Genomic DNA, 57,671 nt, shown 5'->3' with positions numbered 1-57,671 from the left:
AGCGACTTGAAGAACGCCAGCCGATTGTCGTCGAGGCGCGAGGTCGTCGCGACCACGGTGGCCCCGCCGGCGAGCAGTTGCTCAACCACTGCGGCAGCGATCGACCCCTTGCTGGCTCCGGCCACCACGGCGATGTCATCGGCGTAGGTCTCGGGCTGCGGATCTTCGGCCGCGTGGGCGATCTGCGCGTAGACCCGGGCGTGCACCTGGTGTCCGTTCGCGAGCGCCTTGCCCTGCCACCAGGTGGCCTGATGGCAGACGGTCTCGCCCGCGCCGACAAACTTCGCGCTGATGTCGTAGAACTCGTTGTCGATGACGTGCTCGTCCTCGAGCCACAGCCGTGCCAGGTCCTCGCGAGCACTGGCCCATCGGTCGTCGATGAGCACCGCGCGGCGCTCGTCGAATGCCGGGGCCACCACACGCAGCCAATCCGAACCCAGTTCGGCGCTGACACGTTCGAGCACCGCGGTGTTGTCCTCGGCAGGTGCAGCGAGCTCGGGCTCGTCCGCCAGGCCGAGCTTCTGCAGGATGGTCTGCGCGGCCGAGGCCAGAGCGCCGGTGCGCCCGGTGAACTGCTCGGTGAGCTCCCCGAGAGCTGCAGCGTCGACCATTCCGCCTCCGCCGCCCCCGCCGACGGCGGGCTTGCTCACCGAGATGCCCTTGTTGGAGCCGACTTTCGCGACCGCAGCATCGATCAGGGCGTCGATACCGTCGGCGTTCGAAGGCGCCTCCGAGACCAGGTCGCCCAAGTCGCCACCGCGGACGCTGACGCCGTCGCGGCTACCGAGAGCGACCGCAACGCTGGTGTGCAGCGCCCAGCCGGGGCCGAGTTGCCACACCGAGGTGACGCGGTCCTCGATGTACGACGCGCGCTTGCCAACCGGCCCGAACACCTTGCGGATCTGGTCGCCGACGGCGTCGGTGAGCACCGAACCGAGCGGCTTGTAGCCGCGGGCCAGCGCGTTCACCGTCGAAGCGAGCGCGGGCATCTCGGCCTCTGCGGCGCCGTCGATGGCACCGAGGCCCAGTTCGCCGCCGATGTCGAGAAGCAACTGGTTGCGCCGGGATGACACACCGTCACACAGTGCCTCGATGGTGTCCGCAGCACCGATCTGATCGATGCGGATCTTCGTCCACAGCGCGATGACAGCGTCGACCGCGTCGGACGGGCCGAACGAGATGTCCTCGGGACGGGGACCCGAATCCGCGGGGGCCGCGACGGGAGCCGGTGCCGCGACCGCTGTTTCGGCGGCAGGCGCCGCTGCGGCAGCTGATGCCTCGACGGCAGGTGCTTCGTCTTCCTCCACATCCGGTGCGCTGTCTTTCGCCAGGATGACGTCGGAGTCACGCTCGATGTTGAGCACCTGAACGGCGGACTGAAGGTAGTCGTCCAGCTTGAGGGTGTTGCCGGCGAGGCCACTGAGTGTCGGAGCCGACTTCACGCCGACCTCGACGAACCGCTCCACTCCGGCTCCGCCACGCTCGACCGGGGTGAACAGCAGATCCTGTGTCTCGATCCAGCGCACCGGGCTGGCGAACTGCCACGCGAGCAGCTCGATCAGCAGCACGCGAGTCAGCTCACCGGGCTTGGCACTCCAGGTGTCCCAGTCGGCCAGCACATCGTCGAGTGGCTCGGACGGCACCAGGTCGGCGATCTCCTGGACGAAGTCGCGGCCCAGGTTGAACATGCGTGGGACCAGGTTCGGTACGTAGCGGCCCACGAGGATGTCGGGGTCGATGTGCTCGGGAAGCAGGTCCTGCAGACGATGCCGGAAGTCGGGCACACCCGCACGCAACACGGTGGAGTGGAACGGGACGTCGATCCCAGGAACCAGAATGAACGAGCGCTTGCCGCCCGCCTTGGCACGGAGTTCTTCGATCTCCTCCTCGAGCACCTCGAGTCCTCGGACCGTGCCTGCGATCGCGTATTGCGAGCCGAGCAGGTTGAGGTTCACGACCTCCAAGAACTCACCGGCGCGTTCGCCGACCTGCGAGACCCAGTCCATGACATCGGCGTCGGCCAGTCCGAACTGACTCGGCCGGATCGCGGCCATGCGGTAATCGCTGCGGCCCTTCGCATCTCGTGGGACCAAATGGTGCATGGCCTCGCCGCGCTGGAACACGACCTCGAGGACAGCCTCCAGCGGCAGCACCCCGGCGCACGCGGCGAGCGCGTTGTACTCGCCCACCGAGTGACCACAGGTGATGGCGTTCTCGACGAAACCGCCCGACTCCTTGAGTTCGGCGATCTGCGCGACGCCCAGAGTGGCCATGGCCACCTGTGTGAACTGCGTCAGGAACAGCACCCCGTCAGGGTGGTGGTAGGTGGTGCCGCCTGCCGAGAGTGTGGTCGGGTTGTCGCGGACCACGGCCAGGATCGAAAAGCCGAGAGCATCCCTGGTGTGCTTGTCCGCCCGGTCCCAGACCTTGCGGGCAGCCTTGGACCGCGACCGTGCGTCGAGTCCCATGCCCTTGCTCTGGATGCCCTGCCCGGGGAACGCGTAGACGGTCTTGGCAGGCGCGAGAAGGCCGGTGGCGTTCATCACGAGCAGGTCGCCGACTTTCGCGCTGACCTCGATGACGTCGCGGCCGGCGTCCATACCGACGCGGTCGACGCGGATGGTGACCTCGTCACCGGGGCGAACCATACCCAGGAAACGCGCGGTCCAGCCGAGCAGTGCGCGAGGCACCGGGATGGGGTTCTTGGCGTCGGTGGCGGTCACGACGTGCTGTGCAGCCGCGGACAGCCACATGCCGTGAGCGATAGGGCTGCCGAGACCGGCCATCTTCGCTGCCGACATGTCGGTGTGAATGGGGTTGTGATCACCTGAGACGAGGGCGAATCCGTGCATCCGCGACGGGGTTGCGATGGTGACTTCGCGGATCTTCTTCCGGGTCGCCTCACCTGACTTGGCGCTCAGTGCACCACCGGCCCGGCTCGGATCGGTCAACTCGCCGTCGCCGGTGCGTCCGCGTACGGCGAACCGTTCGGTCATCTCGGCAACCTGGCGGTCGGCGTCGGAGATGGTGACCACCACGGTGACCACACGGCCCAGGTCGGTGTCGACAACACCCGACAGTGCTGCGGTGACCGTCAAATCTGTTGCCACGCGCGGCAGTTCGCCGACGGTGGACGCAACATGATCGAGGTGGACCAGATCGAGGAGGCCTTCGACCACAGGCTCGCCGGCCTGGGTCGTCGCTGATCCGATGACACTGAAGACGGCGGGCCAGCACAATCCGACCAGCGTGTCGGGATTGGCGAAGCCGGTGACGCCTTGCGGGACCGAAGCACTCAGATGCTCGGGAAGGGTGTACGCGGTGACCGCGGCATGGTCGGCGACCAGGTCCGGGTCCCACGTGACGGTGCGTGTGGCGGCGCCATCGGTCACCGACGCCAGGGATCCACCGGCTGCAACCGCCAGGATCTGGCGCATCGCGCCTGCGGCGCCTTCGATGGTGACCTTGGGTGACCCACCGTCGAGGATCGACTCGTCGACGGTCATCGGGATGGCAACGGTGGCCTTGCCGATCGGCACGGTCAGGACGACTCCGTCGGAGGTGCGCTCGAGGACGGCCCCGGTCGGTTCGTGTTCACCACGCTCGGTGGAGGGGAACTGCCACGCATCCCGGTCACCCAGCAAAGCAACAGGATTCGCGACGAGGCGCCCGGACCACTGCACGCTCAGCGACTCGACGACGGTGCCGAGCACGCCTTCCACGTCGACCAGGCCCGCACGAAGACGCGCGCTGACCGGGAAGGGCTCTACGCCGATGCCGTGGAGATCGGTGACCACCTGGGCTTCGAAGCGGTCGAGCAACTCGCCGACCGGTTCGTCGACGCGGGTGATGCCTGCGACGGCGACAGGTCCCGGGATGATGCACACCTCGTCTGCGCCGTAGCGCGGATCGTGGGCCTGCCACAGGGAGTCGCTGCGCCACCAGCGACGCACGTCTTTGTCGATGACCGGGACGAAATTGACCGGCTTGCCGGGCGTCCGGCACAGGTCGAGGAAGAAGATCAGGTCGGCCGGGTGCAGAACGTCGGTGTCGGCAGCCGGGTACACCGCGACCAGCGCATCGATGGCTGCACCGGCATTGTCGGTGGCCGACGTATGACCGAAGAGCGTCGGGATCTGACCGCGGTCGGCATCGTTGAGACGGGCTTCGGCGCGCTGCAGCATCTCGATGAAACGCTGGCGCCACGTGACGTCGACCCATGTCGCCGCCCCGGTTGCCTCACCCACGGCGAGCTCGACATAACGCTCGAGCCACTGGCGATAGGTCATCTGCGCCACATCGCCGAAGTACGGCTTCGCGGTTCCGGTGAGCGCCTCGATGATCTCGTCGCGACGAGCCTGCACGGCCTCTTCGTCACCGGCCACCTCGTCGAGCAGTCGGCCACATCGCGACGCCGCGTTGTCGACCTCGTGGATGTCGGCGCCGAGCTGGCTTCGGCCCGAGGCCATTCCGGCAGTCGCGTAGCCTGCGCCGATCCACTCGTCGCAGCCCGGGGTGTTGACCAGGAGCTCTTTGACCGCCGGCGACGTGGTCGCCTCCTTGGTGGCCATGGCGGCGGTGCCGATCAGGATGCCGTCGAGCGGCATGAGCGGGTAGTCGTGGGCAGCTGACCAGACGCCGGTGAGGTATTCGCTGGCCCGCTCGGCTGTCCCGATTCCGCCGCCGACGCAGATGACCACGTTGGGGCGGGCGCGCAGCTCGGCGTAGGTGGCCAGGAGGAGGTCGTCGAGATCCTCCCAGGAGTGATGGCCTCCTGCGCGGCCCCCCTCGATCTGGACGATCACCGGGTAGTGCGGTACCTCGGCAGCAATGCGGATCACCGAACGGATCTGTCCGATGGTGCCGGGCTTGAACGAGATGTACGGGATCTGAGCGTCGGCGAGTTCGGACACCAGCGCCACGGCCTCGTCGAGCTCCGGGATACCAGCCGAGACGATGACGCCGTCGATGGGCGCGCCGTTCGCACGTGCCTTCTGCACGAGGCGCTTGCCGCCGATCTGCAGCTTCCACAGGTAGGGGTCGAGGAAGAGGGTGTTGAACTGCGCCTGACGGCCCGGCTCGAGAAGTTCGGTCAGCTTGGCGACGTTGTCGGCGAAGATGCCCTCAGTCACCTGTCCGCCACCTGCCAGTTCGGCCCAGTGCCCGGCATTGGCGGCCGCGGCCACGATCGCTGGGTCGACCGTTGTCGGCGTCATTCCGGCGAGGAGCATCGGCGATCGCCCGGTGAGACGGGTGAACGCGGTCTCCACCACGTGGCGACCGTTGGGAAGCTGAACGATCTTGGGACTGTAGGTACTCCACGGGCGCTGGACATCGGGGATGCCTCCGGGCGCGAACAGGTTGCGCTGCCCACCGCGTTGGCTCACCGAGATCAGGCCGACGCCCTGCCCGCGGACCACGGGAACACTCAGCCGGGTGGCGACGTCGCCGGGGCCCAGGTCGAGGATCCACTTGGCGCCGGCACTGACGACGTCGTCGAGAGCGTCGACCCAGTCGACCTTGTCGACCAGCACTGCCGCGGCGAGTCGTCGTGCGGCCACGGGGTCGATGCCGCACACGACAGCCCAGTCGGCGACGAGATCGCAGGCGGCCTCGAGCGCCGGATGGTGGAAGGCGATCGACACCGACAGCGGATCGAAGACCGGCGCGAAGGCGGTGCCGCCGGTCGTCTTCTTCTTGCGTTCGGCGGCTTCTGCGGCGGCGAGCGTCTCGCACTGGCCGACAAACGCCGACAAGTGGCGCGGAGCTCCTGAGAGGACCACAGAGCGTCGTCCGTTGACGATCGAGAGCACAGGCGCCGATTCACGGTCCGATTCGCGCAGCGTCAACGCGTAGTCGTCGACGAGTGTCTGGATGCGAGCCGGATCGACCTGCGCGACCGACAGCATCGGGCTCCCGGCGGCGTCGGAGGTGAGTCCTCGTCGACGGGCGATGAAAGCACCCGCCGCGCCGATGAGATGCGCTACGGCCAGTAGTGCGCCGTCGCCCAGACCGCCGTCCTCGGCTGCGGCCTTGATGGCCTCGGTGCCCAGCACGCCCTGCGAGTGTCCGATCGCCGCAACAGGGGTCAGCTCGCCGAGATCGAGTCCCTGCTTGCGAGTGGCGCTGATGGCCGCCAACTGAGCAAGCAGAATGCCCGGCACCGACACGGGCGCCGCGGCGAGAGCATTGTCGGCAGGTACCGATTCTTCGGCGTTGTGTGCGTGCACCCAGCTGAGTGGATGGAAGCCGTCGGGCCGGACCGCAGCGAGGCGGTCGGCAACCGGCTCGATGAGCCGCTCGGCCGCATCGACGATGTTGGCGATGCTGCGGTCGAGGTCTGCGTCGATGACCAATTCGGCAAGAATCGGCAGCCAGGGTCCACCTTGTCCCCCGAAGCTGACCGCGTACGGTTCACCTTCTCGCAATCGGTCGATCAGGATTCCGTCGGGGCGTGCGGCCCACGCTGAGTTTTCTTCGGATCCGGTGCGGAACTGGTGAATCGTCACGAGGCTCCCTCATGTAGCTGTGGTGTTCGTCGGTCGGCGGGCGTGACACCGCGGTAGGTCTTCGTCGGCCACTCGATGTCTGTGGCGGCGCGTGGACGTCTGGAGTCCACCCGTTGGCGGTCGCGCTGATCCGATTCTCGAATCACGCTGCGACGCACTCCTTTTCATCCCCGGACGCACGGCGTCGATGCCGCGGTCTCCTGATGCGCACGATGACCATGTTTGCACACGAAAATGAGGTTTTCCTCATGTTTCGATGTGACCCGTGGGTATACCGGCGAGTAACCCCCGGGGCCGTCTCTTCGCCGCTTCCGCTCGTCGTGGCGTCCTGCTGTCAAACACCTGCTCAGACGCCCCGAACGAGCGCTCACCCGGGCTCTGAGCAGCCAATTCAATTCGTTATCGAATTGTTACAATCAAATTGCCGACTCTTGCGCGCCCACTAGGCTTGGCGCATGAACGAGTGCATCTTCTGCGCCATCGTCGCAAGGACGTCCCCCGCCCACGTCGTCTACGAGGACGCCGACATCCTGGGGTTCCTCGACATCCGCCCGGTCCGGCCCGGCCACACTCTGCTGGTGCCCAAGCGCCACGCAGCCGACCTCTCGGAACTCGAACCTGAGCAGGGCGCCAAACTGTTCCGGGCCGGCCAACTCGTGGCAGCCGCACAGCGCGCATCCGCGATTGCCGCCGACGGGGTGAACTTACTGGTCAACGATGGTCGCGCCGCATTCCAGACCGTGTTCCACTCACATCTGCATGTCGTCCCGAGGCACTACGGCGACAAGCTGACCTTGGCAAAAGGCCTCCTGACCAGGCGGGACAATGATCTGCCCGGGACTGCGGCCATCTTGCGCGCACAGCTGAAAGACCACGCCGCCGATGAGTGACCTCCACCTCGACAGTGATCTGGTGGCGTTGGTGCGAGGCGCCGAATGGGTGACCGTGTGCTCCGGCGCGGGGATGTCCGCAGAGAGTGATGTACCGACGTTCCGCGACGCCGAAACGGGCCTGTGGGAGCGTTTCGACCCGACGACGCTCGCTACCCCGGAAGCGTGGTCGGACGACCCAGCTCTCGTGTGGGCGTGGTACCAATGGCGCGCTCATCTCGTGCGGCGTGCGTTTCCCAACCCCGGGCATCATGCGGTGGCCGAGTGGGCGCGGCGCAGAACGGTGATGGTGGTCACCCAGAACGTCGACGATCTACACGAACGGGCGGGCAGCGAAGTGACCGCCCATCTGCATGGCAGCCTCTTCGAACCCCGGTGCTCGCATTGTGGACTGCCCTACGCCGGTACCGACGCCGATCCTGACAGCGCCACCGAGTCCCTTCGGGTGGAACCGCCCATCTGCCCCAATTGCCTCTCCCCTGTTCGACCCGGAGTGGTCTGGTTCGGCGAGTCGCTGCCCCAGGACGCGTGGGAGCGTGCCGCAGACGCGAGCGCCGGTTGCGATCTCCTCATCGTGGTGGGCACGTCGAACATGGTGTATCCGGCAGCATCACTCCCGGAGCGCGCACTGGCCGCGGGAATACCGGTGATCGAGATCAACCCTGAGCCAACGCCGTTGAGCCGCAACGTCACCCATTTCCTTCAGACCACCGCGGCGGTCGGGCTGCCCGCGCTACTGAGCGTGATCGCAGACGACGCCTAGTCCGCGCCGGACAAGGTCACCGGCGTCCAGGGCTCAGCAGACTCTCGGCCCGCCAGGTCCGGACCGACCGAGTTCGGCTGCACCCCTCGCCGTTCGAGTTCTTCCCACAGACCGTCGAGGGCATGGATCGGGTCGAGCAGGTACTCCGACTCGCGAACCCTCCAGAAACGCCATCCGCACCGGCGGAGCTCGCGTTCACGTTCCATATCTGCACGGGCCTGCTCCGGGGTGCTGGTGAACTCGTCGCCGTCGCACTCGACGGCCAGCCGCGCGTCGCTACCGGTGACCACCAGATCGATCGTCCGGTTGTTCACCACCACCTTGGGGTTCACGTAGTACCCGCGAGTCACCAGTTCGACAAAGATCTGCTGCTCGAACAGCGAATCGAACGGTTCGGTACGAGAGGTGGTGCTGACGTTGGCCGGGACCGGATCCACCAGCGCGCCTTCGGTTTTCTGCATGTAGGTCAGCAACGAGTACCGGAGATCGTTGGTCTTGAGGTCATCGGGTTGCACAGAATGCACAAGCCAGAGTTGCTCCATGGCCCGAGACGCCGCGACGTTGATGCGTCGCTGGGATTCGCTGCGCGTCAACGCGTTCACGTTGGTGTCGGGACAGACCACCATCGACAAGAAGATGACGTGCCGTTCGTCGCCCTGGAAGTCCGGGGGTGTTCCGACGCGCAGATTGCGGTCACGCCAGACCTGGGGGTCCAGCGCCTCGCGAAGGGCCTGCGAGATCAGCTCTACCTGACGTTGGCCCTGCAGCACCACCACCCCGAATGACATCCCGTCGTACCGCGGGTCCTCGATGCATCCGGCCAACAGTCCCACCAATGCACCGGCCTCGTCGGCATTGACCAGCGACGAGTTCGATCCTGAACTGCGTGCGCCTTCGACGAAGTGGGTGCGCAACGGCGCTAGACGGTCCGCACCGAATTGACGTACCGGGATCAGTGGCGAATCGGGGTAAAACTGCCGGCTGGAGAACTCGATGATCTCCGGCATCGACCGGAAGTGTTCGCGAAGCCGGACCACATGTCCGAATCGCGTCCGGAGCATCGAGAACAGACTCGACCGCGGCGTGAGACTGTCCCGCATGTATTGCGGGATGTCCGGTAGGTAGGTGTCGAGTTTGGTGAACACCTCGTCCATCCCGGAACCGCCGAAACCTCCGGGCGCACATTGGCGGTCGTCGCCCACCACGATCACCCGCGGCGCCAGCCACAGCAGGAACAGACTCGATATGTCCGCCTGGCTCGCTTCGTCCACGATGACCACATCGAACGAATTCTGCGCCGGCGCAACGGAACTGAGGACCTGGGAAATCGGCATGATCCACGCCGGGACTGCGGTCTGTGCTTGCGCCATGGCGGATCGGGCCGCGAGCCTAAACCGCTCGGCGTGCTTGCCCGAACCCTTGCCGATGTTGGTGATGTGGTCGCGGTAGGACTGCAGTGCCTGCACCTGACTCACCGTCATGTGCTCGAGACATTCGCGCCAGGCGCAGGCGGCGGCGAGCCGCGCCGTGAAGTGGGTGATGTCGGCCTCGACCTCGTCGAGGTCGGCTTCGAGCCGCGTCTCCCGTTGGGGGTCGCTGCGGTCCTGCGCCCACTGATACGCCCGACGCCACGACCACGCGGCGTCCAGCTCGGCCAGCCGCTCGTCCCAGACCGGGTCTTCTGCTGTTTCCTCGAGGAGCTTGACCAGGGCGGGCGCCTTCTGCTTGAGCCGAAGCTCCAGCAGGTCCAGCGCGCCCTGACTTTCCCGCTCGGCACTCGCGGTGTGCCAGGCGCGACGGGTTTCCAGGATGGCGTCGGGGTCGGCGGCACGCACCGCAGCCAGAAGCGCATCGCCTTCAGGCGAGGGGCCCTTCTCGATCTCGGTGGAGAGCGCGCGGGCGATGTCGTCGAGTTCGCGACGGGCCAATGTGCCGTCGTTGGCGGCGGCGATGGCACCGGCCTGCCGGGCCACCTCTTCGACTTCGTCAATGCTCTTCGGTCGCGGACCCCCGGGACTGATCGCGTTGAGTTCCCGGACCAATTGGTCGCGGCCGGTGAGCAATTCGGACACCCAGGCGAGCTGACCGTCGAGCTGTACAAGTCGGCCGAGCTGCACCGACCGGGTACCGGTGGTGTCCATCGGTACGTTCACCTCGGCCAGGATCGCCTGCACGCGTGCGACGGCGTCCAGTACACCGAGGTGGTCGGCGACCAGGCGCATCGACGCGGCGTCGGTCGGAGGCCGGCCGTCCACCAGATACTGTCCCGGCAGCTCTTCGACCGCCTTCTGCTCGGGCGCCTTCCGGAAGCGACCGCGCCACTGACCACCCGCATCGAGGTAGTCGGCAGCTTTCTCGAACACCAACGAGTCACCGGTGTTCGCGCCGGTCGCCTCGACCGTGTGGGTGCCGATCCTCTTGTCGCGTTCGGTCGCGTCGTCGATCACCTCGGACAGCGCCGTCACCCTGTTCCACAGGTACGACGCCTCGCCAGAGAGCAGCCGTTGCGCCATCTGCTGTAGATGCGGCGGGAAGGTGCGCACCTCACGGACGGCGGCACCGAGCCGGTCGCACCGAGTCTTCACCCGGAGCAGGCGGGCGCTGTCGACGTCGGCGAGAATTGCCAGAAGCGAACCGCTGCCGACCATTTCCTCCGACGGACGGTCACGGACGCGCGTGCAGATTTGTTCGAGCTCGACGGTGTCGGGCAGCACGTCGTCGAGGTCGGGCAGATGCTGAGCCAGTCGGTCAGACCAGTTCTTGCCACGTTTGCGGATTAAGTCCAGGAGCCGTTCGAACTCGCTCGGTTCCAGCGGCGAGATGGCGCTGTGCAATGGTCCGGGGAGCCAATCATATTCCGCGGCAACGTCATTGCACTGACGGACGATTTCGGCCGCCGTCCCGCTGTACCCAGCGGCAACCCACTCGTGCTTCTCTGTCTCCGACTCGCGCAGTTGCCAGATCTCGCGAAGGATCTGCTCCCGCTTGGCCCGCGCCTGATCCCGTTTGGACCGCACGTTCTTGATCTCGCTCGTGGCGACCCGGGACTGGAAACTGCCCTTGCGGTTCGCAATCGCTTCCACGCTGTCGATGAGCGACTGCGAACCGTCCTTGGTCACGTCGGTGATCGATACCGCGAGTTCCTGCAATTCGGCGGGCAGTTTGTCCCGTAGGACGTGCAGCGCCTGAGCCTTCTCCGAGACCACCAACACGCGCTGCCCTTTGGCCAGCAGCGCAGACATCAGGTTGGCGATCGTGTGCGTCTTGCCGGTGCCGGGTGGGCCCTCGACCACAACACCACTGTCGAGTCCCAGCTGAGCCAGGATGTCTCGTTGCTCGACGTTCGACGGCAACGGGTACAGAGCGTCCTCGACCAGTTCCTCCGCCGACATCGCGCCGCTCTCGTGCAATCGCAGCACACGCTCGGAGGCTTCGACAGGCTCGACCAGTTGCGCCAGGCCGATCGGGATGTCGTTCTTTTCGTCGCGAACGGCGGCCATCATGGCCTCGTAGTAGTCGAGCAGCGGTGCTGAGCCACGGCGGCGCAGCACCAGGGCGGGCGCGAGGTCGACCGAGACCGACGCCGGGTCGTCGACCACCGCGCGACGCCACTTGGTGAAGAACTTTTCGATGGAATCGGCGACCGGAGACCGCGTGGTTGCGAGTTGCTCGGCCAGGTCGGCCGAACCAGCCAGGTTGAATCCGTCGACACCGGTGAGAAGATGTCCTGCGTGCAACTCGGGTTGCGATTCGCCCGCGAGTGTCACCCGGATGATGCCCGCCGCGTGATCGTGTTCGGCGACGACCGCCTGGGTGACAAGGTGCTCCCGGATCGATACCGGCGACTGCACGGTGAGCAGTCCGGACGCGACGACCAGTTCGAGCGACTCGGGGCGTTCAGCGAGTTCGTCGATGGCCTGGGCCAGGGCGTCGTATCCGCTGCTCTGCAGGGTGTTGTCGCGAGCGACTTCCACGATCACCTGGCCTACTGCGGCGTCACGGACGATCGGGATGTTGTGGTCGTCGCCGAGCCAGACCGTGGCAGCATGGTCCGACACATCACGGATGACCGTGGATTTGGCGCGAATCAGCTCGTGCAGGAACTGCAGCAGGCGCAGCACTCGCGCACGCCGGTCGTCGCCGGGCACCGATTCGGTCATCACGTCCTCGAGTTCAGCCTCAGGTTGACACTCTTGTTCACGTGAACGCTACCCGTTGCGGCCACGAGCTTCACAATTTGAGCGTCGTTTGCCCCGGACAGATCTCGGTGGCATGTAAAGCGAACGGTCAGCGCGGGAGGGTTGACTGCAGCGCCCTGAATCCACCGTCGACATAGTGGACGTTGGTGTACCCCATGGCGGCGATCTGCTGGGCGATGCGGGCAGCTTGGGAATTGACCGAGACCACATCGATTTCGGTGTCCAGCCCTCGGATGGCAGGTATTCGCTTGTCGGAGTCGGGACTGAATGCGGTGGTGAGCTCGCTCGGCTCGACCACCACAGCTCCGGGCAGACTGCCCTGGTGCCGGACCACCTGAGGCCGCATGTCGACTACAACTGCTTCGCCGCGATCACGATGCTCGGCCGCTTCTTGTGCCGAGATCGGATCAGCCATCGCTACTGGACTCATCACCGTTTCCTAATGCTTTCTGCTTCTCGTCCCTCTGGTACGTCGCCGCCCGCAACGCAGGCGTTACGAGAGGGTGGCCGGGAATTGAACACGATTCCCGTAGAGGTCATGCCGATGCCGGATATTACTGGCCGTCGACGTGATGTTCCAGTCGAGATTTGCGCAGCTCACAGGTCATGGTGTAGGCCCGTGAGACAAGCAGGTCAGGCGCGTGATCAGCGAGTATCAGGGCCGAGCGCGGCCGGCGACCTTCTGCGATCCGCGACGGTCACGGCTGAACGACTTCCCACTGCCGCCACGCGAGGAGGACGAGGAAGAACGTTGCTGACGTGGTGCGCCGTCGTCTTTTTGATGCCGATGGGCACCCCGCTGATCCGCGTGCCGCGAAGCCGTGTCAGCGTCTCGCGATCCAGGTTGCGGGGCAGTTCGACGAGCGAGTGGTCGTTGCGGATGCTGATGTGACCGAAGTCGCCGCGGGACAAGCCGCCCTCGTTGGCGATGGCGCCCACGATCGCTCCCGGGGTCACATTGTTCTGGCGGCCGACTGCGAGCCGATACGTCGCGAATTCCACGTCACCGCCGCGACCGGAGCGCTCTGAACGTTCCTTGCGGTCACGTTCCTTGCGCTCGCCGGCGGGGGGATCCGGCGACATCAGGAACCCGCCGTCCCGCGTCTCGAGAGCCAGCGCCGCAGCGATGTCGGCCATCGTCACGTCGTTCTCGCGGGCGTAGTCCTCGATCAGCTTGCGGAAGAGGTCGAGGTTGTCCGAACTCAGATTCTGGGTGATCGATTCGGCGAACTTGGTGACCCGCTGTGCGTTGACATCGTCGACGCTGGGCAACCCGATCTCGTCGAGTGGCTGACGGGTGGCCTTCTCGATGGCCCGGAGCAGATGCCGCTCACGGGGTGAGACGAACAACAGTGCAGTGCCCGATCGACCCGCCCGGCCGGTGCGCCCGATCCGGTGCACGTACGCCTCGGTGTCGTGCGGGATGTCGTAGTTCAGGACGTGCGAGATCCGGTCGACGTCGAGACCGCGCGCAGCCACGTCGGTGGCCACGAGGATGTCGACCTGCCCGTTCTTCAGCTGCGCGATGGTGCGCTCACGCTGCGCCTGGGCGATGTCGCCGTTGATGGCAGCTGCCGAGAACCCACGCGACCGCAGCCGCTCGGCCAGGTCCTCGGTGGCTTGCTTGGTGCGTACGAACACGATCATCGCGTCGAACTGCTCGACTTCGAGGACACGGGTCAGCGCGTCCAATTTGCGCTGGTGAGAGACCTGGAGATACCGCTGCGTGATGTTCGACGCGGTCCCGGTCTTGGCCTTCATCGTGACCTCGACCGGGTTCTTGAGGTACTTCTGCGACAGCCGGCCGATCGTCTTGGGCATGGTGGCCGAGAACAACGCCACTTGCTTGGACTCCGGCGTATCGCGCAGGATGCGCTCGACGTCTTCGGCGAAACCCATGTTCAGCATCTCATCGGCCTCATCGAGGACGAGGTAGTCCAACTCGGAGATGTCGAGGGTGCCCTTGTCGAGGTGGTCGATGACACGGCCAGGCGTTCCGACGATGATCTGCGCGCCACGGCGAAGTCCCGACAGCTGCACGGTGTAGCTCTGACCGCCGTAGATCGGGAGCACCTTCACACCTGGCAGATGTGCGGAGTAGCGGCCGAACGCCTCGGCCACCTGCAGCGCGAGTTCACGCGTCGGAGCCAGGATGAGTGCCTTCGGCTTACGCGCCGAGGAGTCGATGCCCGAGAGGATCGGGACGGCGAATGCGGCGGTCTTGCCGGTGCCGGTCTGCGCCAGACCGACCACGTCGCGACCTTCGAGCAGAGGCGGGATGGTTGCCGCCTGGATCGGAGAGGGGGTCTCGTAGCCCACGTCCGTGAGTGCCTGCAACACTCGGGGATCCATCCCGAGGTCGGCGAACGTTACGGTGTCTTCGCTTAAAAGGGCCGCGTCACGCACAGGGGGCCCATCAATACTGTCTGTCATTACTACCTACTGTAGCCGTGAACAGCTCAAATCCGTTATTCGCAGGACAAAACCCGGCCACGGGGGAATCGCTGTCAGGGTGCCCTACTGACGAGTAGGTTCGAAAGGTAACCTAACCCACAGTTGACGGGTTCCGAGTGCCTCGGTTACCCGCCTCTCCGACACTCCCCTGCCGCAGGAGGCCCTTGTGCAAGAAGTTTCAGTGCCGTCCGACTTCGTCGTTCCGGAAAAGGCGTCCATCGTTGACTCGATGTTGCGGCACCGCGACGAGTCACCGACCAAGGGGCTGTTCAAGCGTCGTGGTGACGACGGCTCCTGGACTCCGATCACCACAAAGGAGTTCGCCGACCTGGTGGACAAGGTCGCCAAGGGTCTGATCGCGTCCGGCATCAAGCACGGCGACCGGGTCTCGATCTGCTCGGCCACCCGCTACGAGTGGACAGTCCTCGACTACGCCGTGTGGCGTGCCGGGGGAACCACGGTCGCCATCTACGAGACCTCCGCCCCGTCGCAGGTGCAGTACATCGTCGAGAACTCCGAGACCTCCTTGCTGTTGGTCGAAACGCCCACCCAGAAGCAGCAACACAGCTCGGTACTCGCCGACAGTGCCGACCTCAAAGAGATCCTGGTGATCGACGAAGGCGCCATCGACGAACTCGTTCGCCGTGGCGAATCCGTTGACGATTCCGAACTCGATCAGCGTCTCGCCAACACCCTGTCGAGCGACATCGCCACTCTGGTCTACACATCCGGAACCACGGGCAAGCCCAAGGGCGTCGCACTCACCCACGCGAACTTCCTGCACGAATGCCACGGCGTGCGTGTCACGCTCGGCGACCTGATGTCCGAAGGCAGTTCGACCCTGCTGTTCCTGCCGCTCGCGCACGTGTTCGCCCGGATCATCTCGGTCGCCTCGATCGTGCACCTCGTTCAGCTCGGCCACACCACCGTGGGGCCGACGCTCCTCGATGATCTCGCGGCCTTCAAGCCCAGCTACCTCCTGTCGGTCCCCCGCGTGTTCGAAAAGGTGTACAACAGCGCCAAGCAGAAGGCCGAGGACGGCGGCAAGGGCAAGATCTTCGGGGCTGCCACCGACACCGCCATCGAGTACTCGAAGGCACTGGAGAACGGCGGAGCCGGGCTGGTCCTCAAGGCCAAGCACAAGGTCTTCGATGTGCTCGTCTATTCCAAGCTCCGCGCGGCGCTCGGTGGCGAGTGCACAAGCGCAGTGTCCGGCGGGGCCGCACTCGGCGCCCGACTCGGTCACTTCTTCCGTGGCATCGGGATCCCCATCTACGAGGGCTACGGCCTGAGTGAGACCACCGCCGCCGTCACGGTCAATGCCGAAGGCGCACAACGCATCGGAACAGTCGGCCGTCCGGTGTACGGACAATCGGTCGCCATCGCCGACGACGGCGAGGTGCTGTTGAAGGGCCCCGTGGTCTTCGGCGGGTACTGGAAGAACGAGCAGGCCACGGCCGAGGCCATCAAGGCTGGCTGGTTCCACACCGGTGACATCGGGACGCTTGATGACGGCTACCTGTCGATCACCGGTCGCAAGAAGGAACTCATCGTCACTGCCGGCGGCAAGAACGTCTCCCCGCGCAGATGGAGGACGCGATCCGTGCGCATCCGCTGGTCAGTCAGGCTCTCGTTGTCGGTGACAACAAGCCCTTCATCGCCGCTCTGGTCACCCTCGACCCTGAAGCATTGCCCGGCTGGCTCGAGCGCAACAACCTCCCCGCCGACACCGCGGTCGCGGATCTCGTCGACAACAAGACGTTGATCGCAGACATCGATGTGGCCATCAAGACCGCAAACGATCAGGTGTCAAAGGCCGAGGCCATCAAGAAGTTCCGGATCATCGAGAACGACTTCACCATCGAGACGGGCGAGTTGACGCCCACCCTCAAGCTCAAGCGCAACGTCATCCATGACTCCCACGCCGACGAGATCGAGGGCCTCTACACCAAGTAACGGCAGAGACCACGCGAGCGGTTGGCACCCAAGGGTGCCAACCGCTCGTCTGTGTTTTGTGGAGTTTTCGGGCTGCTGTGACAGCCGGGGATCACGTCTCGACAGCTACTTCAGGATGAGCACCAGTACGACAACCGCCAAGATCGCGGCGAGGATGAGCCACTCCCACTTGTCTCCGCCGTTGTTGTCGCCACTGTTCTTCCGTTCGGGCTCAGGTCTGTTGAGTGCACGGAATCCACTCGTCCATGGCGGCGGGGGCGGAAACGGACTCACAACAAACACCTTTCGAAGACTGCACTTTTTGGTCTGTGTGGCAAACGATCCGTGCCGGCGGTTTCGTTCCCGGTGGCGATCGACGTCACACCACAGCCTTGGCCGACGCCTGGTACTCAATCCGCGGTAGTCACGACCTGGCCGAAAGATGTTGTCGCGGTGGGGCACATCAGTGGAGCTGCCCGCGTGAGTCCAGCGGCGTAGTGTCGTTGTCTGCGAGAGACAACGCGGACCCGACTGCAGATGCCACGGCAGTCAGGCCGTCGCGCGAAGTCGCCCAACTCTCGTCGTACGGTTGGCGGCTCAGCAGCGCGACCACGAATCTGCGCTCCGGGCCGACGAGCCCGGCGCTGTGGAGGTAGGCCGTTTGCTCGAAACAACACATCCAGCCCTGCTTGACGACAGGCGCATTCACCGCGCCGGGAGCGAGCAGACCGAAGTCTTGAGAGAAGCCGTCGGCCGCCACCGCCGGCGCCGATGCCAGCGCGCCCAGGATCAATTGACGGTCCGGCTCCGGCATTTTCGACACATGCTCGTAGATCCGAACGACATCGGCCGCCGACGTCACCATCTCGCCCCAGTACGAAGCATCCTGCGGTGGTTGGGTTTGGGTGAGTCCGAGCCGTTCGCTCACCCTCGACACCGCGCCTTGCCCGTCCAACCGTGTCCACAGTTCGTTCATCGCCACGTCATCGCTGAGACCGAGTGCGCGCTCGATCAGAGCGACATCCGAGTCGGTCACGGGCAATTGTTCAGCACGTCGACGTTCGACGATGTCGACCACCACAACCAACTTCGTGAGCGACGCCGCATACATCGGCGTGGCACTGGCCGAACCCGACGACTCCCCGGTGCCGGTGTCCAGTACCGCCATTCCCAAGTCGAGCCCCGGCCGGGCCATCGCAACGGTTTCGGCAGCCGCCACTGCCCTGCCGACGAAGCCGCCGACCACACTGCGGCGGTCAACAGATCCAGCCGGCGTATGACCGTCCACGTCCCGTGCGCTGCCCACACCACACACAAACGCACCGACAGATGCCGTCAGAACCAGTTGAACAGCGATCATCGCGACCGCGACGACTATGCGAACGGGCCGCGTGGAGGTCAGAGACGACGGACGCGCAGACATACTGAAGTCCAGAGTCCTCGGGTTCGGCCGTGCCCGCCACCCGCGACCACTGGGCTCACGTATCACGTTCGCCGGCAACCCCTTCCGCCGGCCGAAGCGCCCAACCAGGAACCCAATGGGTCACCTTCTCCTCTCTCCCCTTGGCCGGGATGGTGTAGGTGACCTTGCCGAACCATTCGCCCCATTCGGTCATGCCCCACTCGGTGAGCACTCCCATCGTCTTCTTCCGGAATTGGAGCCCGTCAGGGTGATAGGACCCCGAGTGGTGGGGTTGATAGGCGTACAGCGTGATCAGGTCAACCGTCACCGCCATGTGCCCGACCCTCACAAAGGCCGGACGGCGCGGTTGCCCGCTGTCTCCTCCGATTCCGGCCGTTTTCATGGTTCGACCATACGTTCGAATCGGTGCTAGTCTCAAGCCCGGCGGGGCGGTCACCTGTGGACGTGGATTTCGGACATGGAGGAGCCGCCCTGTCTATCGGCAACGCGTACGCCGCGGGCGAAACCATAGCGGATCTGCGTTCAGTCACGACGGCGCCGACGTTTGCGTACGAACTCCGGACAGCCGGCGCAAAGATCTGTGGTGCGCGAGGGGGGACTTGAACCCCCACGTCCGTAGACACTGGAACCTAAATCCAGCGCGTCTGCCAATTCCGCCACTCGCGCGTGCAGAGGACAGCGTACCGGCTGACCAGCGCGTTGCAGTACTTAGGTACCGTCAAGATATGGCTCCCATCAAGCACCGGCATCGACCAGCACTCATCGTGCTGGTGATCGTCGCCGCGCTGGCATGTCTCGCGCTGGCGTGGTGGCAGTGGGATCGCTTCGAATCGAGCTCGGGTACTGGCCAGAACCTGGGGTACGCACTCCAGTGGCCGGCCTTCGCCATATTCGTGGTCTACGCGTACCGCCGATTTGTGGTGCTCGAATCGGATCCCGTCGAAGTCCTGAAGCTGCAATCGAACAAGGGCATGACGGAGATTCCAGACGGAGTCCTACCACCTCGGCCCGCACCGGCCAGTCCCCCAGCGGACGGCAGCCCTGAAAGCGATCAGCTGGCCGAATACAACCAGATACTCGCCGAACTCGCGGGCAACGACCCGCGCCAGACCGACCCCGACCCGCACACGAACAACACACAACGGAGCAATCAGTGACCGAGTCCCCGGCCGAACAGACCGCGCCCGCAACCACGGCGACGCCGAGCAAGATCAAGGGCGCGTTGCTTCGGTACCGGGTGATGGCGTGGGTCACCGGACTCTGGTTGCTGCTTCTCGTGGCCGAACTGGTCCTCAAATACGGCTTCGACGTCGACGCACTCGACTTCGTGCCGATCGTTCACGGTTGGGTGTACTTCGTGTACCTCATCATGGCTATCGACCTCGGCATCAAAGTTCGCTGGCCTCTGGGCAAGGCTGTCTACACCCTGATCGCCGGCACCATCCCGTTCCTGTCGTTCTGGGTGGAACACAAGCGCACACAAGAGATCAAAGCTCAGTTCGGGGTCTGAGCGCCAGGAAGGGCCTACAGCTACGTACGGGCCAGTTCCTCTAGAGCCGGCACCAACTGCTCCAGTGCACGACCGCGGTGACTGAGCGAATCCTTCTCGGGCGCTGACAGCTCTGCCGCTGTCCGCCCGTCCGCCGCCTCGTCATCAGGTACAAAAACGGGGTCGTACCCGAAACCGTTGTCGCCCAACGGGGCGTCGATGATGCGACCACGCCATTCGCCGCGGACAACCACCTCCCCGGTAGCCATCACCAGTGCGCACGCGGAGACAAAGGCCCCGCCTCGGCGCTCGGCAGGTACGTCGCGCATCTGGCCGAGCAGCAGCGAGGTGTTCGCCTCGTCGTCGCCGTGGCGCCCCGCCCACCGGGCTGACAACACGCCGGGCATACCACGCAGGGCATCCACCTCGATGCCCGAATCGTCTGCGATGCAGGCCAATCCGGTGGCGGCAAACCCGTCCCGAGCCTTGGCGAGGGCATTCTCCTCGAACGTGGCGCCGGTCTCGGGTGCCTCGTCGTACTCAGGCACCTCGTCCAGACCGACGACCTCCAGACCGCTGATGCCCGCACGCTCGAGGAATCGTCGGAGTTCGGCGAGCTTCTTGCTGTTACGGCTGGCGACCAGTAGGCGCTGAGCCATCAGCTACCGAAAGCCTTGCGCTTGCCGGACACCTCGGGTTCGGGCAACGTGCCGGGATACGGCAGGGCCAGAGCCTCACGCTGGACCTCGAAAATCTTCTCGGTACCGAGCATCGCCATGTCGAGAAGGCGGTCGAGGGTCGACCGTGGGAAAGTCGCACCTTCGCCTGTGCCCTGGATCTCGACGAGGGTGCCGGTGTCGGTGGCGACCACGTTCATGTCCACCTCGGCGCGCGAATCCTCTTCGTACGGAAGGTCGATCCGCACCCGACCATCCACCACGCCGACACTCACCGCGGCGATCGCGCACGAGATCGGTTGGGGATCGGCCAGCTTGCCCGCGGCGTTGAGATAGGTGACCGCGTCGCAGAGCGCAACGTACGCGCCTGTGATCGCTGCGGTGCGGGTGCCACCGTCGGCCTGGAGCACATCACAGTCGAGGGCAATGGTGTTCTCCCCCAACGCCGCCAGGTCGATACATGCACGCAGCGACCGGCCGATCAGGCGACTGATCTCCTGGGTGCGTCCGCCGACCTTGCCCTTGACCGACTCGCGGTCGGACCGATCGTGGGTGGCAGCGGGCAACATCGCGTACTCCGCGGTCAGCCAGCCCAGTCCCGAGCCACGCCGCCACCGCGGAACGCCCTCGGTGACGCTGGCCGTACACATCACCCGGGTCTGTCCGAATTCCACCAACACAGATCCGGCGGGGTGGTTGGTGAATCCGCGGGTGATGGTGACCTTCCGCAGTTCGTCGTCTACTCGGCCATCAGCGCGTCTACTCACACCGACACCCTATCGACACCACCTGGCACCGTGGGCGGGTGCCCGATATCTCGTCCGAGCATCCCGGCAGTTCGTCAGCCGATATCGATCTGCTCGTCACGACGCACAACGCGGATCGGGCCGTCGTACACCTCGCGGGCCTCGGCAAGCATGTCGTCGGGCCAGGTCCACGGCGGAAGATGGGTCAGGGCAAGGCTCTTGACGCCGGCCTTGGCCGCGGCCTCGCCTGCCTCCCTGCCGGACAAATGCAGGTTCGGCGGCCTGTTCTCCGGATCGTGGGTCCACGACGCCTCACAGAGGAACACATCGGCGCCCCGGGCCAGTTCGATGAGCTCATCGCACACGCCGGTGTCGCCGCTGTAGGCCAGCACCTCGCCCCCTGGGCCGGTGATCCGAAGTCCGAACGTCGAAGGTGGATGGTTCACCTTCCGGGCCAAGATCTTCATCCCGCCCAGTTCGATCTCCTCTTGGTCGGTCCACGTGGACACGTCGAACGTGTCGCTGATGTCGTCGATCTTCCCCGGGTACTCCGATGATGCAGCGCCGATTCGGGCCGCTGTTCCGGGAGGCCCGATGAGTGTTCCCCTGCCGATGGCGGGAATCGGGTTGTAGCGGCGCCACACCAGCAGACCGGGCAGATCAAGGCAATGGTCGGCGTGCAGATGGCTCAGCATCACCGCGACCTCGTTGGGGTCGGCATGCTGCTGCAAGGAACCCAGGACGCCGGGGCCGAAGTCCATCACCACCGGTTGGCCACCAGGAACCGTCAGCAAATATCCGGACGCCGGCGAATCCGGGCCCGCCAAACTGCCCGAACAACCCAGCACGGTCAAACGCATGCAGCCATGCTGCCACGCCGGCTCACCTTGCCGTCGGCGGACGGCCGATCAGGCGTGTTGAACTGCGCCGATGGCCGGGCCGAGGAAACGTGTGGCCAGCCGGGCGAACATCTCGGGATCACCGGTGGCCTGAAAAACGCGGTCGGCGGGCACGTCGGAGGGCGGCCGCAAGAGGTCGGTGGATGTCAGCACCCGCAACACATCTTTGGCGGTTTCTTCCGCGCTCGAGACCAAGGTGACCTCGTCACCCACGGCCAGCTGAATGACACCCGACAGCATCGGATAGTGCGTGCAGCCGAGCACCACCGTGTCGACGCCCGCCTGTGCCAGCGGTTCAAGGTATCCCTGGGCGAGGCCGAGAACCTGCCGGCCGCTGGTGATCCCCCGTTCGACGAAATCGACGAACCGTGGGCAGGGCACCGAGGTGATCACCGCGTTCTGGGCAGCGGCGAAGGAGTCCTCATAGGCACGAGAGGCGATGGTGGCCTCGGTACCGATGACACCGATGCGGCCCGATCGCGTTGCCGCCACCGCACGGCGAACGGCGGGCAGCACAACCTCGATGACGGGCACGGGGTAACGCTCGCGAGCATCACGCAGGCAGGCGGCCGATGCGGTGTTGCAGGCGATGACAAGAGCCTTGACACCGCGATCGACCAACTCGTCACCGATGGCGAGTGCATGCGCTCGGATCTGGGGAATGGTCAACGGCCCGTAGGGCCCGTTGGCGGTGTCGCCGATGTAGATGATGTTCTCGGACGGCAGCTGGTCGATCACCGCACGCGCCACGGTCAGACCGCCCACCCCCGAATCGAAGATGCCGATCGGCGCGTCCACATCCGTGCTCACAGGGCTGTGCCCCGATTGTTCCCGAACCCGTTGGCGCCCAGGCCGTTGGTGCCGTAGGGAGTCGGCGCGGTGGCGTGATCGCGTTTACGGTCCTTGCCGGAGAGATACCACGCGGCCAGCACTCCGCCGATCGCCCCGAAGAGGTGGCCCTGCCAGGAGACGCGGCCGTCGGTGGGGACCACACCCCACAGCACACCGCCGTAGACGAAGAACACCACCACGCCCAGCAAGATCTGCCAGATGTCGCGGTTGAACAATCCGCGAACCAGTATGTAGGTGAGCCAGCCGAAGATGATGCCCGAGGCACCGACCGTGACCACATACGACGGCGAGAAGAGCCAGACGCCGAGACCGGACACAACCCACACGATGAGTGTGGTGACGATGAACCGCTTGGCCATCAGAACCAGGAAGCCGAGCACCATCCCGGGAATCGTGTTGGCCAGCAGGTGTTCCCACCCATCGTGCAGGAACGGCGAGAACACGATGCCCGAGAGACCGTCCGTCTCACGCGACTCGATACCCGCGCTGTCCAGGTCATGATCGCTCACCGCGTCGATCGCCTCGACGACGTACAGCAGGGCGGTCAACGCGACGATGACAACCGCGGACCGCAGCCACAACGGCCAGGAGGTTCGCTTGGCCTCGGCGGACCCGGCCGGCGTGAGTCCGCCACCGGCACCGCCATATGGGCCGAGTGATCCGGTCATGTGTCTCCGATCGATGTCCGCTGATCAGGCCCAGAGATGGCCTTCGAGCCCTTCACCTGCTTCGTCGAGGCTACCTTCGTACACCCCCGTCGACAGATACTTCCACCCGGCATCACACACGACGAAGGCGATGTCTGCGCGTTCACCGGCCTTGTCGGCCTTGCGCGCAACGCCGAGGGCAGCGTGCAGAATGGCCCCGGTCGAGATGCCGGCAAAGATTCCTTCGGTCTCGATCAGCTCCCGGACGCGGCGAACGGCGTTGTGGCTGTCGACCGAGTACCGCATCGACAAGATCGTCTCGTCGTACAACTCGGGCACAAAACCCTCATCGATGTTGCGAAGTCCGTAGACCTCGTCGCCGTAACGCGGTTCGGCAGCCACGATCTGGACTTCCGGACGGGCCTCGCGCAGGTACCGTCCGACACCCATCAGGGTGCCGGTGGTGCCGAGTCCGGCAACAAAATGGGTGATTTCCGGCAAGTCGGCGACGATCTCGGGACCGGTGCCCTCGTAATGCGCGAGCGCATTTGCAGGATTGCCGTATTGGTAGAGCATCACCCAATCGGGGTTGTGCACCGCGAGTTCCTTCGCCATCGCCACGGCCTTGTTCGACCCGCCGGCCGCGGGTGAGGAGATGATCTCCGCCCCGAACATGGTCAGCAGCTGACGTCGTTCGATCGACGTGTTCTCGGGCATCACGCAGATGAGCTTGTAGCCCTTGAGTTTTGCGGCCATCGCGAGCGAGATGCCGGTGTTGCCGCTGGTCGGTTCCAGGATGGTGTCCCCCGGCTTGAGGGCGCCGTCGGTCTCGGCCTGCTCGATCATGCGCAGCGCCGGTCGATCCTTGATCGACCCGGTCGGGTTGCGGTCCTCCAGCTTGGCCCACAGCCGGATCGCCGGCCCGCTGTCATCGGCGTGCCAACGCGGCGACAGCCGTTGCAGCCCGATGAGCGGGGTGCCACCGACAGAGTCGATCAGCGATTCGTAACGGGTCATCGAGGTACGGTCAGCCGCCGGCGACCGCGGGCAGGATGGTGACCTCATCGCCGTCCGCTACGGAGGTGTCCAGACCGCCGGAGAATCGCACGTCCTCGTCGTTGACATACACGTTGACGAAGCGGTGGAGTTTGCCGGACGCGATCAGCCGGTCCTTGAGCCCCTCGTGGCTGGCGTCGAGGTTGTCTATCAACTCACCGAGCGTCGCCCCATTGGACTCGACCCGCTTGTTGCCGTCGGTGTACGTACGCAGGATTGTCGGGATGGAAACGGTTACTGCCATGGCGAACTCCTTCTGTGTGGCCGAGCTGTGGTGTGCGTCGTGGCACACGACTAGTGGTCGTCGATCGTGATCTGTTCTTCGGTGACCGTGCCGTCAACGATCCGGTAACTGCGGATCTCCTCGTTGTCGGCGTCGCGAGTGGAGATCAGCACGTAGTGGGCGTTCGGTTCGGATGCGAACGAGATGTCGGTTCGGCTCGGGTAGGCCTCGGTCGCGGTGTGCGAGTGGTAGATCACCACGGGCTCCTCGTCGGCCCGATCCATCTCGCGCCACACCTTCAGCTGCTCCCCGGAGTCGAAGCGGTAGAACGTCGGGCTGCGCTCGGCGTTTGTCATCGCGATGAACCGCTCGGGCCGGTCCGAACCCTCCGGTCCGGCGATCACTCCGCATGCCTCGTCGGGATGGTCGGCGCGGGCGTGCGCCACCATCTGGTCCACCAGCGATCGACTGATGTTGAGCACTCCCACCTCCGTTGTCACGCACCCGTCACCGAAGTGCAAATGCTGAAGGCAACGTCTGGCGGTAGGACGGTATTCCGGCAACCGGATCAGCCGACAGGACAGCCTTGACGATGGCCCGCTGAACGGCAGTGGCCGCCGCTTCTGCGATCACCGCTACAAGGGCAGCTTGCTGGTTCATCCCCATCGGGATCGTCGGCGCCTCGCCCTCCCCCGGGGTGGGTGTCACCGTGCCGGTGGCCACCGCGAAGAGCGTGTCCCCATCAAGCGGCGAGTGCGCCGGTCGAACGGCTCGTGCCAGACCGTCGTGCGCTGTCATCGCAACCCGTGTGGCCGATGCCGGGTCCAGAACAGCGTCGGTGGCGATCACACCGATCGTGGTGTTCAGTGACGTCGATTTGGTTGTGAGCGAACGCAGTTGAGCAATCTCCTCGACGGCGGGAGGACGCAGCCCGTAGTAGTCGAGGTCAGAGAGACCCGCGCCCCAAGGCACACCGGTGGACGGGTCGATCACTGCACCGACCGGATTTGCCACCACCAGCGCCGCCACCGTGACGCCCGTGGCGGCCCGCTGGTGATGCGGATACTCGCCGATCCGACCCCACCTTTGAGTTCACCGGCCCGCGCCCCGGCTCCTGCGCCCACCGAACCGGATGCCACATCGGTGCTCGCCGCTGCGGCCGCCCGCTCCCCGAACTCGCGATCCGGCCGCGCCGACCAGTCACCGACCGCGAGGTCGAAGATCACCGCGGCGGGAACGATCGGGACCACCGACCCGCGGGTGTCCATGACCAGACCCGTGCCCTGCCCCTCCAGGAAAGTCATCACCCCGTCGGCAGCGGCGAGCCCGTAGGCGCTCCCGCCCGTGAGGACCACGGCGTGGGCTTGCTGCACGGTGTTGGTGGGATCGAGGAGGTCGGTTTCGCGAGTGCCGGGTCCCCCGCCGCGTACGTCGACGGCCGCGACCGCGCCGTCCGGCAGCAGCACGACGGTGGTGCCCGTGGCCCAGCCCGCGCCGGCCTGATCCTCGGTGGCTACGCTGACCTCGTCGTCGACCCGATGGTGGTGTCCGACACGTACGCCGTGCACGTCGACGATCGAATCGGTCGGCCCCGGAATCATCGCTTGTTCCTCACGTCCGGGCCGGCATCGAGATCATTTCCCGATCAGGGCGACGACAAGAAGTTCCTGGACAACCGTCAGCCAGTGATAGACGTCGAGGTGAGCGGACATCGGATCACCCTCAGGCAACTGATCGGGAGTCGACTCGCTGATCCCGATCATCGCGCCGAGGGCGAGTCGCACGTCGTTGATCGCCGCGAGCCACTGGTCCGCCTCGGCCTGAGTGAGCGAGACCGGTCCGCCGCCGTCGGGCAGCGAGTCCAGAACTGCTTGTGCCGCTTGCTTTTTGGCCGAGATGATGTGCGGTTCGTGCAGACTGCGCAGGGCGCCGTTCAGATCGCCGGTGACCGCGTCCACCGCCGTCGATTCGTCTTGGTCGGGTCGATGGAAGTCTGGGAACAGGCGTCCCAGCGTCACGTCTGACGGCGGTTCGGAGTGCCCTGCCTCGATCCCGGTGAGATCAGCGAGTTCGTCGGACGGTGCCGTGGACTGCCGTTCGTCGAGCAACTCGGTCATCGACGTGACCAAAGATGCGATCAAGTCGGATTCGTGTGAGTCCAATTCGGTGGTGATCCGGAGCCGTTCGCCGGAACCACGCCGTTTCCAATTGCGCACGCGGCTCAGCTGTCCCGCTGCATCGTGGCCCACAGACCTGCCGCGTGGAGCTTCTGGACATCCAACTCGACCTTGTCGCGGTCACCGGTGGACACAACCGCCTTGCCCTCGGTGTGCACCTGCATCATCAGTTCCGCCGCCCGTGTCTCGCTGTATCCGAACAGCTTCTGGAACACGTACGTGACGTATCGCATCAGGTTCACCGGGTCGTCCCACACGATGGTCACCCAAGGCCGATCAACTGCCTGGTCACGTTCGGCGACGGCGGTACTCGACGGGGTAGCCTCGTGCTGACCGTCGCCCGCTGCCGACACAGGGCCGAAGTGGTGCGGTGCGGTCATCATCTGTCCGCGCATGGCCCTAGGGTACCGATAGTGACCGCTTCGAACACAGCGCTGCTGACCGATCATTATGAGCTCACCATGGTCGCCGCAGCGCTCGCCGACCAGAGCGCCCATCGGACGTGCACCTTCGAGGTTTTCGCGCGGCGGCTGCCAGATGGGCGTCGATACGGCGTCGTCGCAGGTACCGGCCGTCTGATCGATCAGCTCACCAACTTCACCTTCGGACCCGAACAGCTCGCCGTGGTGGAGAAGTTCCTCGACGACGAGACGCTCTCGTGGCTCGCCGACTATCGGTTCTCCGGCGACATCGACGGATACGCCGAGGGCGAGCTCTACTTCCCCGGCTCGCCCATCCTCACCGTCCGCGGCACGTTCGCCGAAGCCGTCATGCTCGAGACATTGGCGTTGTCCGTGCTCAATCACGACAGCGCCATCGCGTCGGCCGCCGCCCGGATGGTCACCGCGGCCGGGTCACGGCCCATCATCGAGATGGGGTCACGACGTACCCACGAGGAGGCGGCCGTCGCCGCATCGCGAGCCGCGTACCTGGCCGGTCTCTCCGCCACGTCGAACCTCGAGGCCGCCCACCGCCACGGTGTACCGAGCGCCGGCACCAGCGCCCACTCGTTCACCCTGGTGCACACCACCGCGGACGGACCCGACGAGAAGACCGCCTTTGCGGCCCAGATCGCCAAACTCGGTGTCGGCACCACCTTGCTGGTGGACACGTACGACATCACGCAGGGCGTCGCCAACGCGATCGAGGTCGCCGGGCCCCAGCTCGGTGGCGTCCGTATCGATTCCGGTGACCTCGGTGTGCTCGCCCGGAAGGTCCGCAAGCAACTCGACGACCTCGGTGCCAGCGGCACACGCATCGTGGTGTCGGGAGACCTCGACGAATACGCGATCGCTTCGCTACGCGCCGAACCGGTCGACGTCTACGGGGTGGGCACGTCGCTGGTCACCGGATCCGGTGCGCCGACAGCAGGTATGGTCTACAAGCTCGTGGAGGTCGACGGACTCCCGGTCGCAAAACGCGCCAGTCACAAGGAATCTCGTGGCGGCGCCAAGTCCGCTGTCCGTACCGCCAAACAGTCCGGCACCATCGTCGAGGAGGTCATCTACCCGAGCGGTGGCTCTGAACCGACTCTCGACCTGCCCGCCCGCCCCCTTCAGATCCCACTCGTCAGGGGCGGTAAACCGGTGGAAGGCCTACCGTCACTGACCCAATCGCGTGACCACCTCGCCGCAGGCCTGGTCTCGCTTCCGTGGGAAGGTTTGGGACTCTCGCATGGGGATCCCGCCATCCCGACCCGATTCATCGCACCGTGAGGGGAATGATGTGAGCGAACCCATCCGCACCGCCTTGCTCATCGTCGACGTGCAGAACGATTTCTGTGAAGGCGGATCTCTTGCCGTCAAAGGCGGCGGTGCCGTCGCCGCCGCCGTGACCGCTTACATCAGCCGCGACCACGGGTATCACGCGATCGTGGCCACCCGCGACCACCACATCGACCCCGGCGACCACTTCTCCGACAACCCCGACTTCGTCGACAGCTGGCCACCGCACTGTGTCAAGGGGACGCCGGGAGTGGACTTCCACCCCTCGCTTGCCACCGACACACTCGATGCCGTGTTCAGCAAGGGTGAATACAGCGCGGCGTACTCCGGGTTCGAGGGATTCGACGATTCCGGTGCCGGATTGGCGGACTGGTTGAGAGACAAGCAGATCAACGCCGTCGACATCGTAGGACTGACAACCGACCACTGCGTGGTGGCAACCGCGCTCGACGCACAGGCGTCCGGATTCACCACACGGGTGTTGTTGCGCTACACCGCCGGAGTCAGCCCGGACACCACCAAGACAGCCGTTGCCCGGATGACCGAGGCCGGTATCGGCGTGATCACCGGTGTGTCCGCGGCGGACCGTCCCGCATGATCTGGTGGCATGACACAGACCTGAGCCGCCGTGGACGATCACGGTGACGTCCATACCCGAGGTACCCGAACTGCTCGCCTCCGCGGTGCAGGCGCTCGGAGGCGCCAAACGTGATGGTCAGCTCAAAATGGCTTCGGCCGTGGCTCATTCGATCGACACCGGGGAACATCTGGCCGTCCAGGCCGGCACCGGAACCGGTAAGTCTCTCGCCTACCTGGTTCCGTCGCTGCGACATGCCGTGGACACCGGGCACACGGTGGTGGTGTCGACTGCCACCATCGCCTTGCAGCGCCAGCTCGTCGACCGCGATCTCCCGCGCACCGCACAAGCGCTCACCAAGCCCCTCGGTCGCGCACCAGAGTTCGCCATCCTCAAGGGCCGAGGAAACTATCTGTGCCTCAACAAGATCCATGCCGGAACCATCGAGGAACCCGACGGGGAACTCTTCGACGCCTTCACCGCATCTCGGATGGGACGCGAGGTCACCCGGGTCCGCGAATGGTCGTCGGACACCGATACCGGTGACCGCGACGACCTCGAGCCCGGCGTATCGGACCGGGCCTGGCGACAGGTCAGCGTCAGCGCAAGAGAGTGCCTGGGAGCAACCAATTGCTCGTACGGGGCCGACTGCTTTGCCGAGAAGGCCAAGGCGAAGGCAGGCGCGGCCGACCTCGTTGTGACCAATCACGCGCTGCTGGCCATCGACGCGATGAGCCAGGCAACGATCCTGCCCGACCACGACGTGGTGGTGGTCGACGAGGCCCACGAACTCGCCGACCGGATCACAGCTGTGGCCACCGCAGAGATCTCGGGCACCTCCATCGCAGGTGTGGCCCGGCGCTGCGGGAAGTTGATCGACCAGGAGATCGCCGACGACATCGAGGGCAGCGGCGAGTTGATCGAGTCCCTTCTCGAACAACTCGAACCCGGCAGATGGAGCGGGCTCCCCGACGGCGCGCCGCTGGCGCTCGCGTCGTTGCGTGACCGTCTGTGGAAGGCGCACACCGCCATCGGGCCCGCCAAACGAAGTGGCGAGGTGGACGCCGACGCGAGTGCTGCCCGCTCGGCTGCGCTCACCTCTCTGGAAGAGATGCACGACACCGCCGTGCGGATTCTGGCCGCGTTCGACGATCCCGACGAATCGCGCCGCCTGGACGTCGTCTGGGTCGGGGAAGACCTGGTGCGAGGTGAACGCAAACGGGTACTCAGGGTGGCCCCACTGTCGGTCGGCGGGCTGCTGCGTGCCTCACTGTTCGCCAAGGCGACAGTGATCCTGACATCGGCCACACTGACCGTCGGCGGTTCATTTGACGGCTTGGCGGCCGGCTGGGGATTGCCGCCACACCGCAGCGGCGATGCCGGATCCGACGTCGACTCCGAGGCAACCAAATCTGCCCAGAGCATCACCGCAATCGGCAAGCCGCCGCCGTCCGACGAGAAGAAGATGCGGTGGAACGGGCTCGACGTCGGCTCCCCCTTCGACCATCAGAAGGCCGCAATTCTGTATGTCGCAAAACATCTGCCCGCACCGGGCCGCGACGGCATCTCCGCCCGCACGCTCGACGAGATGGTGGAATTGATCACCGCCGCAGGCGGCCGCACGCTCGGGCTGTTCTCTTCGATGCGCGCCGCCAAAGAGGCGGCCGAGGCCGTCCGCACCCGGATCGAGCTCCCGGTCCTCTGCCAGGGCGACGGCGCGACGGGGGCGCTGGTGAAAGAGTTCGCCGCCGACGAGAAGACCTGTCTGTTCGGCACTCTCTCGTTGTGGCAGGGAGTGGACGTCCCGGGCCCGTCACTCAACCTCGTCCTCATCGACCGGATCCCCTTCCCACGACCGGACGATCCCCTGCTGATGGCGCGTCAGCGTGCGGTCGCGGCCCGAGGAGGCAACGGCTTCATGGCCATCGCTGCCACCCACGCGGCGCTGCTGATGGCTCAGGGTACGGGCCGTCTACTCCGGTCGACGTCCGACCGAGGAGTGGTGGCAGTGCTCGACTCACGTTTGGCGACGGCACGCTATGGAAACTACCTACTCGCGTCGTTACCACCTTTCTGGCGGACCACCGATGCCCAGCTGGTACGGGGTGCACTGACCCGATTGCAGGGCGCCGGCGCCGGGTGAGGGTGTCCGAGCCCGAGCCGATCGGGCCCGGGTCGCCTACGGTGGTGGTGCACGCGACGACATGACGGCGTTGGGCGACAACACTCTCGAAAGGTGGCGGACTCATTGATAGGGCGCATCGGGATCGATGACATTGCCCCGGTAGTCTCTTCCGGACAGTTTGCCGCGAAAGCGGTTGTCGGAGAGACTTTTCCAGTCACCGCAACAGTCTGGCGCGAAGGCCATGACGCGGTGGCGGCCACTCTGCACGTGGAAGGTCCCGCCCGCGGCGGCACCGTCGACGTCCGGATGGTCCCGGCAGCAGAACCAGATACCTTCAACGCCGTCTTCAGTCCGACCAGCATCGGATATTGGACGTACCGCATCGACGCATGGAGTGATCCGTTCACCACCTGGCGCGACGCGATGGACAAGAAGCTCGCCGCCGGTCAGGGAAGTGCGGAGCTCGCCAATGACATCGAGCGCGGGGCCCGCCTCCTGGACCGGGCCCTCGACCTCGTCCCCCGAGTGATCGCGACGTCGTCGCGGGCGCATCGGCATCCTTGCGTGATGCCAATGCCGCTCTGCCCGATCGTGTCGGCCCGGCGCTCTCGGCCGAGATAGCTCAATTGCTCACCGATCACCCTGTTCGCGAACTGATCACCAAGAGCCGCACCTACCGGGTCTGGGTGGACCGCACCAGGGCACTGTTCGGATCCTGGTACGAGTTGTTCCCTCGTTCCACCGGCGGATGGGACAACGAGGGCCATCCGGTTCACGGCACGTTCCTGACCGCGGCCGAGGACCTCCCCCGCATCGCCGACATGGGGTTCGACGTGGTCTACCTGCCCCCGATCCACCCGATCGGAGAGGTGAATCGCAAGGGACCGAACAACTCCGTCACCGCTGGACCAGAGGATGTCGGTTCCCCGTGGGCCATCGGATCGGCAGACGGTGGCCACGACGCCATCCATCCCCGCCTCGGGTCTCTCGACGACTTCCACTACTTCCGCCACCGCGCCGAGGAACTCGGCATGGAGGTGGCGCTTGACCTGCGTTGCAATGCGCTCCGGACCATCCGTGGACCACCGAACACCCCGACTGGTTCACGATCGAACCCGACGGCAGCATCCGGTACGCCGAGAACCCGCCCAAGAAGTACCAGGACATCTACCCCCTGAACTTCGACGACGACCGCAACGGGATATTCAGAGGCGTCCTCAAGGTGGTGTTGCACTGGGTTGCGCAGGGCGTCAAGATCTTCCGGGTCGACAACCCTCACACCAAGCCACCAGACTTCTGGGAGTGGCTGATCATCGAGGTGAAGAAGCGCGACCCCGACGTGCTGTTCCTGGCCGAGGCATTCACCCGGCCCGCCCGTCTCTACGGCCTGGCGAAACTCGGGTTCACGCAGTCCTACACCTACTTCACGTGGCGGACCGCCAAATGGGAGTTGACCGAGTTCGGCAACGAACTGGCCGAGAACGCCGACATCGCCCGCCCCAACCTCTTTGTCAACACGCCCGACATCCTGCACGAAAGTCTGCAGCACGGCGGCCCCGGGATGTTCGCGTTACGTGCCGCGCTGGCGGCAACGCTGTCGCCGACGTGGGGCGTGTACAGCGGCTACGAGTTGTATGAGGGCCAGGCGGTACGCGAGGGCAGCGAGGAATACCTGGATTCGGAGAAATATCAGCTCCGGCCACGGGATTACAAAGGTGCTGCGAGCCGGGGCGAGTCGTTGGAGAACTGGCTTCGCTCGCTCAATGAGATCCGCCGGCGGCATCCGGCGCTCCAACAGCTGCGATACCTCAAGTTCCACCACGTGGACAACGACGCACTGATCGCATATTCGAAGTTCGATCCGAAAACCGGGGATACGGTGGTTGTCGTGGTGAACATCAATCCTTATGGAGCAGAAGAATCCACCCTGTGGCTGGACATGCCCTCACTCGGCTATGACTGGCAGGACCGCTTCAGCGGAGTCGACGAGGTGACCGGCGAGAACTTCCACTGGGGTCAGGCCAACTATGTTCGGCTCGAACCCTGGCGTCAGGTGGCCCACGTGGTCGCGTTGCCCCCCATGCCCGAAGAGGCCCGCGCGGCCCTGTCGTTCCGGACTTCGTCATGAGCGCCGCCGCCTCCGAGGCCCCCGACGCAACTGTGACCGACGGCGATCTGCATCGACTCCTGTCAGGTACGCATCACAACCCGCACGACCTACTGGGCGCACATCCGGCCGGTGACCACACCATCCTGCGCACGCTCAAACCCGATGCCGTGTCGGTGAGCGCCGTGATCGGTGGCGTCGATTACCCACTGACACACCAGGAATCGGGATTGTTCGTCGCGGCCGTGCCGCTGACCGACCTGATCGACTACCGATACCGGGTGAGCTATCCCGCCGACGAATCGGGTGTGGCGGACCGGGAGTTCGTGGTGGCCGATGGATACCGATTCCTGCCGAGTCTCGGTGAGCTCGACATCCATCTCTTCACCGAAGGCCGCCACGAGCGGCTCTGGGAGATCCTCGGACCGCAATCACGTGTGTACTCGACACCTGACGGCGAGGTGACCGGGACGAGTTTTGCCGTATGGGCACCCAATGCCCAGGGCGTCACCGTGATCGGGAGCTTCGACGGCTGGCGTGGCCACACCGCGCCGATGCGGTCCCTCGGGTCCAGCGGCGTGTGGGAGGTGTTCATCCCCGACATCGGACCGGGCACCACCTACAAGTACCGGATCACCGGCAATGACGGGGTGGTGCGCGAGAAGGCCGACCCCATGGCCCGCGCCACCGAGATCCCGCCCAAGACCGCATCTGTCATCCCCGAGACGTCGTTCGAATGGACGGACGACACATGGGTTGCCCAACGTGAAGAGTCCGACGCCACCATCGAACCGATGAGCGTCTACGAGGTCCATCTGGGCTCGTGGAGACAAGGCCTCACCTACCGTGAGCTGGCCGAACAACTCGGTGACTACGTCGTCGAACTCGGCTTCACACACGTCGAGTTGCTGCCCGTGTCGGAGCACCCGTTCGGCGGTTCATGGGGTTACCAGGTCACCTCGTACTACGCTCCCACGTCACGTTTCGGAAGTCCTGACGATTTCCGGTTCTTCGTCGACCACCTGCATTCGCTCGGGATCGGCGTGATCGTGGACTGGGTGCCCGCCCACTTCCCGAAGGACGCCTGGGCGTTGGCCCGCTTCGACGGGACCGCGCTCTACGAGCACGGCGACCCTCAGCGAGGCGAGCAGCTCGACTGGGGCACGTACGTGTTCGACTTCGGACGCAACGAGGTCCGTAACTTCCTGGTCGCGAACGCCCTCTACTGGTTCGACCAGTTCCACATCGACGGCCTACGGGTAGACGCCGTCGCATCGATGTTGTACCTCGACTACTCCAGGCCCGAGGGAGGCTGGACGCCGAACATCCACGGCGGCCGCGAGAACCTCGAGGCCGTGCAGTTCATCCAGGAGATGAATGCGACCGTCCACAAGCATCACCCCGGGGTGGTCACGGTCGCCGAGGAGTCCACGTCGTGGCCGGGCGTCACCCGCACCACCAACCTCGGGGGCCTCGGCTTCTCGATGAAGTGGAACATGGGATGGATGCACGACACGCTCGGGTTCCTCGGGCGTGACCAGATCCATCGCAGCTTCCATCACCACGAGATCACCTTCTCGCTGATGTACGCGTGGAGCGAGAACTTCGTGTTGCCGATCAGCCACGATGAGGTGGTGCACGGCAAAGGCACGCTGTGGTCGCGGATGCCGGGAGATTCCAGGACCAAGGCGGCAGGGGTCCGCGCGCTGCTCGCGTACATGTGGGCCCACCCGGGCAAGCAACTGTTGTTCATGGGTCAGGAGTTCGCACAGACCCCTGAGTGGTCGGAGGAGCGCAGCCTGGCCTGGGAGCAACTCGAAGGCTGGGAAGGTGAGCTGCACAGCGGAGTCCAGTCGCTGGTCTCCGACCTGAACAGCGTCTACAAACGTCACCCTGCTCTCTACAGCCAGGACATCACCCCGAATGGCTACTCCTGGATCGACGCCAACGACACCGCGGGCAACATCATCAGTTTCCTGAGGTGGGGATCCGACGGCTCGGTGATGGCCTGCGTGTTCAACTTCTCCGGCACCACTCGCACCGACTACCGGGTGGGACTACCGCTGACGGGTTCGTGGGACGAAGTGCTGAACACCGATGCGCCGTCCTACGCCGGCAGCGGAGAAGGCAACCTGGGGCAGGTCATCGCCGAGGAAGAATCGTGGCATGGTCGCCCGGCCTGCGCTCGCCTGACGCTTCCGGCGAACGGTGCCATCTGGCTCACTCCGGCAGCCACCACCGACTAGCACGGATCGGCGCGGCTAGAGTTTGGTCGTGGCCCATAGCTCCCGGCGAACGCCGGTTCTGATCGGTGCGCTGGTGGGGGCCTGTCTGATGCTCGTCTCGGCGTGCGCGACGCGCGAGGAGCGTCAGGTGGTCACCGGTGAAGCGGTGTCGGCGTACGCCGACCCATTCACAGTCGCCGGCCTTCCCGTCACAGATGGCGCCAACGGACTCCGTGATGACGCGGCGGACACCGCTCTGGACATCCGTGGGGGCGACGACGGTGAGATCGACGACCTGATGGGTGCCGCGCTGGCGGACCTGGAGACGTATTGGAAGCAGGCATTCGAGCCTGCCTTCAAAACGAGTTTCAAAACCGGTCTGTCCTTCGTCTCATGGGATGCCGAGTCTCCCCAGAGCCGGTCGGTGCTGTTCTGCAACGAGCCGACCTTCGGTCAGGTCAATGCGGCCTTCTGCCCCACTCGCGATGAGATCGGTTGGGACCGCGGAGTTCTGATGCCGGCTTTGGCGGACGCATTCGGCCCGATGGCGCCTGTCACGGTGATCGCGCACGAATACGGGCACTACATCCAGATGATCGGCGGTTTCGACACGGACACCTCGCCCATCGTCAGCGAGCAGCAGGCCGACTGTCTCTCCGGGAACTTCATCCGATGGATCGCCGAAGACAACGGCGAGTTCCTTCAGATCAACACCGGGGACGGGCTCAACACTGCGGTGGCCGCTCTGATCTCCGCACGCGACAGCCGCCGGGGCCGGTCCGATCACGGCACCGCCTTCGAGCGGGCCCTCGCGTTCGAGAAGGGTTTTCGGTCTGGACCGGCGACGTGCGCAGCGATCACTGAACTGACGATCGACGACCTGCGTGACCAGATGCCACCGAGGTTCGACAATGCCGGGGCCATCGACACCTCCCCGTTCACCGAAGCCGGCCTGGAGTCGGTGGTCCAGTCGGTCGAGGCGTTCTTCGACCTGCCGAACACCGCCCGGCCGTCGGTGCTCACCGACCGGATCGAGCAACCGTGCAGTGGGACGCCCGATCAACAGACCGCGCTGCCTGTCGCGTTCTGCCCGGACACCAACACCGTCTCGATGAACCCTGATGAACTAGCCCTGATCGCGACCAACGGAACCAGCGGACCGTCTGGTCTGCCGAGCTTCATCGGTGGGGACTTCAGTGCGTATTCGCTTGTCGCCTCCCGGTATTCACTTGCGACACAGCGCGCGCGAGGCCAAGTGCTGGACCAGCCGGTGACCGCGGCCCGGGCTGCCTGTTACACCGGCCGGTGGGCACGGTCGACAGCGGACTCCGGCACCTTCACGCTGCGCGGAGGTGACCTCGACGAATTGGTGTCGGGTCTACTCGTGAGTGGCGCGGTCGCCAGCGATGTGGCCGGTCGGTCGTTGCCGAGCGGGTTTTCGCGGATCGCAGCCTTCTCGGCCGGCTACTTCGGTGACGAGAAGGGCTGCGGCCGCTACGACCCGTAGGTCTCGACAGGTCAGCGCTGATCGGGCGTCAGGGGTCGGTCAGTACAGGGCGGTCGCGAGCTTACGCCGGGCCGCGACCACAAACGGCTCCGCCGGGTCGAACAGCTCGAACAGTTCCAGCAGCCGGGTCCTTGCCCTGGTCCGCTCGTCGCCACCGGTCTTCGCAATCACCGCAACGATGCGGTCGAATGCTGCCTGCGGCTGCTGATTCAACAGTTCGACATCCGCGGCCGCCAGGTGGCCATCGACGTCGTCGGCCTCGAGGTCCGTGAGCGACGCGGGATCGTGGCTTTGTGCCCTCGATACGAACTCGAGGTTGCGGACAAGCGATGCGGCCTCGACGTTGTCGGGTTCGGACGCCGCGATGTCCTTGTAGTCGGCGAGAGCACCATCGATGTCGCCACTGTTCAGCTTGTCTTCGGCCGCGGCCATCCGTGGATCGACCGGTTCGGGCTGCGGCTCATCGGAGTCGTCAGCCGGAGCTCCGGTGAAGGTGTGTTCGTACTTGGCCAGGATGTCGTCGACCCACCCCTGGATCTGGGCGGCCGGCTGTGCGCCGGCGAATGCCGACACCGGCTGGCCACCGGCGATCGCCACCACGGTGGGGATCGACTGGACCCCGAACAGTTGCGCGATGCGGGGGTTGGCGTCCACGTCGACCTTGGCCAGCACCCACTTGCCGCCCGACTGCTGTGCAAGGGCTTCGAGCGTCGGTGAGAGTTGTTTGCAGGGCCCACACCAGGTTGCCCAGAGATCGACGAGTACCAGCACCTGTTCCGAACGTGCGACAACATCGGATTCGAAGTCGGCTTCGGTGACGTCATAGACGGCAGGGAAGGCGCCGCCTGCCGGCACTGGTGACGCCGAGGTGGGCGGGCCCGACGCGGGCGGCGTCGCCGGCCGGTTGGGTTGTGCGCGTTGGGCATCGGCCCGCTCTTTGAGAACGGACAGGTCCACTGCCCCGGACATCGCCGCTGCGGCTCGGGCAGCAGCCTGTTGACGTGGTTGCGGTCTGCTCACCCGTCCAGTCTGGCACGGTCAGAGACCGTGTGGTGCCCCGGTCCGCCCGCGTTCGCCAGCAGCGGACGCAGGTTTCTGCGCAGACCCGGCGTCACCCGCACGCGGTCGGACGACCGGCGCCGCCACGAACGCGAACGCCATGCCGGCTGCAGCGATCCAGAGCGCGGTGCCGAGAGAGAACCAACTGCTCACCGGACCGATTACCGCGGGTCCGGCCAGCATTCCGACGTACCCGCACCCGACAACCAGCGAGATGGTCTGGCCACTGGACCGGCTGGAGATGTTGCCGGCTGCGGTGAACAGCTGAGGCACCCCGCCTGCCACTCCGAGGCCGAAGATCGCCCATCCGATGACACTGAACACCGGTGTCGGCGAACAGATCACCAACGTCATACCGACCATGGCGATGGCAGATCCCAGGCGCACCACCGCAACCGGTCCCAGCCGCGCACTCACCGTGTCGGCCGAGAACCGGCCGACGACCATCGTGGCGCTGAACGCGCCGAACGCGATTGCTCCGACGGCCTCGGGCTGGCCGTAACGTTCCACCAGGTACAGCGCACTCCAGTCGTAGGCGGTTCCTTCGGCCAGCATCAGACCGAAAGCAACCGCGGCCAGCAGGGCGATCCTTCCCCACGGCCGCCGCGACGCGGCGGCGTTTCCTGTCTCGCCGGGTTCGCCTGGCTCTTCGTCGGCAGAGCCGGTGATCAGGGTGTTCGACAGCACCAGAGCGCAACAGATCGCCAATGCGCAGCAAGTCCCCAACGTGGCCAGCAGGGGCACATCCACTGCCAGGGTGGCGGCGACCGCCCCTGAGCCGACCAGTCCGCCGATCGAGAAGAACCCGTGGATCGAGGACATGATCGGGCGGCCGTAGATCCGTTCGATGAGCACGGCCTGCGTGTTCATGGAGACATCGAGGGCGCCATTGCAGAATCCGAACATCACCATCGCCGCCGCGAGGGTGATCGGTCCGGTGGCCAGGCCCGGCAGAACGATCGCAACAGCCAACGCGATCGCGCTGATCACAGTGGGTCCTCGCGAGCCGAAACGGTCGATCAGCGGTCCGAGCAGCTGCATGCCGACAAACGCCGAAGCGCCCAACGTCAGCAACAGCCCACCGAGAGTCGCGTTGTCGACGCCCGTCCGGTCCTGGATCACCGGGATGTGGGCGACCCACATCGATGCCAACAGACCGTTCAGGGCAAAGATGCCGGACACCGCCACGCGCACGGCACGTGACGCGTGCGCGGTGGCGGCGGTATGCGTTGTCAGGAGGTGGCGGCCCGGGTCGGGGCGTCGGTCCCGTCGAGATGTCCGTTCCTCTTGGCCCAGATCTCGAAGATCAGGGTTCCGAACGGCGGGATGCTCGCAACGAGGGCCAGCCCGGTCGTGACCAGGTTCCACCGCAGGCGCCATGCGGTGAACAAGGCAACCACGATGTACGCCACGAAAACCACCCCGTGCGTCATGCCCGGAATGGCGACCGCCTCTTCATGGCCGAGGACCCATTTGAAGAACATGGCGATCAGCAGGGCCAGCCAGGTCACGGCCTCAGCGATGGCAACAACACGGAAGATCTTTGCGGTGAGGTCGGTGGAGATCATTTCGCGGGCACCTTGATGATCAACGCGTCGCCCTGGCCGCCGGCCCCGCAGAGTGCTGCGACCCCGGTGCCGCCGCCACGGCGGGCCAGTTCGAAGGCAAGGTGCAGGGTGATCCGTGCGCCGGACACACCGATCGGGTGACCGAAGGCGATCGCGCCGCCGTTGACGTTGACCTTGTCGTCACTGAGTCCCAGCTCGGCGGTGGACGCCAGGCCCACTGCGGCGAACGCCTCGTTGATCTCGACGAGATCGAGGTCGGCAGGTTCGATGCCGGCACGCTTGCAGGCCTTCAGGATGGCCCGCGACGGCTGGTGCTGCAGCGTGGAATCCGGTCCGGCGACCACACCGTGGGGCCCGATCTCGGCCAGCCATTCCAGTCCCAGCTCGGTTGCCTTGTCTTTGTTCATCACCACGACCGCTGCGGCGCCGTCCGAGATCTGCGACGAGTTGCCTGCGGTGATCGTGCCGTCCTTCCGGAATGCCGGACGCAATCGAGCGAGCGAATCTGCGGTGGTGTCCGCGCGAATGCCCTCGTCCTCGGCGAACTCGATCGGATCGCCCTTGCGCTGCGGGATGCTCACCGGGACCACCTCGTCGGCGAAGAGGCCGTTCTTCCAGGCCGCGGCCGCACGCTGGTGGGATTCTGCCGCGTACGCGTCTTGCTGTTCGCGGGTGAACGACTCGACGTCGTTCTGCTGCTCCGTCAGCGCGCCCATCGGCTGATCGGTGAACGGATCGTGGAGCCCGTCGAAGGCCATGTGGTCGACCAGCTCGGTGTTGCCGTACTTGAACCCGCCACGGCTACCCGGGAGGATGTGCGGAGCCTGCGTCATCGACTCCTGGCCACCGGCCACCACGCAGTCGAACTCACCGGCGCGGATCAGCTGATCGGCCAGTGCGATCGCGTCGATTCCCGACAGACACATCTTGTTGATGGACAGGGCCGGGACGTCCCAGCCGATACCGGCTTTGACGGCGGTCTGCTTGGCGGGCATCTGACCGGCTCCGGCACCCAGGACCTGACCCATGATCACGTATTCGACCTCGGAGGCAGGAACCTTGGCCTTTTCCAGAGCGCCGCGGATGGCGATCGCGCCCAGGTCCACTGCGCTGAAATCCTTGAGCGAACCCATCAATCGTCCGATCGGGGTGCGGGCTCCGGATACTATTACCGATGTCGACATCTACTTCTGACCTCTCGTCAAAGCTGGCTGAATGGTGGCGCAACCACACACAACGCTACCTTTAGACCATGAGTGCTCCGGAACAGAACCCCCAGTCAGCGGTACTGACATCCATCGGCGAACTGGTCACCGCGATCGACCATGTTGGTATCGCCGTCCCCGACCTCGAGGCGGCCAAGGCCTGGTATCTCGACAACCTGGGCCTGGTGTGCCTGCACGAGGAGACGAACGAAGCCCAGGGCGTCGTCGAAGCGATGGTCGGGCCTGCAGGCGCCGAGAAGTCGCACGCACTGATCCAGCTGCTCTCCCCCATCGACGAGACGTCCACCATCGCCAAGTTCATCGACCGTAACGGCCCGGGTTTACAGCAGATGGCCGTGCGTGTCACCGATGTCGAAGAGGTCACCCGGCGGCTCGTCGCCAACGGGTTGCGGGTGCTCTACGACGCACCCCGCCGCGGCACCGCGAACTCCCGCATCAACTTCATCCATCCCAAGGATGCCGGTGGTGTCCTCCTCGAACTGGTGGAGCCTGCAGCCGCTCACTGACTCGGCCCCGTTTTCACCTTCACGGCTGGTTCGCCTGGCCGGCAGCAGCCCAGCGTTGCAGTGCGGTAACACAGTTCGTGCTGTCCACCGGCTTGAACCGCTTTGGCGCCCGCGCAGCGTAAAATTGCGGCCATGCCATCTCACGAGGCCACATCTGCGTCCGGACTGCCTTTCGCCACGGTCATGCGCGGTTACGACCGTGATCAGGTCATCGACTTCTTTCGTCGTTTCGACGCCGAAATGCGAGTCATAGCCGCAGATCGTGACGCTGCCACCGCGAATGCGCGCGAACTCGCCGACAACTTGGAACTTGCACGCGAGGAGATCGAAGAGCTCCGCCGTGAGGTGAACAAGCTGTCGGTACCCCCGACCACGGTGCAAGGCATGAGCGAGCGCGTCTCGAGCATGTTGCGACTTGCATCCGACGAGGCGTCGGAGATCCGCGCACGATCGGAAGCCGAAGCGGCAGAGACTCTCTCGATAGCCAGGCAAGAAGCCGAAGAGCACCGCCAGGAGATTGCCAGGCAGACGCAGGAGATGAACGAGCGTCGCGAGGCGATGAACGCCGAACACGAGACGACCATGCATGCCGCGCATGAGGAGGCGGGGCGTATCGTCGCCGACGCCAAAGCCAAGGCCGAGGAACTCGATGCCCGGGCGCAGAGCAATCGCGAGCGCATTCAAGAAGATTTCGACACGACGATGGCCGCCCGCCGCAAGGAAGCCCTGGAGCAGGCCAAGCAGCTCGAAGCCACCAGCAAGGCCGAGGCGAAAGAGCGCTTGGACACCGCGCGAGCAGAAGCGGAGAGCACCCGACAACGCGCGGCGTCGGCGGCGACCGAAAGGATCACTCGGGCACAGGAAGTCACCGAGCAGATCCGAACACTGCGCGCTCGCATGCTGGCGCAACTCGCCGAGGTGCGAAGTCAACTCGACGATGTGCCACAGCTACTCGCCGAAGTCGAGAACGAGCCCGAACTTCTCGACCCGGACACCAAGGGCCTGCTCAACAAGGACCTGTCCGAGAACGCGCGGCTCGATCAGCCGAATCAAGCTGTCGGGGAGCAGGATTCACACCAGGCGGTGGGCCCCACCGACGCATCCGAGCACGATGGCGACACAGACGACGCCGCCGCCACCGACAACGACACGGTCAGCGCCTCCTACCGCTGATCACCGCGAAAGCTGACGGGGTCAGTCCAAGGTGACTTTTCCGACCAATCCTCTTCACCTGGCCGGACGCCGCCGGTGGATACGTCTGCGCCAGCATCCGGTATGCCAGTGGCGGCGATCATCGATGCGATCCGGCCCGCCATAGTCGTCGACCGGCCAGGCGACCACGTGGGGTGTCCCAACGAAGATCACCTGACTGCAGTGTGGACAGCGATAGTCCTTGACCGCACGTTGCCCGGAGATGGGCCGCACGTAATAGTCGGTGCCGTCAGGCCCGGGTTCGATCCGCTCCAGCACCGTTGAGCCTGTCCTAGAACAGCCGGAACTCGGTACTCTCGGTCCCCCGGAGTTTGTCGTAATCGAGTGTGACGCACCGTATACCGCGGTCGGTTGCCAGCGTCCGCGCTTGCGGCTTGATCTGCTGGGCAGCGAACACCCCTTGCACGGGAGCCAGTAGAGGGTCGCGATTCATCAGCTCCAGATAGCGGGTCAGTTGTTCGACGCCATCGATCTCCCCGCGGCGTTTGATCTCCACTGCCACCGACACACCGTCGGCGTCTCGGCACAGCAGATCGACCGGACCGATTGCGGTCATGTACTCGCGCCGCACCAGGGAGTACCCGCTGCCGAGCGTCTCCACATGCTCGGCCAGAAGCTCCTGCAAGTGCGCCTCTACGCCGTCCTTCACCAGACCGGGGTCGACACCCAGTTCATGACTGGAATCGTGCTCGATGTCGGTGATGGTGATCCGGAGCTCTTCACCCGCTTTGTTGGTCACCACCCACAGCCGTGGCCCTTCAGGGGTGGCGGGATCTTCCTCCACCAGCCAGCACGGTGGGCTCATCCAGTTGAGTGGCTTGTACGCACGGTCGTCGGCATGGATGCTCACCGAGCCGTCCGATTTGATCAGCAGGAGTCGACGGGCCATCGGCAGATGGGCTGTCAACCGGCCCACATAGTCCACCTGGCATGTCGCGATAACTAGACGCACGACGTCCACCTTAGGCGCGCACGAGCGCACGTCCTCCACGCCGTGCCGGGGTCGGCCATATTGTGGTCCATGTGTCGATCAAACGAGTCTCCTCCTCGGAGATCTATGCCAACCCCTGGATGTCGCTGAGAGAAGATCAGATACTCCGAGCCGACGGGAGTCCTGGGATCTACAGCGTGGTCGACAAGCCGACAGGTGTTGTGGTGATCCCACGGGACGGCGACCGTCTCTTTCTCGTCGAACAGTTCCGATACGCGGTCGGGGCGCGACGCTGGGAGTTCCCCGCAGGTACCGCACCCGATCGAGCAGATGTTCCCCCGCCGGATCTCGCTGTTCGCGAGCTCGCGGAAGAGACGGGTCTGGTGGCCGACAGTCTCACCCAGATCGGCATGTTGGACGTGGCGCCAGGGTTCAGCAGTCAGCGGCAAGTGGTGTTTCTCGCCGAGGGCCTACACACGGGATCAACCGCACGAGAGCACGAAGAGCAGGACATGGACGCGCGCTGGTGGACAGTCGCCGAGGTTCGGGCAGCGGTGAGAGCCGGCCAGATCTGCGATGGGCAGACTCTCGCGGCGCTCACGTTGCTGTCTCTACACGATTCCGGGGACGCGACCATCTAGGTACGGTCGACCGCGACCTTCAGCAGGAAATCCTCCGCTCGCGTGATCGCCTCTACCATCGTGGTCACCACATACTCCGCGCCAGGACTCGGCTCGGCGACGTGCGCGTTGCGCCTTACCACGACTCCGTCGGGATCGACGATCACTGCCGTACGCGCGGCTCCGTTGATGTTCTCGCTGGCACCGGAGAACATCGAGCGGGATACCTGGTCCACGTGATCGACGCGGCTCATGTCCAGGATGGCGACATCGAACTCCGCGACTGCAGCACGCAGTCGCCTCAGTACGCTCTCCGTGCCCGAGAAGGTCAGGTCACCCTGGAGCTCGTATATCCGGATGCGGTCTCGTTGCCCGTTCAGATATCGCCGTTCATGGTCTGACCTGTCGGACACGATGTCGATCTCCCGTGCCGAATAGAACGAACGGATGGTCACCCGACTCTCTCGAGCCACGTTGAACATATGCAGCCCGAGGTCGGACGACAGACGCTTGCATGCGCTCACTCCCCTGACGCTGTTGCCGTGCTCATCGAGCAGAGGCGAGTAGACACCGATCCCCAGCTGCCCGGGCAGGACAGCCATGATTCCGCCCCCGACACCGCTTTTCGCAGGCAGCCCGACGGTGGTCACCCAGTCGCCGGCTCCGTCGTACATTCCGCAAGTGGTCATCACACTCAAGACCCGCTGGACAACCGCCTGCCCTACTGCCCGCCGACCCGTGCGCGGATTGACGCCGCCGTTGGCAAGGGTCCCGCCGATCGTCGCGAGGTCGTCGGTCGTCACGATCAACGAGCACTGCCTGAAGTACAGATCGATCGCGTCCTCGGGCGCCGCCCGGAGCATGCCGAAACTCTGCAACATGTAGGCGATCGCCCTGTTGCGTGCGCCGGTCCGCATCTCGGACGCGTAGACGTCGGCGTCGAGACTGAGTTGCCTGCCTGCGCACGCCGAGTAGAACTCGAGTAGTTCGGCGAACGCCTTGTCCACGTCCGGTTGAGTCTCCAGAAGCAGAGAAGCAGAGAGAATGGCCCCGGCATTGATCATCGGATTCCTGGGCCGTCGACGAGAATCCACGCTGATCTCGTTGAACGCTTCACCGGACGGTTCAACACCGATCCGTTCGTCGACCGCATCAAAACCCTTGTGGGTCAACGCAAGCGCGTACGTGAGCGGTTTCGACACCGATTGGATGGTGAAACCGATATCCGCGTCGGCGATCGAGTAGACGTAGCCATCGTGTAGCGCCAGCGACAGCCCGAACCGACTCGGATCCACCTGGGCCAGTTCTGGGATGTAGTCCGCCAGCTCCCCGCCCCCGCCGGCATAGCAAGAACTGTGGATGTGCTGGAGGTACGACTCGACCAGCGACGGACCGGTGACCAGGGATGCCATGGACTCATCTAAGCAAAGACCGTCTCCACGGAGCCGGCTCGACGTCGAAGTACCCAGAAGCACTGAAGCCCCCCGCGTAAGCGGGGGCTTCAGTAAGTTGTGTTCGGCGGTGTCCTACTCTCCCACACTGATTAGGGTGCAGTACCATTGGCGCTGGAGGGCTTAGCTTCCGGGTTCGGAATGGGGCCGGGCGTTTCCCCTCCGCTATAGCCGCCGTAACTTTATGAAACCAGTACACACATCTTCTGGCCTATTTATCTTTTTTGAGATGTGTGTGTTGTTTCAGATATTGCACAGTGGATGCGAAACAAGTTTCTTGTTTTGGTTGTAAGTCCTCGGCCGATTAGTACCAGTCACCTGCACCCGTTACCGGGCTTCCAGTTCTGGCCTATCTACCCCATGGTCTGTGGGGGGCCTTACCCCTGCTAAGAGGGTGAGAAACCTCATCTTGGAACAGGCTTCCCGCTTAGATGCTTTCAGCGGTTATCCCTTCCGAACGTAGCTAACCAGCGGTGCCCTTGGTAGGACAACTGGCACACCAGAGGTTCGTCCGTCCCGGTCCTCTCGTACTAGGGACAGGTTTCCTCAAGTTTCTTACGCGCGCGGCGGATAGAGACCGAACTGTCTCACGACGTTCTAAACCCAGCTCGCGTGCCGCTTTAATGGGCGAACAGCCCAACCCTTGGGACCTACTCCAGCCCCAGGATGCGACGAGCCGACATCGAGGTGCCAAACCATCCCGTCGATATGGACTCTTGGGGAAGATCAGCCTGTTATCCCCGGGGTACCTTTTATCCGTTGAGCGACACCGCTTCCACTTGCCGGTGCCGGATCACTAGTCCCGACTTTCGTCCCTGCTCGACATGTACGTCTCACAGTCAAGCTCCCTTGTGCACTTACACTCAACACCTGATTGCCAACCAGGCTGAGGGAACCTTTGGGCGCCTCCGTTACATTTTAGGAGGCAACCGCCCCAGTTAAACTACCCACCAGGCACTGTCCCTGAACCAGATCATGGTCCGAGGTTAGATATCCAATACGATCAGAGTGGTATTTCAACAACGACTCCACACACACTGGCGTGCATGCTTCACAGTCTCCCACCTATCCTACACAAACCGAACCGAACACCAATACCAAGCTATAGTGAAGGTCCCGGGGTCTTTTCGTCCTGCCGCGCGTAACGAGCATCTTTACTCGTAATGCAATTTCGCCGAGTCTGTGGTTGAGACAGCAGAGAAGTCGTTACGCCATTCGTGCAGGTCGGAACTTACCCGACAAGGAATTTCGCTACCTTAGGATGGTTATAGTTACCACCGCCGTTTACTGGGGCTTAAATTCTCAGCTTCACACCGAAGTGTTAACCGGTCCTCTTAACCTTCCAGCACCGGGCAGGCGTCAGTCCGTATACATCGTCTTACGACTTCGCACGGACCTGTGTTTTTAGTAAACAGTCGCTTCTCTCTGGTCTCTGCGACCACACCCAGCTCACAACGAAAAGTTGATCACCAGACGTGGTCCCCCTTCTCCCGAAGTTACGGGGGCATTTTGCCGAGTTCCTTAACCACAGTTCTCTCGATCGCCTTAGTATTCTCTACCTGACCACCTGTGTTGGTTTGGGGTACGGGCCGTGTCGCCACTCGCTAGAGGCTTTTCTCGGCAGCATAGGATCATGGAATTCGCCTCATTCGGCTACGCATCACCTCTCAGGATATGTGAGACACGGATTTGCCTATGTCTCTCCCTACAGGCTTACACCAGTACAACCACTGACTGGCCCCACTACCTTCCTGCGTCACCCCATCGCTTGACTACTACCAGCAAAGGTCCCATGCATCCAACCAAACGAAACCCGAAGGTAACCCTTGATCTTCAGGATGGTTAGTACTGCTGATTCATCACGGACGCGACTACACGGGTACGGGAATATCAACCCGTTGTCCATCGACTACGCCTGTCGGCCTCGCCTTAGGTCCCGACTCACCCTGGGCGGATTAGCCTGGCCCAGGAACCCTTGGTCATTCGGCGGCGAAGTTTCTCACTTCGCTTTCGCTACTCATGCCTGCATTCTCACTCCCACACCCTCCACACCTGGATCACTCCGATGCTTCCATGGATGCAGGACGCTCCCCTACCCACCCACACACCTAGTCTTTCCCCCGCAGGAAAAAGACGGGCTAACGTATGAGTGCCGCGGCTTCGGCGGTGTACTTGAGCCCCGCTACATTGTCGGCGCAGGATCACTTGACCAGTGAGCTATTACGCACTCTTTCAAGGGTGGCTGCTTCTAAGCCAACCTCCTGGTTGTCTTCGCGACCCCACATCCTTTTCCACTTAGTACACGCTTAGGGGCCTTAGCCGGCGATCTGGGCTGTTTCCCTCTCGACTACGAACCTTATCGCCCGCAGTCTCACTGCCGCACTCTCACTCACTGGCATTCGGAGTTTGGCTGACGTCAGTAACCTTGTAGGGCCCATCGGCCATCCAGTAGCTCTACCTCCAGCGAGAAACATGCGACGCTGCACCTAAATGCATTTCGGGGAGAACCAGCTATCACGGAGTTTGATTGGCCTTTCACCCCTACCCACAGCTCATCCCCTCCATTTTCAACTGAAGTGGGTTCGGTCCTCCACGACGTCTTACCGTCGCTTCAACCTGGCCATGGGTAGATCACTCCGCTTCGGGTCTAGACCCGGCGACTCTGACGCCCTATTCGGACTCGCTTTCGCTACGGCTACCCCACACGGGTTAACCTCGCCACCGAGCACTAACTCGCAGGCTCATTCTTCAAAAGGCACGCCATCACCAACCAGCCACTAAAGACTGCATCAGCTTTGACGGATTGTAAGCGCACGGTTTCAGGTACTATTTCACTCCCTCCCGGGGTACTTTTCACCTTTCCCTCACGGTACTAGTCCGCTATCGGTCACCAGGGAGTATTCAGGCTTATCGGGTGGTCCCGACAGATTCACAGCAGATTTCACGGGCCCGCTGCTACTTGGGTGTCCATATCAACAGTCGTCACATTTTCGGCTACGGGATTCTCACCCTCTACGACAGGCCGTTCCAGACCACTTCGCCTAACACAACGATTTCTCACTGTTGGCCAACCCGGCAGAATTGACACAATGGATCCCACAACCCCACGAATGCAACGCCCGCCGACTATCACACATCCATGGTTTAGCCTCATCCGCTTTCGCTCGCCACTACTCACGGAATCACATGTTGTTTTCTCTTCCTGTAGGTACTGAGATGTTTCACTTCCCTACGTTCCCTCCACACACCCTATATATTCAGATGCGGGTAACACGACATCACTCGTGCTGGGTTTCCCCATTCGGACACCCTCGGATCACAGCTCGGTTGACAGCTCCCCGAGGCTTATCGCAGCCTCCTACGTCCTTCATCGGCTCCTGGTGCCAAGGCATCCACCGTACGCTCTTACACACTTACAAACATTATCAAAACAAAATAAAGATGCTCGCATCCACTGTGCAATTCTCAAACAACACACACCCACCAACCGGCACCCCGCAGAAGAATCTTCACCCCTCCGCGATAACAGGCACCCGCATCAGCCGGCATCATCGTTAAATCCAGAGCAAACCCACCTCACAGTGTGTTCCCTCAGGACCCAATAGTGTGTCAATGCCCCACCCCCTCACAGGGGCAAGCACCAGAACCTCCGAAACCGAAGACCCCGATATTGTTAGCGTTTCACCCATGAGCTCCCACCACAGAACATTCGCCTGTGAAGCGGGGCCACCACATCCTGCACTCCCTGCCGAAGCAGCAAGCTCGCTGGTACAAAGCAGCAGCAAAGAAATGGTTTATGTTGCTCCTTAGAAAGGAGGTGATCCAGCCGCACCTTCCGGTACGGCTACCTTGTTACGACTTCGTCCCAATCGCCAATCCCACCTTCGACGGCTCCCTCCCACAAGGGGTTGGGCCACCGGCTTCGGGTGTTACCAACTTTCATGACGTGACGGGCGGTGTGTACAAGGCCCGGGAACGTATTCACCGCAGCGTTGCTGATCTGCGATTACTAGCGACTCCGACTTCACGGGGTCGAGTTGCAGACCCCGATCCGAACTGAGACCGGCTTTAAGGGATTCGCTCCACCTCACGGTATCGCAGCCCTCTGTACCGGCCATTGTAGCATGTGTGAAGCCCTGGACATAAGGGGCATGATGACTTGACGTCATCCCCACCTTCCTCCGAGTTGACCCCGGCAGTCTCCTGCGAGTCCCCACCATTACGTGCTGGCAACACAGGACAAGGGTTGCGCTCGTTGCGGGACTTAACCCAACATCTCACGACACGAGCTGACGACAGCCATGCACCACCTGTACACCAACCACAAGGGGGCCATATCTCTATGGCTTTCTGGTGTATGTCAAACCCAGGTAAGGTTCTTCGCGTTGCATCGAATTAATCCACATGCTCCGCCGCTTGTGCGGGCCCCCGTCAATTCCTTTGAGTTTTAGCCTTGCGGCCGTACTCCCCAGGCGGGGTACTTAATGCGTTAGTTACGGCACGGATCCCGTGAAAAGGAACCCACACCTAGTACCCACCGTTTACGGCGTGGACTACCAGGGTATCTAATCCTGTTCGCTACCCACGCTTTCGCTCCTCAGCGTCAGTTACTACCCAGAGACCCGCCTTCGCCACCGGTGTTCCTCCTGATATCTGCGCATTTCACCGCTACACCAGGAATTCCAGTCTCCCCTGTAGTACTCAAGTCTGCCCGTATCGCCCGCACGCTTGGAGTTAAGCCCCAAGTTTTCACGAACGACGCGACAAACCGCCTACGAGCTCTTTACGCCCAGTAATTCCGGACAACGCTCGCACCCTACGTATTACCGCGGCTGCTGGCACGTAGTTGGCCGGTGCTTCTTCTCCAGGTACCGTCACTTTCGCTTCGTCCCTGGTGAAAGAGGTTTACAACCCGAAGGCCGTCATCCCTCACGCGGCGTCGCTGCATCAGGCTTGCGCCCATTGTGCAATATTCCCCACTGCTGCCTCCCGTAGGAGTCTGGGCCGTGTCTCAGTCCCAGTGTGGCCGGTCGCCCTCTCAGGCCGGCTACCCGTCGTCGCCTTGGTAGGCCATTACCCCACCAACAAGCTGATAGGCCGCGGGCCCATCCCAAACCGCCGGAGCTTTCCACCAACACCCATGCGAGTATCGGTCATATTCGGTATTAGACCCAGTTTCCCAGGCTTATCCCAAAGTTTGGGGCAGATCACCCACGTGTTACTCACCCGTTCGCCACTAATCCACCAGCAAGCTGGCTTCATCGTTCGACTTGCATGTGTTAAGCACGCCGCCAGCGTTCGTCCTGAGCCAGGATCAAACTCTCCATGAAAACCTTCCAAAACCGTTCCCGAAGAAACGAGTTTCAAAAAAATATGTCCTGAAGAGATTTCACAATCCCAACCAAACAAAAACTGACACCACCACAGGACTCAAAACCTGCGATGGGATCAAAAAAACAATCAAACTAATGCCGGCACCACACACCCATCACCAACCAAACCCCCAAAGGGCTCAGCCACCGTGACAGACACGCAGCACCTAAATTGGCACTAACAATCCATCGACACACTATCGAGTTCTCAAAGAACACACCCCGTACCGACTTCGACACCGTTATATGTGGCGCCATCCCGGTAAGGATATTGTTGTCTTACTGCTGTTGTCCCCGTCTCCGAGGCAACTCTACCAGCTTACCAGCTCTGTAATCTCGGCGCAACTCCCGGTTTTGAGGCCGTTTGTGGCTTCCGAAGGTCACAGGACCTTGGGCCACCCGCGTCGATACGCTCCACTTTTCAGTGGACTCGTTTCGAACCTGGGCGGTCAGCGTTGTTCCTTCAGGAAAACATCCCGTCGGTGTTCTTGGCCGCTCCGGACTCTCGCTCTCCGGCGCCTCACTCGCTGACTTGAAGAAAGTTACGCGGGTCGGACATGCAACGTCAAATCGCCTGGACAACAGCTGCTTACGCGTGCATCCGCGCAGGTCAGCGCTGCGGCCACGGCCCCGCATTCCGGGCCTGGGGCCCACTTTCGTCGATTCGACCTGTTGTGATCACCAACACCGGTGGTCGGTGAGCGTGTCGCGTTGACACACCGCCGTCCTTCGCCGTCCGGAAGACTGACCATTTGTCGAGCAGTCCCCACCGTTTGGGCAGTTACCCTCCGGTCCCCTCCCCCATAACGTCGGAGAATGACCACCGCACTCCTGTCCCAGACTCGCTTTGTCACCGATTACGTTGTGGTGCAACAAGGCTCACCGGGCTCGGGTGCGCAACGGGTGGGGGCCCTGCGATGGAGGCACGGCCGCACGGGTCGCCTCGAGATCGGTCATGACCTCGACCTCGCCACTGTGTCCGACGCCCGCATGGTCGCTGAGCTCGATGGGCTGGTGCAGCGCGGCGTCCTCGAGGGCCGGCAGCAGTTCGAAGATGCGGCGACCGGCGTGATTCTCACCTGTGCCGACGACGCAGGCGACTGTTGGCGCGCTTTCTACGCCAATTCTCTGCGCGAGTTGTCGGCCGGCCGATCACCATTTGCACCCATTCACAGGCGAGCGCTCTCGCTCATCAGCGGATCGAGCCTCTTGGAGGTCGGTTGCTGTTTCGGATTCTTCGCGTTGCAGGCCGCCGCGGGCCACTGCGCCGACGTGTACGCGTGCGACATCTCAGCCGGGGCCGTGAGGCTGCTCGACGAGGCCGCGCGGCAGCGCACATCGAATGTGCAGGTCGACTGCGGTGACGCCCTCGCGCTCCCCTACCCGGATGACTTCGTCGACACGGTCACGCTGATCCACTTGCTCGAACATCTGCCCGGCGGCGCGGACCTCGCCATCGCCGAGGCACTACGCGTGGCTCGGGGGCGGGTGGTGATCGCCGTTCCTTATGAGCAGGTCGCGAGCGCACACTTCGGCCACCACCACACACTCACGCCGCTGACGCTGGCCCGGTGGGCCGAGACCGCCGGACAGCCGGACGCCCTGACGTTCTCCGACCACGGTGGCTGGCTCGTCCTGTCGGCTGATCACAACGGTCGCTAGATCAGGCCACGCTTACTGGCCGCGTACACCGCCTCCGTGCGCTTGGATACTCCTAGTTTTCGAATGATGTTGCGAATGTGGAACTTAACGGTCGACGCAGAGATGAACAGCGTCTCGCCGATACTCTTGTTGGAGCTACCGTCGGCGAGCAACCGCAAGACCTGGCGCTCCCGTTCGGTCAATGTCTCGGAGTTTCCTTGCCCGGTGACCGCCCGCAGCACCACAGCTGCGCTGCGCGAGTCGAAGGCGCTTTCTCCCCTCGACACGGACTTGATCGCTCGCACCAACTCGGTGGTGTCGATGTCTTTCACCACGTAGCCCTTCGCGCCGCTGCGAACGGCGCGGACCACCAGGTCGTCGTCGAGGAACGTGGTGAGAACCAGTGCCGCGACCGCGGGATGCCGCCGTGTCAACTCGCTGATCAGACGCAGGCCCTCATAGTCGGTGCCGGCTGTGAGCTTGAGGTCGACAACCATCACGTCGGGCGCGAACCTGGCTGCGCCTTCGAGCGCCTCGCCGACGGTATCGGCTTCTCCCACAACCGAAATGGAACTCTCGCGTTCCAGGAGAGAGCGCATCCCCTCACGCAGCAGCGCATGGTCATCGACCAGCATGGTCCGGATCGGTCGTTTACCCCCGGCAGGTGCGCGGTCGGTCACGTCCATCATCTGTCCACCCTGTCAGTTGTCGGGATCTTCACCACGATGCGTACGCCGCCGAGCCGGGAGCGACGGATCCTCAGATCGCCACTCAGCTCTGCGGCCCGGGATCGCATGTTTGCGAGCCCGTGATGCCGTCCGGCCAGGTCACCCACGGTCGCGGCGCGCATCACCCGGCGCATGTACTCGGGGTCACCCGAACCGTCGTCGTCGACGGTCAGACGGACGTCGCTCTCGGAGTAGAGGAGGACAACTCGTGCGTTGGTTGCCTGGGCGTGCACCGCGGTGTTGAACAACGCCTCGCCCGCTATCCGCAAGATCGCGTGCTGGACATCGTGGGCCAGGTCTCGCTGACGGCCGATCACCCTGACGTCGGTCCGGAGATCATCCGGCATGTGCATCGAACAAAGTTCGTCCAGGATGGCGGCCAGGTCACCGGCACGATCGGAGGGAGCGTGATTGAGCGTGTAGATGACCGATCGCACCTGCTCAACGGCATCCTTGGTCAACTTTCCCGCCACGGCGAGGCGATCCGCGATCGCCGGGTCGGCATCGATGCGGCACACCTCGATCTGGACGCCGGCCGACAACACCGACTGAGCAACCGAGTCGTGGAGCTCTCGAGCGATACGTGCGCGCTCGGTGTTGAGGACCTCTTGGCGCATGGCCGCCGAGAGTTCGCGCTGAGTGCGTTCGAGTTCGGCGTTGCGCTCGGCCAGGTGTGCGGCGTGACGACGGCTCTCCTCGTACGCCTGCTCGGCGCGCACCAGCAGGTGCCGGCTCTCCTCGAACAGGGCCGCGTTCAGAAGCGCCACTGTGGCCTGACCTGCGAGAATCCGGAGAACCACCACGTCGGTCGGATCGATGGTGTGCGTCTGTGAGATCCACGCGGACAGTCCTCCGACGACTTCTCCGTTCAACTCGACCGGTACGTGAATGTGGTGGGCTTCGATGACCGGCCGGCCCAATCTCGTCATCTGGCCACGTAGGACGTCGTTGAGCCGGTTGAGCACTTCGTCGGGTAAGCCCACCGGTTTGCCCGCCGAACCCGCGCCTTCGAAGGCGTACACATCACCGTCCGCATCCATCATGAGGTGGCGCGGCCCCGTGCGTTCGAGTCGACCATCGCTTAACGCAAAAAGGACCCATTGGGCCCCGAGATGCTCGCGCGCTGCGTCTAGCACCGACAACACCAGGGTCTCGGGTCCCTCCGCCGTGCGCACGAGCGCCCGCGAGATCCGTTCCAGCGCGCCCACCACGCGCGTCAGGCGTTGCTCGACCCCCTGAACTGCGCGTAGTGACTGCCCTTGACCGAACGGAGGCCGACCAGTGACTCCAGGTCACTCGGCCCCGGACCCGATGGGCGGCCCGTCACAGCGCCTCCCGGTACAGATCAGCGACGGTGGCCGCGTCCGGCTGGCGCGGATTCGTGGTCATGCACGAGTCGGCGAGCGCGTACGCCGACAGCATCTCGATGTCCGTGCTGTTCACCCCGAGTGGCGACAGACTGGCCGGCATCCCGATCCGAAGCGCGAACCTCGAGACCTGATCGGCGAGCCGATCGGCCACACTCATCGGTGTTCCATGCGTGGACAGCCCGACTGCCTCTGCCAGATCGACGAAACCGTCGGCACACACGTGGGCGTTGTAGCGGATGACGTGCGGGAGCAGCACCGAGTTGATGGCTCCGTGTGCAGCATCGCAATGCCCGCCTACAGGGTGGCTCATGGCGTGCGCCGCCCCGAGAATCGCGTTGGTGAACGCCATGCCCGCTTCGAGTGAAGCGTGGGCCATGGCCACCGACGCCTCCGGATCGGCAGGGTTGTCGACAAGTCGTTCGAGATGGCGCCAGGTGGTCGAAAGAGCTTGGAGCGCAAATGTATCCGTCATCCGACTATGGGCGATGGAAACGTAGGCCTCGATACAATGGGTCAGAACATCCATTCCGCACTGGGCGGTGACCTCGGGTGGAACCGTGGCGAGCACCCGTGGGTCCACGACGGTGACGTCGGGGACCAGGCCCCGACCGATGATCGTGATCTTGGTATGCCGTGCCGGGTCGTTGACGATGCAGAACTGGGACACATCAGAGCCACTGCCGGCGGTGGTCGGAATGGCCACCACCGGAGGCAACGGACGCGTTGCCCGGTCGATGCCTTCGTATTCGAGGATGTGGCCGCCGTTCGACGCCAAGATTGCGACGCCCTTTGCCGCGTCGATCACCGACCCGCCTCCGAGCGCGATGATCCCGTCGCCCCCGTGTCGTTTGTACTTCTCGAAAGCCGCTGCGACCTCCTGGGCGCGAGGATTGGGCGAGATACCGGTGAAACAATCCGAATGCAATCCGACCGACACGATCCTGCCGGACAACTCGTCGAACCACGGCGTGGCACGGATCTTCTGATCGGAGACCACCAGCGGCCGGCGCATCCCCAGTCGGGAAGCAGCAAGAGCGGCCTCGGCCAGTGCACCGTCGCCGATGATCATCTCGGGAGCATGGAACTTCACGATCCGTGGGGACGGCATGCTGCGCATCATGACCCGATTCCTGTCCGTGGGTGGCAGCCGGTGACTCGGTCGCGCGCGCCGCACCCACTCTCGACCCTAGTGACCACGTGGCCCGATCGACACGATTTCTGTCAACTCCTGTCGTGTCGTCACCTCATGGTTCCGCTTTTCCGTCACGACAATGCCGTGCCGATCTCGTCGGCACGTTCGAGAAGCTCCGCTGCATCGCGCGCAACGACCACGGCGTCGCAGTACTCGGCGTACTCGTCCATGCCGCAACCGGTCTGGCTCCAGTATCGGCGTGGCTCAGGAGTGATCCAGGCGAGTCGGTGCGTGCGGCGGCGCACTTCGCCGAGTAGGTCGGCCCGCCCAGCGAACCCGTTGCCGCGGGCATCGCCGACAAACAAAACACTCGTGCGAGCGTCGAGCACACCACCGTGTGTTGTCAGCAATCCGTCCAGGACGCTGCCATAGTCGCTCGTAGCCGCAAGATCGAGGCCAGGGGTGGACAGGATCCGCGCCAGCGCGTCATCTCCGGTGCCGACGAGCAGCGGAGTCGTGACATCGATCGGCTTGTCGACGAAAGCCAGGACCGTGCACCGGTCGGCGATGTGATGCAGGGACTGTGCCAGCCGCAGGATGAAGCCGGTGACCGGGCGCACCGACAAGGACACGTCCAAGACGATGACCAGCCGCACTCGTCCCGCCACCAGCGTGCGCCGATAGAGGTCGACGGGGTCTCCATCGGTACGCAGCGCCGCCCGAAGGGTGTGCCGGATCGCCAGCCGGCCACGGCCCTGAGTCCGTGCGCGAGTACGCGGGGCACCTCGCATGCGTCGAACGATCCGGTGGCACGCCTGATCGATGTCTGCTCGGCTGATCGTCGGCGTTGTTGCGCCCCCGGGACGGGGTTCGTCTTCGGCGACCGGCGCGTCCCGGGTGAGCGCCTCGACGAAAGACTCGATCGCGGCCATCAGGTGTTCGAGCTGAGCCGGATCGAGGTCGTCGGCGCCGGCGGTCCCGTAGACGCGCCGTGCGTCGTAGTCATCGAGACGATCCAACACCGCTTGGGCGTCCACGAGCGAGAGGATGCCCGACCGCACTCGCATCGGCGCCGACGCGAGGTCACCCGCTGTGGCCGAGCCGGCGTTGTCCACCTCGATCGTGTACGTGATACCACCCTGCGTCGAACCCGAATCCGGTTCTACCGCAAGAGCTTCCGCGCCGGCCGACACGGTGAAATCGTTCTCCTCGCGGTGCGCCGACTCGCCATGGCGTTCAGCTCGTTCGGGATCCGAGTCGAAGAGGTCGCCGATCTCTTCGGTGTGCTCGTCGGCCCCGACCATGCGGGCGGCGCCCTGCAGTTCGTCATCCCATTCGAACTCATCTGGCAATCCGCCAGGGGTTCCCCGCACGGCCGGCAGGCCACTGGGTCATCAACCGATGCGGGCCCGGTCACGAACAATGCGTCGAACACCGCGTCGAAGGCCGGTCGCTCGTAGTCGTACTTGACGGTCACCGCCTGCAGCGCAGGGCGCAGCACCGACAGCTCGGATCCGTAGAGGGCCAGGACACGGCGGGCCTCGATCGTCTCGGCCGGCGACACCCGCACCCCTCGGCGCCGCAACATCCGTCCGAGCACACCGGCAAGCACGTCCAGTGCGGGATCGCGACCAGCGGTCATCGTCGTTCC

General features: G+C 64.2%; 39 protein-coding genes, 1 tRNA gene, 3 rRNA genes and 5 pseudogenes (1 of these 48 cut by a window edge). 15 read left to right on the top strand and 33 right to left on the bottom strand.

The window, feature by feature from the left end; genetic code table 11:
• A pseudogene (locus MVA47_RS14565) lies at positions 1 to 6,509 on the bottom strand (fatty acid synthase subunit beta domain-containing protein) (it extends 2,712 nt beyond the left edge of the window).
• Between the two features lie 455 nt (positions 6,510 to 6,964).
• On the opposite strand from MVA47_RS14565, the gene MVA47_RS14560 reads away from it, so the two are divergent.
• Positions 6,965 to 7,399, top strand: a complete 435-nt coding sequence (locus MVA47_RS14560) for an HIT family protein (protein ID WP_247208451.1) — start codon at positions 6,965 to 6,967, stop codon at positions 7,397 to 7,399.
• Entirely contained in the window at positions 7,392 to 8,162 is a 771-nt protein-coding gene (locus MVA47_RS14555; protein ID WP_247208450.1) for an NAD-dependent deacylase, read from the top strand. The genes MVA47_RS14560 and MVA47_RS14555 overlap by 8 nt, the downstream gene beginning before the upstream one ends.
• Here MVA47_RS14555 and MVA47_RS14550 read toward each other — a convergent pair.
• From MVA47_RS14550 to MVA47_RS14540, 3 genes are all read right to left on the bottom strand, one after another.
• Positions 8,159 to 12,322, bottom strand: a complete 4,164-nt coding sequence (locus MVA47_RS14550; protein WP_247208449.1) for an AAA domain-containing protein — start codon at positions 12,320 to 12,322, stop codon at positions 8,159 to 8,161. The two genes, MVA47_RS14555 and MVA47_RS14550, sit on opposite strands and share 4 nt — an antisense overlap.
• Before the next feature lie 127 nt (positions 12,323 to 12,449).
• Positions 12,450 to 12,791: a rhodanese-like domain-containing protein gene (locus MVA47_RS14545; RefSeq protein WP_247208448.1), complete on the bottom strand. Its 342-nt coding sequence runs from the start codon at positions 12,789 to 12,791 to the stop codon at positions 12,450 to 12,452.
• Between the two features lie 215 nt (positions 12,792 to 13,006).
• Entirely contained in the window at positions 13,007 to 14,794 is a 1,788-nt protein-coding gene (locus MVA47_RS14540; protein ID WP_374474193.1) for a DEAD/DEAH box helicase, read from the bottom strand.
• A gap of 187 nt (positions 14,795 to 14,981) precedes the next feature.
• On the opposite strand from MVA47_RS14540, the pseudogene MVA47_RS14535 reads away from it, so the two are divergent.
• Positions 14,982 to 16,771 (top strand): annotated as a pseudogene (locus tag MVA47_RS14535) (long-chain fatty acid--CoA ligase).
• Positions 16,772 to 16,876: 105 nt separating this feature from the next.
• On the opposite strand, the gene MVA47_RS14530 reads toward MVA47_RS14535, so the two are convergent.
• The 4 genes from MVA47_RS14530 to MVA47_RS14515 form a co-directional block, all read right to left on the bottom strand.
• Positions 16,877 to 17,044 (bottom strand): hypothetical protein, encoded by a 168-nt coding sequence (locus tag MVA47_RS14530; RefSeq protein ID WP_247208447.1) that lies wholly within the window; start codon positions 17,042 to 17,044, stop codon positions 16,877 to 16,879.
• Between the two features lie 169 nt (positions 17,045 to 17,213).
• Positions 17,214 to 18,173 carry a serine hydrolase gene (locus MVA47_RS14525; protein ID WP_247208446.1) on the bottom strand — a complete coding sequence of 320 codons (960 nt, stop codon included), beginning with the start codon at positions 18,171 to 18,173 and terminating at the stop codon, positions 17,214 to 17,216.
• A 55-nt stretch (positions 18,174 to 18,228) separates the two neighbouring features.
• On the bottom strand, positions 18,229 to 18,555 hold the full coding sequence (locus tag MVA47_RS14520; protein WP_030163825.1) for a hypothetical protein: 327 nt from the start codon (positions 18,553 to 18,555) through the stop codon (positions 18,229 to 18,231).
• 199 nt (positions 18,556 to 18,754) lie between these two features.
• A tRNA-Leu gene (locus MVA47_RS14515) sits at positions 18,755 to 18,839 on the bottom strand.
• Between the two features lie 59 nt (positions 18,840 to 18,898).
• Here MVA47_RS14515 and MVA47_RS14510 point away from each other — a divergent pair.
• Both MVA47_RS14510 and MVA47_RS14505 read left to right on the top strand, forming a co-directional pair.
• Positions 18,899 to 19,330, top strand: a complete 432-nt coding sequence (locus MVA47_RS14510) for a transcriptional regulator (RefSeq protein WP_247208445.1) — start codon at positions 18,899 to 18,901, stop codon at positions 19,328 to 19,330.
• A complete protein-coding gene (locus MVA47_RS14505; protein WP_247208444.1) occupies positions 19,327 to 19,683 on the top strand; it encodes a DUF3817 domain-containing protein in 357 nt (118 codons plus the stop codon). Before MVA47_RS14510 ends, MVA47_RS14505 begins: the two co-directional genes overlap by 4 nt.
• A gap of 20 nt (positions 19,684 to 19,703) precedes the next feature.
• Here the strand turns inward: MVA47_RS14505 and MVA47_RS14500 are convergent, their stop codons facing one another.
• From MVA47_RS14500 to clpS, 11 genes and pseudogenes are all read right to left on the bottom strand, one after another.
• Positions 19,704 to 20,321: a non-canonical purine NTP pyrophosphatase gene (locus MVA47_RS14500; RefSeq protein ID WP_247208443.1), complete on the bottom strand. Its 618-nt coding sequence runs from the start codon at positions 20,319 to 20,321 to the stop codon at positions 19,704 to 19,706.
• A complete protein-coding gene (rph, locus tag MVA47_RS14495) occupies positions 20,321 to 21,106 on the bottom strand; it encodes a ribonuclease PH (protein WP_030163832.1) in 786 nt (261 codons plus the stop codon). The genes MVA47_RS14500 and rph overlap by 1 nt, the downstream gene beginning before the upstream one ends.
• 74 nt (positions 21,107 to 21,180) lie before the next feature.
• Positions 21,181 to 21,945: a cyclic nucleotide-degrading phosphodiesterase gene (locus MVA47_RS14490; protein ID WP_247208442.1), complete on the bottom strand. Its 765-nt coding sequence runs from the start codon at positions 21,943 to 21,945 to the stop codon at positions 21,181 to 21,183.
• Positions 21,946 to 21,993: 48 nt separating this feature from the next.
• The gene (murI, locus tag MVA47_RS14485) at positions 21,994 to 22,794 is read right to left on the bottom strand and encodes a glutamate racemase (protein ID WP_247208441.1); all 801 of its coding nucleotides are present in this window, start codon (positions 22,792 to 22,794) and stop codon (positions 21,994 to 21,996) included.
• The gene (locus MVA47_RS14480; protein WP_247208440.1) at positions 22,791 to 23,504 is read right to left on the bottom strand and encodes a rhomboid family intramembrane serine protease; all 714 of its coding nucleotides are present in this window, start codon (positions 23,502 to 23,504) and stop codon (positions 22,791 to 22,793) included. The genes murI and MVA47_RS14480 overlap by 4 nt, the downstream gene beginning before the upstream one ends.
• Positions 23,505 to 23,528: 24 nt before the next feature.
• Positions 23,529 to 24,500, bottom strand: coding sequence for a PLP-dependent cysteine synthase family protein (locus MVA47_RS14475; RefSeq protein ID WP_247208439.1), 972 nt, complete (start codon positions 24,498 to 24,500; stop codon positions 23,529 to 23,531).
• A 10-nt stretch (positions 24,501 to 24,510) separates the two neighbouring features.
• Positions 24,511 to 24,783 carry a MoaD/ThiS family protein gene (locus MVA47_RS14470; protein WP_062801287.1) on the bottom strand — a complete coding sequence of 91 codons (273 nt, stop codon included), beginning with the start codon at positions 24,781 to 24,783 and terminating at the stop codon, positions 24,511 to 24,513.
• A 50-nt stretch (positions 24,784 to 24,833) separates the two neighbouring features.
• Entirely contained in the window at positions 24,834 to 25,244 is a 411-nt protein-coding gene (locus tag MVA47_RS14465) for a M67 family metallopeptidase (RefSeq protein WP_308280629.1), read from the bottom strand.
• 25 nt (positions 25,245 to 25,269) lie between these two features.
• Positions 25,270 to 26,363, bottom strand: a pseudogene (locus MVA47_RS14460) (P1 family peptidase).
• Between the two features lie 33 nt (positions 26,364 to 26,396).
• Complete coding sequence (locus MVA47_RS14455; protein WP_247208438.1) at positions 26,397 to 26,978, bottom strand: DUF2017 domain-containing protein; 582 nt, start codon at positions 26,976 to 26,978, stop codon at positions 26,397 to 26,399.
• A 5-nt stretch (positions 26,979 to 26,983) separates the two neighbouring features.
• Entirely contained in the window at positions 26,984 to 27,319 is a 336-nt protein-coding gene (gene clpS / locus MVA47_RS14450) for an ATP-dependent Clp protease adapter ClpS (RefSeq protein WP_099385040.1), read from the bottom strand.
• Between the two features lie 33 nt (positions 27,320 to 27,352).
• On the opposite strand from clpS, the gene MVA47_RS14445 reads away from it, so the two are divergent.
• The 6 genes and pseudogenes from MVA47_RS14445 (at position 27,353) to MVA47_RS14420 (ending at position 37,204) form a co-directional block, all read left to right on the top strand.
• Positions 27,353 to 28,654: a nicotinate phosphoribosyltransferase gene (locus MVA47_RS14445; RefSeq protein ID WP_247208437.1), complete on the top strand. Its 1,302-nt coding sequence runs from the start codon at positions 27,353 to 27,355 to the stop codon at positions 28,652 to 28,654.
• Between the two features lie 10 nt (positions 28,655 to 28,664).
• Positions 28,665 to 29,261 (top strand): isochorismatase family protein, encoded by a 597-nt coding sequence (locus tag MVA47_RS14440; RefSeq protein WP_247208436.1) that lies wholly within the window; start codon positions 28,665 to 28,667, stop codon positions 29,259 to 29,261.
• A 43-nt stretch (positions 29,262 to 29,304) separates the two neighbouring features.
• Positions 29,305 to 31,383: an ATP-dependent DNA helicase gene (locus tag MVA47_RS14435; protein ID WP_247208435.1), complete on the top strand. Its 2,079-nt coding sequence runs from the start codon at positions 29,305 to 29,307 to the stop codon at positions 31,381 to 31,383.
• A 105-nt stretch (positions 31,384 to 31,488) separates the two neighbouring features.
• A pseudogene (locus tag MVA47_RS14430) lies at positions 31,489 to 33,493 on the top strand (maltotransferase domain-containing protein).
• Positions 33,490 to 35,718 carry a 1,4-alpha-glucan branching protein GlgB gene (glgB, locus tag MVA47_RS14425; protein ID WP_247208434.1) on the top strand — a complete coding sequence of 743 codons (2,229 nt, stop codon included), beginning with the start codon at positions 33,490 to 33,492 and terminating at the stop codon, positions 35,716 to 35,718. Before MVA47_RS14430 ends, glgB begins: the two are co-directional and overlap by 4 nt.
• A 28-nt stretch (positions 35,719 to 35,746) precedes the next feature.
• Positions 35,747 to 37,204: a hypothetical protein gene (locus MVA47_RS14420; protein WP_247208433.1), complete on the top strand. Its 1,458-nt coding sequence runs from the start codon at positions 35,747 to 35,749 to the stop codon at positions 37,202 to 37,204.
• A gap of 39 nt (positions 37,205 to 37,243) precedes the next feature.
• On the opposite strand, the gene trxA is transcribed toward MVA47_RS14420, so the two are convergent.
• The 4 genes from trxA to MVA47_RS14400 all read right to left on the bottom strand — a co-directional run bounded on the left by trxA (position 37,244) and on the right by MVA47_RS14400 (position 41,015).
• The gene (trxA, locus tag MVA47_RS14415) at positions 37,244 to 38,173 is read right to left on the bottom strand and encodes a thioredoxin (protein ID WP_247210798.1); all 930 of its coding nucleotides are present in this window, start codon (positions 38,171 to 38,173) and stop codon (positions 37,244 to 37,246) included.
• Positions 38,174 to 38,242: 69 nt separating this feature from the next.
• A complete protein-coding gene (locus tag MVA47_RS14410; RefSeq protein ID WP_247210796.1) occupies positions 38,243 to 39,406 on the bottom strand; it encodes an MFS transporter in 1,164 nt (387 codons plus the stop codon).
• A gap of 89 nt (positions 39,407 to 39,495) precedes the next feature.
• The gene (locus MVA47_RS14405; protein WP_247208432.1) at positions 39,496 to 39,831 is read right to left on the bottom strand and encodes a DUF3817 domain-containing protein; all 336 of its coding nucleotides are present in this window, start codon (positions 39,829 to 39,831) and stop codon (positions 39,496 to 39,498) included.
• Positions 39,828 to 41,015, bottom strand: coding sequence for an acetyl-CoA C-acetyltransferase (locus tag MVA47_RS14400; RefSeq protein WP_247208431.1), 1,188 nt, complete (start codon positions 41,013 to 41,015; stop codon positions 39,828 to 39,830). Before MVA47_RS14400 ends, MVA47_RS14405 begins: the two co-directional genes overlap by 4 nt.
• Positions 41,016 to 41,083: 68 nt before the next feature.
• Between MVA47_RS14400 and mce the strand changes: the two genes are divergently transcribed.
• Together mce and MVA47_RS14390 are read left to right on the top strand one after the other, a co-directional pair.
• Positions 41,084 to 41,563, top strand: coding sequence for a methylmalonyl-CoA epimerase (gene mce, locus MVA47_RS14395; protein WP_030163870.1), 480 nt, complete (start codon positions 41,084 to 41,086; stop codon positions 41,561 to 41,563).
• Between the two features lie 132 nt (positions 41,564 to 41,695).
• On the top strand, positions 41,696 to 42,736 hold the full coding sequence (locus tag MVA47_RS14390) for a hypothetical protein (RefSeq protein ID WP_247208430.1): 1,041 nt from the start codon (positions 41,696 to 41,698) through the stop codon (positions 42,734 to 42,736).
• Positions 42,737 to 42,790: 54 nt separating this feature from the next.
• On the opposite strand, the gene MVA47_RS14385 is transcribed toward MVA47_RS14390, so the two are convergent.
• Together MVA47_RS14385 and nucS are read right to left on the bottom strand one after the other, a co-directional pair.
• Positions 42,791 to 43,033: an ATP/GTP-binding protein gene (locus tag MVA47_RS14385; RefSeq protein WP_247208429.1), complete on the bottom strand. Its 243-nt coding sequence runs from the start codon at positions 43,031 to 43,033 to the stop codon at positions 42,791 to 42,793.
• A gap of 13 nt (positions 43,034 to 43,046) precedes the next feature.
• A complete protein-coding gene (gene nucS / locus MVA47_RS14380) occupies positions 43,047 to 43,727 on the bottom strand; it encodes an endonuclease NucS (protein ID WP_247208428.1) in 681 nt (226 codons plus the stop codon).
• A gap of 119 nt (positions 43,728 to 43,846) precedes the next feature.
• Between nucS and MVA47_RS14375 the strand changes: the two genes are divergently transcribed.
• Positions 43,847 to 44,347, top strand: a complete 501-nt coding sequence (locus MVA47_RS14375) for an NUDIX hydrolase (protein WP_247210795.1) — start codon at positions 43,847 to 43,849, stop codon at positions 44,345 to 44,347.
• On the opposite strand, the gene glsA is transcribed toward MVA47_RS14375, so the two are convergent.
• From glsA to MVA47_RS14355, 4 genes are all read right to left on the bottom strand, one after another.
• On the bottom strand, positions 44,344 to 45,738 hold the full coding sequence (glsA, locus tag MVA47_RS14370; protein WP_247208427.1) for a glutaminase A: 1,395 nt from the start codon (positions 45,736 to 45,738) through the stop codon (positions 44,344 to 44,346). The genes MVA47_RS14375 and glsA overlap by 4 nt on opposite strands.
• 101 nt (positions 45,739 to 45,839) lie before the next feature.
• Positions 45,840 to 45,956: ribosomal RNA gene (gene rrf, locus MVA47_RS14365) — 5S ribosomal RNA — on the bottom strand.
• Between the two features lie 105 nt (positions 45,957 to 46,061).
• Positions 46,062 to 49,196: ribosomal RNA gene (locus MVA47_RS14360) — 23S ribosomal RNA — on the bottom strand.
• Between the two features lie 391 nt (positions 49,197 to 49,587).
• Positions 49,588 to 51,107, bottom strand: a 16S ribosomal RNA gene (locus MVA47_RS14355).
• The 16S, 23S and 5S rRNA genes sit together here, the layout of an rRNA operon.
• An 858-nt stretch (positions 51,108 to 51,965) precedes the next feature.
• Between MVA47_RS14355 and mftM the strand changes: the two genes are divergently transcribed.
• Positions 51,966 to 52,811 carry a mycofactocin oligosaccharide methyltransferase MftM gene (mftM, locus tag MVA47_RS14350; RefSeq protein ID WP_247208426.1) on the top strand — a complete coding sequence of 282 codons (846 nt, stop codon included), beginning with the start codon at positions 51,966 to 51,968 and terminating at the stop codon, positions 52,809 to 52,811.
• Here the strand turns inward: mftM and MVA47_RS14345 are convergent.
• The 4 genes and pseudogenes from MVA47_RS14345 to MVA47_RS14330 all read right to left on the bottom strand — a co-directional run bounded on the left by MVA47_RS14345 (position 52,808) and on the right by MVA47_RS14330 (position 57,393).
• A complete protein-coding gene (locus MVA47_RS14345) occupies positions 52,808 to 53,476 on the bottom strand; it encodes a response regulator transcription factor (protein ID WP_247210793.1) in 669 nt (222 codons plus the stop codon). The genes mftM and MVA47_RS14345 overlap by 4 nt on opposite strands.
• A pseudogene (locus MVA47_RS14340) lies at positions 53,476 to 54,845 on the bottom strand (histidine kinase). Before MVA47_RS14340 ends, MVA47_RS14345 begins: the two are co-directional and overlap by 1 nt.
• Positions 54,842 to 56,005 carry an iron-containing alcohol dehydrogenase gene (locus MVA47_RS14335; RefSeq protein WP_374474387.1) on the bottom strand — a complete coding sequence of 388 codons (1,164 nt, stop codon included), beginning with the start codon at positions 56,003 to 56,005 and terminating at the stop codon, positions 54,842 to 54,844. The pseudogene MVA47_RS14340 and the gene MVA47_RS14335 overlap by 4 nt, the downstream one beginning before the upstream one ends.
• A 146-nt stretch (positions 56,006 to 56,151) precedes the next feature.
• The gene (locus MVA47_RS14330; protein ID WP_308280551.1) at positions 56,152 to 57,393 is read right to left on the bottom strand and encodes a VWA domain-containing protein; all 1,242 of its coding nucleotides are present in this window, start codon (positions 57,391 to 57,393) and stop codon (positions 56,152 to 56,154) included.
• Between the last annotated feature and the right edge of the window lie 278 nt (positions 57,394 to 57,671).

This window comes from Williamsia sp. DF01-3 (assembly GCF_023051145.1).
Classification (GTDB): Bacteria; Actinomycetota; Actinomycetes; order Mycobacteriales; family Mycobacteriaceae; genus Williamsia.
Note: the sequence above shows the minus strand (reverse complement) of the source record. Positions and strands in the feature narration are given on the sequence as shown.

Coding starts and splice junctions, on each gene's coding strand:
- MVA47_RS14560 (WP_247208451.1), top strand. CDS start 6,965: ATGAACGAGTGCATCTTCTGCGCCATCGTCGCAAGGACGTCCCCCGCC.
- MVA47_RS14555 (WP_247208450.1), top strand. CDS start 7,392: ATGAGTGACCTCCACCTCGACAGTGATCTGGTGGCGTTGGTGCGAGGC.
- MVA47_RS14550 (WP_247208449.1), bottom strand. CDS start 12,322: ATGACCGAATCGGTGCCCGGCGACGACCGGCGTGCGCGAGTGCTGCGC.
- MVA47_RS14545 (WP_247208448.1), bottom strand. CDS start 12,791: ATGAGTCCAGTAGCGATGGCTGATCCGATCTCGGCACAAGAAGCGGCC.
- MVA47_RS14540 (WP_374474193.1), bottom strand. CDS start 14,794: ATGACAGACAGTATTGATGGGCCCCCTGTGCGTGACGCGGCCCTTTTA.
- MVA47_RS14525 (WP_247208446.1), bottom strand. CDS start 18,173: ATGTCTGCGCGTCCGTCGTCTCTGACCTCCACGCGGCCCGTTCGCATA.
- MVA47_RS14520 (WP_030163825.1), bottom strand. CDS start 18,555: ATGAAAACGGCCGGAATCGGAGGAGACAGCGGGCAACCGCGCCGTCCG.
- MVA47_RS14510 (WP_247208445.1), top strand. CDS start 18,899: ATGGCTCCCATCAAGCACCGGCATCGACCAGCACTCATCGTGCTGGTG.
- MVA47_RS14500 (WP_247208443.1), bottom strand. CDS start 20,321: ATGGCTCAGCGCCTACTGGTCGCCAGCCGTAACAGCAAGAAGCTCGCC.
- MVA47_RS14490 (WP_247208442.1), bottom strand. CDS start 21,945: ATGCGTTTGACCGTGCTGGGTTGTTCGGGCAGTTTGGCGGGCCCGGAT.
- MVA47_RS14480 (WP_247208440.1), bottom strand. CDS start 23,504: ATGACCGGATCACTCGGCCCATATGGCGGTGCCGGTGGCGGACTCACG.
- MVA47_RS14475 (WP_247208439.1), bottom strand. CDS start 24,500: ATGACCCGTTACGAATCGCTGATCGACTCTGTCGGTGGCACCCCGCTC.
- MVA47_RS14470 (WP_062801287.1), bottom strand. CDS start 24,783: ATGGCAGTAACCGTTTCCATCCCGACAATCCTGCGTACGTACACCGAC.
- clpS (WP_099385040.1), bottom strand. CDS start 27,319: ATGACCGCACCGCACCACTTCGGCCCTGTGTCGGCAGCGGGCGACGGT.
- glgB (WP_247208434.1), top strand. CDS start 33,490: ATGAGCGCCGCCGCCTCCGAGGCCCCCGACGCAACTGTGACCGACGGC.
- trxA (WP_247210798.1), bottom strand. CDS start 38,173: ATGTCCGGGGCAGTGGACCTGTCCGTTCTCAAAGAGCGGGCCGATGCC.
- MVA47_RS14410 (WP_247210796.1), bottom strand. CDS start 39,406: ATGTGGGTCGCCCACATCCCGGTGATCCAGGACCGGACGGGCGTCGAC.
- MVA47_RS14405 (WP_247208432.1), bottom strand. CDS start 39,831: ATGATCTCCACCGACCTCACCGCAAAGATCTTCCGTGTTGTTGCCATC.
- MVA47_RS14400 (WP_247208431.1), bottom strand. CDS start 41,015: ATGTCGACATCGGTAATAGTATCCGGAGCCCGCACCCCGATCGGACGA.
- mce (WP_030163870.1), top strand. CDS start 41,084: ATGAGTGCTCCGGAACAGAACCCCCAGTCAGCGGTACTGACATCCATC.
- MVA47_RS14390 (WP_247208430.1), top strand. CDS start 41,696: ATGCCATCTCACGAGGCCACATCTGCGTCCGGACTGCCTTTCGCCACG.
- MVA47_RS14375 (WP_247210795.1), top strand. CDS start 43,847: ATGTCGCTGAGAGAAGATCAGATACTCCGAGCCGACGGGAGTCCTGGG.
- glsA (WP_247208427.1), bottom strand. CDS start 45,738: ATGGCATCCCTGGTCACCGGTCCGTCGCTGGTCGAGTCGTACCTCCAG.
- mftM (WP_247208426.1), top strand. CDS start 51,966: ATGACCACCGCACTCCTGTCCCAGACTCGCTTTGTCACCGATTACGTT.
- MVA47_RS14345 (WP_247210793.1), bottom strand. CDS start 53,476: ATGGACGTGACCGACCGCGCACCTGCCGGGGGTAAACGACCGATCCGG.
- MVA47_RS14335 (WP_374474387.1), bottom strand. CDS start 56,005: ATGCGCAGCATGCCGTCCCCACGGATCGTGAAGTTCCATGCTCCCGAG.